The 56,841-nt window shown below is 71.1% G+C and carries 45 protein-coding genes, 10 tRNA genes, 1 other RNA gene, 1 pseudogene and 1 riboswitch; of the genes and pseudogenes, 29 read left to right on the top strand and 28 right to left on the bottom strand.

Annotated elements, in window-relative coordinates; translation table 11 throughout:
* The first annotated feature begins 235 nt into the window (after window positions 1-235).
* From AB0P24_RS35665 to AB0P24_RS35650, 4 genes are all read left to right on the top strand, one after another.
* Window positions 236-1,660: an MFS transporter gene (locus AB0P24_RS35665; RefSeq protein WP_181807741.1), complete on the top strand. Its 1,425-nt coding sequence runs from the start codon at window positions 236-238 to the stop codon at window positions 1,658-1,660.
* Between the two features lie 180 nt (window positions 1,661-1,840).
* Window positions 1,841-3,061 carry an L-2-hydroxyglutarate oxidase gene (gene lhgO / locus AB0P24_RS35660; RefSeq protein WP_365801396.1) on the top strand — a complete coding sequence of 407 codons (1,221 nt, stop codon included), beginning with the start codon at window positions 1,841-1,843 and terminating at the stop codon, window positions 3,059-3,061.
* 41 nt (window positions 3,062-3,102) lie between these two features.
* Window positions 3,103-3,969, top strand: coding sequence for a tRNA (guanosine(46)-N7)-methyltransferase TrmB (gene trmB, locus AB0P24_RS35655; RefSeq protein ID WP_365801394.1), 867 nt, complete (start codon window positions 3,103-3,105; stop codon window positions 3,967-3,969).
* 118 nt (window positions 3,970-4,087) lie between these two features.
* Window positions 4,088-5,329 carry a PrsW family intramembrane metalloprotease gene (locus AB0P24_RS35650; RefSeq protein ID WP_365801410.1) on the top strand — a complete coding sequence of 414 codons (1,242 nt, stop codon included), beginning with the start codon at window positions 4,088-4,090 and terminating at the stop codon, window positions 5,327-5,329.
* 158 nt (window positions 5,330-5,487) lie between these two features.
* On the opposite strand, the gene AB0P24_RS35645 is transcribed toward AB0P24_RS35650, so the two are convergent.
* The 4 genes from AB0P24_RS35645 to AB0P24_RS35630 form a co-directional block, all read right to left on the bottom strand.
* The gene (locus tag AB0P24_RS35645; RefSeq protein ID WP_365801392.1) at window positions 5,488-6,450 is read right to left on the bottom strand and encodes an aldo/keto reductase; all 963 of its coding nucleotides are present in this window, start codon (window positions 6,448-6,450) and stop codon (window positions 5,488-5,490) included.
* An 85-nt stretch (window positions 6,451-6,535) separates the two neighbouring features.
* Window positions 6,536-7,570 carry a M23 family metallopeptidase gene (locus tag AB0P24_RS35640; protein ID WP_365801390.1) on the bottom strand — a complete coding sequence of 345 codons (1,035 nt, stop codon included), beginning with the start codon at window positions 7,568-7,570 and terminating at the stop codon, window positions 6,536-6,538.
* 7 nt (window positions 7,571-7,577) lie between these two features.
* A riboswitch (cyclic di-AMP (ydaO/yuaA leader) is annotated at window positions 7,578-7,738 on the bottom strand.
* 314 nt (window positions 7,739-8,052) lie between these two features.
* Window positions 8,053-8,126 (bottom strand) — tRNA-Met (locus AB0P24_RS35635).
* A 290-nt stretch (window positions 8,127-8,416) separates the two neighbouring features.
* Window positions 8,417-9,538 carry a dihydrofolate reductase family protein gene (locus AB0P24_RS35630; protein ID WP_365801388.1) on the bottom strand — a complete coding sequence of 374 codons (1,122 nt, stop codon included), beginning with the start codon at window positions 9,536-9,538 and terminating at the stop codon, window positions 8,417-8,419.
* 66 nt (window positions 9,539-9,604) lie between these two features.
* Between AB0P24_RS35630 and AB0P24_RS35625 the strand changes: the two genes are divergently transcribed.
* Together AB0P24_RS35625 and ribA are read left to right on the top strand one after the other, a co-directional pair.
* On the top strand, window positions 9,605-10,126 hold the full coding sequence (locus tag AB0P24_RS35625) for a MarR family transcriptional regulator (protein ID WP_365801387.1): 522 nt from the start codon (window positions 9,605-9,607) through the stop codon (window positions 10,124-10,126).
* A gap of 200 nt (window positions 10,127-10,326) precedes the next feature.
* Window positions 10,327-10,968: a GTP cyclohydrolase II gene (gene ribA / locus AB0P24_RS35620; protein WP_365801386.1), complete on the top strand. Its 642-nt coding sequence runs from the start codon at window positions 10,327-10,329 to the stop codon at window positions 10,966-10,968.
* Between the two features lie 270 nt (window positions 10,969-11,238).
* Here ribA and AB0P24_RS35615 read toward each other — a convergent pair.
* The 4 genes from AB0P24_RS35615 to AB0P24_RS35600 form a co-directional block, all read right to left on the bottom strand.
* Window positions 11,239-11,311 (bottom strand) — tRNA-Lys (locus AB0P24_RS35615).
* 141 nt (window positions 11,312-11,452) lie between these two features.
* Window positions 11,453-12,970: an amino acid permease gene (locus tag AB0P24_RS35610; protein ID WP_365801384.1), complete on the bottom strand. Its 1,518-nt coding sequence runs from the start codon at window positions 12,968-12,970 to the stop codon at window positions 11,453-11,455.
* A gap of 48 nt (window positions 12,971-13,018) precedes the next feature.
* A complete protein-coding gene (locus tag AB0P24_RS35605; RefSeq protein WP_365801382.1) occupies window positions 13,019-15,790 on the bottom strand; it encodes a VCBS repeat-containing protein in 2,772 nt (923 codons plus the stop codon).
* Between the two features lie 165 nt (window positions 15,791-15,955).
* Window positions 15,956-18,160 carry a DEAD/DEAH box helicase gene (locus AB0P24_RS35600; RefSeq protein WP_365801380.1) on the bottom strand — a complete coding sequence of 735 codons (2,205 nt, stop codon included), beginning with the start codon at window positions 18,158-18,160 and terminating at the stop codon, window positions 15,956-15,958.
* Between the two features lie 736 nt (window positions 18,161-18,896).
* Between AB0P24_RS35600 and AB0P24_RS35595 the strand changes: the two genes are divergently transcribed.
* Both AB0P24_RS35595 and AB0P24_RS35590 read left to right on the top strand, forming a co-directional pair.
* A complete protein-coding gene (locus tag AB0P24_RS35595; RefSeq protein WP_365801378.1) occupies window positions 18,897-19,193 on the top strand; it encodes a hypothetical protein in 297 nt (98 codons plus the stop codon).
* Between the two features lie 313 nt (window positions 19,194-19,506).
* Window positions 19,507-20,094 (top strand): hypothetical protein, encoded by a 588-nt coding sequence (locus AB0P24_RS35590; RefSeq protein WP_365801376.1) that lies wholly within the window; start codon window positions 19,507-19,509, stop codon window positions 20,092-20,094.
* 4 nt (window positions 20,095-20,098) lie between these two features.
* Here the strand turns inward: AB0P24_RS35590 and AB0P24_RS35585 are convergent, their stop codons facing one another.
* Window positions 20,099-21,028 carry a hypothetical protein gene (locus AB0P24_RS35585; protein WP_365801374.1) on the bottom strand — a complete coding sequence of 310 codons (930 nt, stop codon included), beginning with the start codon at window positions 21,026-21,028 and terminating at the stop codon, window positions 20,099-20,101.
* A gap of 282 nt (window positions 21,029-21,310) precedes the next feature.
* On the opposite strand from AB0P24_RS35585, the gene AB0P24_RS35580 reads away from it, so the two are divergent.
* The 9 genes from AB0P24_RS35580 to AB0P24_RS35540 all read left to right on the top strand — a co-directional run bounded on the left by AB0P24_RS35580 (window position 21,311) and on the right by AB0P24_RS35540 (window position 29,261).
* Window positions 21,311-21,661, top strand: a complete 351-nt coding sequence (locus AB0P24_RS35580; protein WP_365801372.1) for a metallopeptidase family protein — start codon at window positions 21,311-21,313, stop codon at window positions 21,659-21,661.
* Between the two features lie 74 nt (window positions 21,662-21,735).
* Window positions 21,736-23,430 (top strand): metallophosphoesterase, encoded by a 1,695-nt coding sequence (locus AB0P24_RS35575; RefSeq protein WP_365801370.1) that lies wholly within the window; start codon window positions 21,736-21,738, stop codon window positions 23,428-23,430.
* Between the two features lie 81 nt (window positions 23,431-23,511).
* A tRNA-Glu gene (locus AB0P24_RS35570) sits at window positions 23,512-23,584 on the top strand.
* Window positions 23,585-23,620: 36 nt separating this feature from the next.
* Window positions 23,621-23,695: transfer RNA gene (locus tag AB0P24_RS35565), tRNA-Asp, on the top strand.
* A 24-nt stretch (window positions 23,696-23,719) separates the two neighbouring features.
* A tRNA-Phe gene (locus AB0P24_RS35560) sits at window positions 23,720-23,793 on the top strand.
* A gap of 157 nt (window positions 23,794-23,950) precedes the next feature.
* A complete protein-coding gene (locus AB0P24_RS35555; RefSeq protein ID WP_365801368.1) occupies window positions 23,951-24,247 on the top strand; it encodes a hypothetical protein in 297 nt (98 codons plus the stop codon).
* Between the two features lie 159 nt (window positions 24,248-24,406).
* The gene (gene hrpA / locus AB0P24_RS35550; protein ID WP_365801366.1) at window positions 24,407-28,375 is read left to right on the top strand and encodes an ATP-dependent RNA helicase HrpA; all 3,969 of its coding nucleotides are present in this window, start codon (window positions 24,407-24,409) and stop codon (window positions 28,373-28,375) included.
* Between the two features lie 93 nt (window positions 28,376-28,468).
* Window positions 28,469-28,543 (top strand) — tRNA-Asp (locus tag AB0P24_RS35545).
* Window positions 28,544-29,069: 526 nt separating this feature from the next.
* Window positions 29,070-29,261, top strand: a complete 192-nt coding sequence (locus AB0P24_RS35540) for a DUF6274 family protein (protein WP_365801364.1) — start codon at window positions 29,070-29,072, stop codon at window positions 29,259-29,261.
* A 505-nt stretch (window positions 29,262-29,766) separates the two neighbouring features.
* On the opposite strand, the gene bldC is transcribed toward AB0P24_RS35540, so the two are convergent.
* Together bldC and AB0P24_RS35530 are read right to left on the bottom strand one after the other, a co-directional pair.
* On the bottom strand, window positions 29,767-29,973 hold the full coding sequence (bldC, locus tag AB0P24_RS35535; RefSeq protein ID WP_003949541.1) for a developmental transcriptional regulator BldC: 207 nt from the start codon (window positions 29,971-29,973) through the stop codon (window positions 29,767-29,769).
* Between the two features lie 666 nt (window positions 29,974-30,639).
* Entirely contained in the window at window positions 30,640-31,482 is an 843-nt protein-coding gene (locus tag AB0P24_RS35530; RefSeq protein WP_365801362.1) for a hypothetical protein, read from the bottom strand.
* 253 nt (window positions 31,483-31,735) lie between these two features.
* Here AB0P24_RS35530 and AB0P24_RS35525 point away from each other — a divergent pair, with 253 nt between their 5' ends.
* Window positions 31,736-32,827, top strand: a complete 1,092-nt coding sequence (locus AB0P24_RS35525) for a Glu/Leu/Phe/Val dehydrogenase dimerization domain-containing protein (RefSeq protein ID WP_365801360.1) — start codon at window positions 31,736-31,738, stop codon at window positions 32,825-32,827.
* 300 nt (window positions 32,828-33,127) lie between these two features.
* The gene (locus AB0P24_RS35520) at window positions 33,128-33,391 is read left to right on the top strand and encodes a DUF3073 domain-containing protein (RefSeq protein WP_294001675.1); all 264 of its coding nucleotides are present in this window, start codon (window positions 33,128-33,130) and stop codon (window positions 33,389-33,391) included.
* A 160-nt stretch (window positions 33,392-33,551) separates the two neighbouring features.
* On the opposite strand, the gene purM is transcribed toward AB0P24_RS35520, so the two are convergent.
* The 4 genes from purM to AB0P24_RS35500 form a co-directional block, all read right to left on the bottom strand.
* The gene (gene purM, locus AB0P24_RS35515; protein WP_365801358.1) at window positions 33,552-34,649 is read right to left on the bottom strand and encodes a phosphoribosylformylglycinamidine cyclo-ligase; all 1,098 of its coding nucleotides are present in this window, start codon (window positions 34,647-34,649) and stop codon (window positions 33,552-33,554) included.
* Window positions 34,650-34,679: 30 nt separating this feature from the next.
* Window positions 34,680-36,209, bottom strand: coding sequence for an amidophosphoribosyltransferase (gene purF / locus AB0P24_RS35510; protein ID WP_365801356.1), 1,530 nt, complete (start codon window positions 36,207-36,209; stop codon window positions 34,680-34,682).
* A gap of 242 nt (window positions 36,210-36,451) precedes the next feature.
* Window positions 36,452-36,880 (bottom strand): META domain-containing protein, encoded by a 429-nt coding sequence (locus AB0P24_RS35505; RefSeq protein WP_365801354.1) that lies wholly within the window; start codon window positions 36,878-36,880, stop codon window positions 36,452-36,454.
* Window positions 36,881-36,937: 57 nt separating this feature from the next.
* The gene (locus AB0P24_RS35500) at window positions 36,938-37,735 is read right to left on the bottom strand and encodes a sterol carrier family protein (protein WP_365801352.1); all 798 of its coding nucleotides are present in this window, start codon (window positions 37,733-37,735) and stop codon (window positions 36,938-36,940) included.
* Window positions 37,736-37,825: 90 nt separating this feature from the next.
* Between AB0P24_RS35500 and AB0P24_RS35495 the strand changes: the two genes are divergently transcribed.
* Complete coding sequence (locus tag AB0P24_RS35495; protein WP_093501116.1) at window positions 37,826-38,029, top strand: helix-turn-helix domain-containing protein; 204 nt, start codon at window positions 37,826-37,828, stop codon at window positions 38,027-38,029.
* Window positions 38,030-38,036: 7 nt separating this feature from the next.
* The gene (locus AB0P24_RS35490) at window positions 38,037-38,504 is read left to right on the top strand and encodes a Clp protease N-terminal domain-containing protein (protein ID WP_365801350.1); all 468 of its coding nucleotides are present in this window, start codon (window positions 38,037-38,039) and stop codon (window positions 38,502-38,504) included.
* A gap of 23 nt (window positions 38,505-38,527) precedes the next feature.
* Here the strand turns inward: AB0P24_RS35490 and AB0P24_RS35485 are convergent, their stop codons facing one another.
* The 4 genes from AB0P24_RS35485 to purS form a co-directional block, all read right to left on the bottom strand.
* On the bottom strand, window positions 38,528-39,040 hold the full coding sequence (locus AB0P24_RS35485) for a GNAT family N-acetyltransferase (protein ID WP_365801348.1): 513 nt from the start codon (window positions 39,038-39,040) through the stop codon (window positions 38,528-38,530).
* 133 nt (window positions 39,041-39,173) lie between these two features.
* Window positions 39,174-41,432, bottom strand: a complete 2,259-nt coding sequence (gene purL / locus AB0P24_RS35480; protein ID WP_365801346.1) for a phosphoribosylformylglycinamidine synthase subunit PurL — start codon at window positions 41,430-41,432, stop codon at window positions 39,174-39,176.
* Window positions 41,429-42,133, bottom strand: a complete 705-nt coding sequence (purQ, locus tag AB0P24_RS35475; protein WP_365801344.1) for a phosphoribosylformylglycinamidine synthase subunit PurQ — start codon at window positions 42,131-42,133, stop codon at window positions 41,429-41,431. Before purQ ends, purL begins: the two co-directional genes overlap by 4 nt.
* A complete protein-coding gene (gene purS / locus AB0P24_RS35470) occupies window positions 42,130-42,393 on the bottom strand; it encodes a phosphoribosylformylglycinamidine synthase subunit PurS (protein ID WP_365801342.1) in 264 nt (87 codons plus the stop codon). Before purS ends, purQ begins: the two co-directional genes overlap by 4 nt.
* A 326-nt stretch (window positions 42,394-42,719) precedes the next feature.
* Here purS and AB0P24_RS35465 point away from each other — a divergent pair, with 326 nt between their 5' ends.
* The 5 genes and pseudogenes from AB0P24_RS35465 (at window position 42,720) to AB0P24_RS35445 (ending at window position 44,384) form a co-directional block, all read left to right on the top strand.
* Window positions 42,720-43,037 carry an Lsr2 family protein gene (locus AB0P24_RS35465; protein WP_181803544.1) on the top strand — a complete coding sequence of 106 codons (318 nt, stop codon included), beginning with the start codon at window positions 42,720-42,722 and terminating at the stop codon, window positions 43,035-43,037.
* A 135-nt stretch (window positions 43,038-43,172) separates the two neighbouring features.
* Window positions 43,173-43,244, top strand: a tRNA-Gly gene (locus tag AB0P24_RS35460).
* An 82-nt stretch (window positions 43,245-43,326) separates the two neighbouring features.
* Window positions 43,327-43,402 (top strand) — tRNA-Gly (locus AB0P24_RS35455).
* A gap of 283 nt (window positions 43,403-43,685) precedes the next feature.
* Window positions 43,686-44,289, top strand: a pseudogene (locus AB0P24_RS35450) (response regulator transcription factor).
* A 22-nt stretch (window positions 44,290-44,311) separates the two neighbouring features.
* A tRNA-Gly gene (locus AB0P24_RS35445) sits at window positions 44,312-44,384 on the top strand.
* 120 nt (window positions 44,385-44,504) lie between these two features.
* On the opposite strand, the gene AB0P24_RS35440 is transcribed toward AB0P24_RS35445, so the two are convergent.
* From AB0P24_RS35440 to ffs, 6 genes are all read right to left on the bottom strand, one after another.
* On the bottom strand, window positions 44,505-45,404 hold the full coding sequence (locus AB0P24_RS35440) for a phosphoribosylaminoimidazolesuccinocarboxamide synthase (protein ID WP_365801340.1): 900 nt from the start codon (window positions 45,402-45,404) through the stop codon (window positions 44,505-44,507).
* Between the two features lie 92 nt (window positions 45,405-45,496).
* A complete protein-coding gene (locus tag AB0P24_RS35435) occupies window positions 45,497-46,993 on the bottom strand; it encodes a N,N-dimethylformamidase beta subunit family domain-containing protein (protein WP_365801338.1) in 1,497 nt (498 codons plus the stop codon).
* Between the two features lie 365 nt (window positions 46,994-47,358).
* Window positions 47,359-49,182 carry a hypothetical protein gene (locus AB0P24_RS35430; RefSeq protein ID WP_365801336.1) on the bottom strand — a complete coding sequence of 608 codons (1,824 nt, stop codon included), beginning with the start codon at window positions 49,180-49,182 and terminating at the stop codon, window positions 47,359-47,361.
* A gap of 277 nt (window positions 49,183-49,459) precedes the next feature.
* Complete coding sequence (gene purD, locus AB0P24_RS35425) at window positions 49,460-50,716, bottom strand: phosphoribosylamine--glycine ligase (protein ID WP_365801334.1); 1,257 nt, start codon at window positions 50,714-50,716, stop codon at window positions 49,460-49,462.
* A gap of 356 nt (window positions 50,717-51,072) precedes the next feature.
* Window positions 51,073-53,316, bottom strand: a complete 2,244-nt coding sequence (locus tag AB0P24_RS35420; protein WP_365801332.1) for a DNA polymerase III subunit gamma and tau — start codon at window positions 53,314-53,316, stop codon at window positions 51,073-51,075.
* A gap of 48 nt (window positions 53,317-53,364) precedes the next feature.
* Window positions 53,365-53,459: signal recognition particle sRNA small type (gene ffs, locus AB0P24_RS35415), an RNA gene on the bottom strand.
* Window positions 53,460-53,532: 73 nt separating this feature from the next.
* Between ffs and AB0P24_RS35410 the strand changes: the two genes are divergently transcribed.
* A tRNA-Ser gene (locus tag AB0P24_RS35410) sits at window positions 53,533-53,620 on the top strand.
* Between the two features lie 77 nt (window positions 53,621-53,697).
* Here the strand turns inward: AB0P24_RS35410 and AB0P24_RS35405 are convergent.
* The 3 genes from AB0P24_RS35405 to AB0P24_RS35395 all read right to left on the bottom strand — a co-directional run bounded on the left by AB0P24_RS35405 (window position 53,698) and on the right by AB0P24_RS35395 (window position 55,697).
* Window positions 53,698-54,048: a hypothetical protein gene (locus tag AB0P24_RS35405; RefSeq protein ID WP_365801329.1), complete on the bottom strand. Its 351-nt coding sequence runs from the start codon at window positions 54,046-54,048 to the stop codon at window positions 53,698-53,700.
* A gap of 115 nt (window positions 54,049-54,163) precedes the next feature.
* Window positions 54,164-55,393: a helix-turn-helix transcriptional regulator gene (locus tag AB0P24_RS35400; RefSeq protein WP_365801326.1), complete on the bottom strand. Its 1,230-nt coding sequence runs from the start codon at window positions 55,391-55,393 to the stop codon at window positions 54,164-54,166.
* A complete protein-coding gene (locus AB0P24_RS35395) occupies window positions 55,383-55,697 on the bottom strand; it encodes an antibiotic biosynthesis monooxygenase (protein WP_365801324.1) in 315 nt (104 codons plus the stop codon). Before AB0P24_RS35395 ends, AB0P24_RS35400 begins: the two co-directional genes overlap by 11 nt.
* 213 nt (window positions 55,698-55,910) lie before the next feature.
* On the opposite strand from AB0P24_RS35395, the gene AB0P24_RS35390 reads away from it, so the two are divergent.
* Entirely contained in the window at window positions 55,911-56,330 is a 420-nt protein-coding gene (locus AB0P24_RS35390) for an ATP-binding protein (protein ID WP_365801322.1), read from the top strand.
* Window positions 56,324-56,719 carry a hypothetical protein gene (locus AB0P24_RS35385; protein ID WP_365801320.1) on the top strand — a complete coding sequence of 132 codons (396 nt, stop codon included), beginning with the start codon at window positions 56,324-56,326 and terminating at the stop codon, window positions 56,717-56,719. The genes AB0P24_RS35390 and AB0P24_RS35385 overlap by 7 nt, the downstream gene beginning before the upstream one ends.
* Window positions 56,720-56,841: the final 122 nt, after the last annotated feature.

The following is a 56,841-nucleotide window of genomic DNA, read 5'->3' as shown; positions in this document are numbered from 1 at the left end:
GAACCGCTCCCCTGGTGGCCGGAGGAGAGCGCACGGGCGGGCGCACGGCCACACGGCGGGGGCACGTCGCGACAGGTCGTGCACGGTGCGTGTCTGGGCCGCACTCGCGTACGGACCACAATCCCGCCATCCGGAAGAATGCCCCTTAACGCTTGGGATGCGGCGAACTACGCTGGGTTTACGAATGCCGCGTGGTTATGCCAGCGCGGCAGCCGTCTGTGTCGAGGGGTGGCGCATGTCCAGGGAGCAACGCGGGCCGAACGAAAAACTCGGCGCCGTTCTCGCCCTCGCGGGAATCAGCAACGCAGGACTCGCGCGTCGCGTCAACGATCTTGGCGCTCAACGCGGGTTGACTCTTCGCTACGACAAGACGTCGGTGGCGCGCTGGGTGTCGAAGGGCATGGTGCCGCAGGGCGCCGCCCCGCACCTCATCGCTGCCGCGATCGGCCAGAAGCTCGGCCGCCCGGTGCCGCTCCACGAGATCGGCCTGGCGGACGCGGATCCCGCCCCCGAAGTGGGCCTCGCCTTCCCCAGGGACGTCGGCCAGGCGGTGCGGTCGGCGACGGAGCTGTACCGCCTCGACCTGGCCGGCCGCCGGGCCGGTTCCGGCGGCATCTGGCAGTCGCTGGCCGGATCCTTCGCAGTAAGCGCGTACGCGACGCCCGCCTCGCGTTGGCTGATTACACCCGCCGACAGTTCGGTGGCGCGCGAGGCGCACACCGTGGACGGCTCGGGCGCACCGCTCAAAGTCGGCCACAGCGATGTGCAGAAGCTGCGGGAGGCCGCCGAGGACGCCCGGCGCTGGGACTCCAAGTACGGCGGCGGCGACTGGCGGTCGTCGATGGTGCCGGAGTGTTTACGCGTGGAGGCGGCACCGCTGCTGCTCGGCGCGTACTCCGACGAAGTCGGGCGGGCGTTGTTCGGGGCGAGTGCCGAACTCACCCGGCTGGCCGGGTGGATGGCCTTCGACACCGGGCAGCAGGAGGCCGCGCAGCGGTACTACATCCAGGCGCTGCGGCTGGCCCGCGCGGCGGCGGACGTGCCGCTCGGCGGGTACGTCCTGGCATCGATGTCCCTACAGGCGACCTACCGGGGCTTCGGCGACGAGGGCGTCGACCTCGCGCAGGCCGCCGTGGAGCGGAACCGGGGGCTGGCGACCGCCCGCACCATGAGCTTCTTCCGGCTGGTCGAGGCGCGGGCCCACGCGCGTGCCGGTGACGCCCAGGCCGCGGGGGCCGCGCTGAAGGCCGCGGAAGGATGGCTGGAGCGGGCGCGGGAAGGGGACAACGATCCCTCCTGGCTCGGCTTCTACGGCTATGACCGGTTCGCGGCGGACGCGGCCGAGTGCTACCGGGACCTGAAGGCTCCGCGGCAGGTGCGGCGCTTCACGGAGCAGGCTCTTTCCAAGCCGACGGAGGAGTTCGTGCGCTCGCACGGGCTGCGGCTGGTCGTCTCCGCTGTCGCCGAACTGGAGTCGGGCAACCTCGACGCGGCCTGCGAGCAGGGGGTGCGGGCCGTGGAGGTGGCCGGGCGGATATCTTCGGCGCGCACCACGGAGTACGTGAAGGATCTGCTGCACCGGCTGGAGCCGTACGGGGACGAGCCGAGGGTGGTGGAGCTGCGGGAGCGGGCGCGGCCGTTGCTGATGGCTCCGGCGTGAGGGGCGCCTGGGCGTCTGCGACCCTGAGGACACGGGGCGGGTGCGGGTGCCGCGTGGCTGCTCGCGCCCACGCGGCGGCAGCCGCTCATCGAACACAGCCCCGCGCCCCTTTGGGGCGCGCTGCACGCACCGGCGTTTGAAAGTGATGTCAGTGGCGCAGTGCACTATCGAGCGTGGGAGGTGGTGCAGGTGTCTGCCGGGGTTGCGTACGACTGCGATGTGCTCGTCGTCGGGGGTGGGATCGTCGGGCTGTCCACCGCGTACGCGATCACCCGTGCCGCACCGGGGACCCGGGTCACCCTGCTGGAGAAGGAGGCCGGGCCGGCCAGGCACCAGACGGGCCGGAACAGCGGGGTCATCCACAGCGGGATCTACTACCGGCCGGGATCGCTGAAGGCGCGGTACGCCGTCAAGGGCGCCGCCGAGATGGTCAAGTTCTGCGCGGAGTACGGCATCGCGCACGCCGTCACCGGCAAGCTGATCGTCGCCACGGAGCGGGCGGAGCTGCCCCGGCTGCACGCGCTGGTGCAGCGCGGCCGGGAGAACGGGATTCCGGTGCGGGAGCTCGGGGCCGCGCAGATCGGGGAGTACGAGCCCGAGGTGCGGGGCCTCGCCGCCATACACGTCGGGACGACCGGGGTGTGCGACTTCGTGGGAGTCGCCCGGCAGCTCGGTCAGGCCTCGGGTGCGGAGATCCGGTACGGCGCGCAGGTGGTCCGGGTGGACCGGCGGCCGGAGCGGGGCGTGGCCGTGCTCACCGCGCGCGGTGACGTCGTACGCGCACGCGTGCTGGTCAACTGCGCGGGGCTGTACTGCGACGAGATGGCGCGGCTGACCGGGGACGAGCCGGGGATGCGGATCGTGCCGTTCCGGGGTGAGTACTACGAGCTGGCGCGGCCGGAGCTGGTGCGGGGGCTGGTGTATCCGGTGCCGGACCCCGCCTTCCCGTTCCTCGGGGTGCACCTCACGCGCGGGATCGACGGCGGCGTGCACATCGGGCCCAACGCGGTGCCGGCGCTGGCCCGGGAGGGGTACGGCTGGGGCGTCGTACGGCCGTGGGAGGTCGCCGGGACGCTGGCCTGGCCGGGGGCCTGGGCGCTGGCGCGGCGGCACTGGCGGTACGGGGGCGGCGAGCTGCGCCGGTCGGTGTCGAAGAAGGCGTTCACGACGGCCGTACGGCGTCTGCTGCCCGCCGCCGAGGAGGGCGACCTGGTACGGGCGGCCGCGGGGGTGCGGGCGCAGGCCGTGCTGCGGGACGGGACGCTCGTCGACGACTTCCTGATCAAGGAGGCCCCGCGGGCGGTCCACGTGCTGAACGCGCCCTCGCCCGCGGCGACGGCCTCGCTGCCGATCGGGCGGGAGGTGGCTCGGCGGGCGCTGGCGATGCTGGACGCAGTGTGACCCCGTCGGCCCTCCCGCCGGGGCCGTAAAATCGACCCACTGTGTCTGACTCCCTCAATGCCTCCGAAACCCCCCGGCCCGGTGAGCGGCCCCACCACGCCCCCGAGGTGCCCGTCCGGCGCACCCGGGCCAAGGGCGAGCCCCGGTTCCCGGACGGGCCCAGGGCCGATCCCGCCGGCTCACACTTCGAGCGGCGGATCCGCAGCTTCCAGCCGCGCCGCAGCCGGGTCACCGCCGGGCAGGCCGACGCGCTGCAGCGGCTGTGGCCCAAGTGGGGCCTGGACATCGACGGGCAGCGGGTCATCGACCTCGGCGAGCTGTTCGGCAACGGCAACCCGGTGGTGCTGGAGATCGGGTTCGGGATGGGCGAGGCGACCGCGCGGATGGCCGCCGAGGATCCGGCCGTCAACATCCTCGCCGTCGACGTGCACACACCGGGGCAGGGGAACCTGCTCAACCTCGCCGACCAGAACGGGCTGTCCAACGTCCGGGTCGGGAACGGCGACGCGATCATCCTGCTCCGGGAGATGCTGACGCCGGACTCGCTGGACGGGCTGCGCGTGTACTTCCCGGACCCGTGGCCCAAGAAGCGGCACCACAAGCGGCGGCTGATCCAGGCCGAGTTCCTCGATCTCGCCGCGACCCGGCTGCGCCCCGGGGCGATCGTGCACTGCGCGACGGACTGGGAACCGTACGCCGAGCAGATGCTCGAAGTGCTCGACGCCCACCCGGAGTTCGAGAACACCCAGGCCGACGGCGGTTTCGCGCCACGCCCGGCGCACCGGCCGCTGACCCGTTTCGAGGGCCAGGGACTGGACAAGGGACATGTGGTGAACGATCTGCTCTTCCGTCGCGTACAGCACCGGGTGCCGCAGAGCGAGCAGCACCGTCAGGAGTCACCTCGTTAGGGTCGATGCCGTGGCCGCCTTTACGCCGCCGTACCCGCAGCACCCGCAGCACCCGCAGCACCCGCCTTACCCGCCGTATCCGCAGCACCATCCACCCCGCTGGTGGCAGCGGCGCTGGGTGCGGTACGGGGCGTTGGGCACGCTGCTGGCCCTCTCCGGCCTGGTGATCCTCGCGCTGGTGCGGGAGCAGACGGGGACGGAGGGCCTTCTCGTCGGCCTCGGGCTCGCCGTCCTGCCCGTACCGCTGCTCGTGGGCGCGTTCCGGTGGCTCGACCGGGTGCAGCCGGGCCCCTGGCGGAACCTGCTGTTCGCCCTCGCCTGGGGCGCCTGCGCGGCCGCCCTGATAGCCATCGTCGCCAACAGTTTCGCGACGAGATGGATAGCCACGGCGACCGCGGATCCGAGCAGCGCGGACACGCTCGGGGCGACCGTGATAGCGCCGGTCGTCGAGGAGTCGGCGAAAGCGGCGGCCGTGCTCCTCGTCTTCCTCTTCCGCAGACGGGACTTCACCGGGATCGTGGACGGCGTGGTGATAGCCGGGGTCACCGCCACCGGGTTCGCGTTCACCGAGAACATCCTCTACCTCGGCACGGCCTTCGGGACCGACCAGCTGACCGGCGGCAGCGGGATCGCCTCCGTCACCGCCGCGACCTTCTTCGTGCGCATCGTGATGTCGCCGTTCGCGCACCCGCTCTTCACCGTCCTCACCGGCATCGGTTTCGGCATCGCCGCGCTCTCCGGGGAGCGGCAGCGGGCGCGGCGCGTGCTGGCGCCGGTCGCCGGGCTGCTGCTCGCGATGACCATGCACGCGTTCTGGAACGGGTCCTCGACGTTCGGGCAGTACGGGTTCTTCGCCGTGTACGGCATGTTCATGGTGCCGGCGTTCGGGCTGCTGACCTGGCTGGCCGTGTGGACGCGGCAGCGGGAACTGCGGACCGTGCGGGAGGAGTTGCCGGCGTACGTCTACGCGGGGTGGCTGGGGGCGGCCGAGCCGTTCGTGCTCGGGTCGATGCGGGCGCGGCAGATGGCCCGGGAGTACGCCGCGTACCACTTCGGCAAGGCGGCGGGGAGGGCGGTCGCCGAGTACGAGGGGTACGCGACGACGCTGGCACTGCTGCGGCGCCGGGGGCAGCGGGGGCGGGCCGGGGCCGACTTCGTGGTGCGGGAGCGGGAGCTCCTCACGGAGCTGTGGAGCCGGCGGGAGCTGGTGCGGCCGGCCCTGGAGTACGCGGCCCGGACGGCCGCGCCGGGCGGGTGGCCCGGGTACGCGGGTTACCCGCCGCCGGCTCATGGGGTGCCGGGGCCGGGGTGGCCCGGGGCGGCGGTGCCGTACCCGGCCTACAACCCGTACCGGAGTTAGCGCTTCGGGGCTGCGGGGTTGCGAGGGGAGGAGGCCCGGCACCGCCGGGATGAGCCGTGGGGGCGAGCTCGGTGGCTGCGGGAGAGGATGTGAGCATCAGCCGGAAACTGCTCAGCGTCTGACGGAACTGCTGAGCGTCAGCCGGAAACTGCTGACCGTCAGGCGGAAGCCGCTGTCAGCTTGCTCAGTTCCTGGTCCGTCAGGGTCAGGTCGGCCACGCCCAGCAGGGGCGGGAGCTGTTCGAGGGTGCGCGCCGAGGCGATCGGGGCCGCGATGGTGGGCTGGGCCGCCAGCCAGGCCAGGGCGACCGTGGGGACCGGGGCCTCGTGGGCCGCGGCGATCTCGTCCAGGGCCGCCAGGACCTTCTGACCGCGGTCCGATTCGGCGTACTGGGCGGCTCGGCCCGCTCGGGCGCTGTCGACCGTCGTACCGGGGCGGTACTTGCCGGTGAGGAAGCCGGCGGCCAGGGAGAAGTAGGGGACGGCCGCGAGGCCGGTGCGGGAGGCCAGGTCCTGGAGCGGGCCCTCGTAGGTGTCGCGGGAGACCAGGTTGTAGTGAGGCTGGAGGGCGACGTACCGGGCGAGGCCCTCGCGGTCGGAGAAGTCCAGGGACTCCTGGAGCCGCTCCGGCGTGATGTTGGACGCGGCGATGTGCCGGACCTTGCCCGCCCGCACCAGCTCGTCCAGCGCGCCGATGATCTCCTCGACCGGGACCTCGGGCTGGTCGAAGTGCGTGTAGTACAGGTCGATGTGGTCGGTGCCCAGACGGCGCAGGGACGCGTCGGCGGCGGCCTTGATGTTGGCGGCGGACAGGCCCGGGTACTCGGGGTGCTGGCTGACCTTCGTCGCGATGACGACGTCGTCCCGGTTGCCGCGCGCCGCGACCCACTTGCCGATGATCGTCTCGGACTCGCCGCCCTTGTTGCCCTCGATCCACGCCGTGTACGAGTCGGCGGTGTCGACGAAGTTGCCGCCCGCGGCGGCATAGGCGTCGAGGACGGCGAAGGAGGTGGCCTCGTCGGCGGTCCAGCCGAAGACGTTACCGCCGAGGGCGAGCGGGAAGACCTCCAGGTCGGAGGCGCCGAGCTTGCGGAGGGACGGGGAAGCGGAAGAAGAAGTCATGCTTCACTTCAACACGCGACCCCGGGCGTCCCATGCCGACGCGACACGAAGTTCTTGCAAAGGCGCACCGCCTGTCCTGGGCAGGTCAGGGGTTGAGGCCCTTGCCGCGCAGCCAGGTCATCGGGTCGATGGCGGTGGCCTGGCCGTTCGGGTGGACCTCCAGGTGGAGGTGCGGGCCGGTGACGTTGCCGGTGGCGCCGACGCGGCCGATGACGTCGCCGGTGGCGACCTTCTGGCCGACCTTCACGCTGATCGAGGACTGGTGGCAGAACCACAGTTCGGTGCCGTCGTCGAGGGTGATGATCGTGCGGTAGCCGTAGGAGCCGGCCCAGCCCGCCTCGGTGACCGTGCCGCTGTGCACGGCCTTGATCAGCGTGCCGGTGGGCGCGGCGAAGTCGAGACCGGTGTGGTAGCCGGAGGACCACATGGAGCCGGCCTGGCCGAAGGTGCCGGTGATCGTGTACGAGACGACGGGCAGCGTGTACTGCTTGGCCAGCTCGGCGAGGCGGGCCTGCTCGGCCTTCTGCTTCGCGGAGGCCTCCGCCTTCTCCTTGGCGTCGGCGGCCTTCGCGGCGGCCGCCTGCTCCGCCTTGGCCTCGGCGGCGGCGACCGCCTTGTCGGCGGCGGCGACGGCCTTGGCGCTGGCCTTGGTGTCGAGCTGGTTCTGCTGCTGCGCCGCCTGGGCGATGATCCGGCTGCGCAGCGCCTCACCGGCGTTCGAGGAGGAGTCCGCGTGGGCGGCGGTCGTCGTGGTGACGCTGCTGAGCGCGGTCTGGGTGGCCTGGTGGCCGCCGCCCTCGCCGAGCAGGGAGCTGACGGAGGAGGGCAGGTCGGGCAGGGAGATGGAGACCGGCGGCTTGCCGGTGTTGGCGCTGGCCATGCCGCCCGCGCCGACGGCGGCGATGACGCCGACGCCGAGAACCGTGGAGCTGCGGGCGAGCCCGCCGCCCTTCTGCTTGGCGACCCGGTGCCGGCCGCGAGCCGCGGAGAGGGACTCCTCGGTGGGGTTCCACTCCTCGAAGGGGCCCTCGTCGGGGCGGTAGCCGCCGTAGCCGAAGGTGTCGGGCTGACGCTGGCTGGGCACGAACGGGGCTGTGGGAGCAGGCGGGTTGGACGCCACGCGGGCGCACTCCTTTCCTTCCGCCGCCTACCGGGTTAGCTGACGGGTTCGGAGCGGGAAGGTCTCCTACGCGTGTATACCGGCCGTTTCGTACCCGGCGGTAGCCTCGCGATTCACCCCAAGGTGGTGGTTCCCCGGTTCCCTTGCGGGATTCGGCGCGTGCGCACGGAGCCGTCTCGGGTGACGGCTGGGACGACCGCGCTGCGTTATCGAACGTTAATAGACCCGGCCATGAGATTCCAAGCCGTTCGTCTTGATCATTAAGCTTTCAAGGCCTGGACTTACCTGCCACGATCGGTCAAAAGCGGTCGAGTCGACGGTGCGCGCCGCTCACCTCAGGAGTCACACCGGTTTTGATGGTGACTCAGTTGTGATGCGGAGGGCGGCGGCCCGGACACCGAACGTGACGACGTTCGCCGGATTTGCCGGGACATGACTCAGGGCCGGAATCCTCTGATGTGGATTCCGGCCCTGGGTTTCAGTAGCGGGGACAGGATTTGAACCTGCGACCTCTGGGTTATGAGCCCAGCGAGCTACCGAGCTGCTCCACCCCGCGTCGTTGACACCAGCATACGCCATCCGAAGGGTGGGAGTCACACCGGTTAAGTCTCGTGCGGTCCGGTGGGGTCTGTGGGGTCTGTGGCCGCGGGCAGGCGGGGGCTGATCGCGCAGTTCCCCGCGCCCCTTCCGGGGCGCGTTGCTGCGGCACCCCTTCAGGGGCGCGGGGAACTGCGCGAGCAACCACTACGCACCCGCACCCGCACCCGCACCCGCACCCGCACCCGCACCCGCACCCGCGAAAGAACTCCAGCCCCCCGCCCCGGTCGCCCCCTCCAGCCCGCCTGCTCAGCCGAGAAGATGCCCGTTCGGTGCCTTCGCGTGCGCCTCGAACTCGCCCAGGAGCAGCACCTCCACCCCCGCCTCCCGCAGCGCCCCCGTCCCGTCGGCCGCCGTCACGAACGTGTCCGGCTCGCGCCACGCGGTCACCACTCGCCGCACCCCGGCCCGCAGGATCAGCTCGGCGCAGGGGTACGGGCGGGAGGCGCGGTGGGTGCAGGGTTCGAGGCTGGTGTAGACCGTGGCGGCGGGCAGGCGGGGGTCGGCCGGGAGGATCTTGGCCAGGGCCGCCTCCTCCGCGTGGACCACGGCGTCGCCGGCCTCCCTGGAGTGGCCGCGGGCCAGTTCCGTGCCGTCGGCCGCGACCACCACCGCGCCGACGCTGAACGCGGTCCGGGAGGGCGGGCAGTCGGCCGCCAGTTCGCAGGCGAGCCGCAGCCAGTGGCGGTCGGCGGCGGAGGGCGCCGGGCCCGTGCCGGGGGCCGTGGGCTCGTACCGCATCAGGACGACGTCCTCGATACGGCGGCTCTCCAGGAGCCGCAGCCGCCCGGCCTGGTATCCGCCCGGTCCGAACAGCCGCGGTGCCTTCGGGTCGCCGACGAGGAGGGGGGCCAGGACCAGCTGGAGCTCGTCGGCCAGGCCCTGCTGGAGGAGCTGGGTGTGGACCGTGCCGCCGCCCTCGACCATCAGGCGCCGTACCCCCCGCACGTCGTGCAGGTGCTCCAGGAGGAGCCGCCAGTCGAGCTCCGGGCCCAGCGACACGACGTCCGCCGCCACCTGGGCCCGCTCCGCGCCCTCGTCCGTCGTGTAGACGACCTTCGCGCCGCCCGTGTGCCAGAACCTGGCCTCCGGGTCGAGCTCACCGGTCGCGGTGACCGTGATCTTGAGGGGGTACTCGGGCTTGCCCGCCGCGACCCGGGCCGCGCGCCGCTCCGGGTCGTTGACCAGGAGCCGCGGGTTGTCCGCGCGGATGGTGCCGGCGCCGATCAGGATCGCGTCGACGGACGCCCGCACCTCGTCGACGCGGTCGAAGTCGGCCGGCGAGGAGAGCAGCAGCCGGTCGGGGCCGGTGTCGTCGAGGTAGCCGTCGAGGGAGACGGCGGCGGAGAGCAGGACGTGGGGGTACGGCATCGGACGCGCTCACTCCCGGGGACGGGCAGTCTTGGTTAAAGTTTGAAACAAACCTACACTGGATGCATGACGACTCGCTGGCTCACTCCGAAGGAGCAGCGCGCGTGGCGCGCGTTCATGGCCGCGACGAACCTGCTGGAGGACGCGATCGACCGGCAGCTCCAGCAGGACGCCGGTATGCCGCACCTGTACTACGGCATCCTCGCCAACCTCTCCGAGGAGCCGGAGCGCAAGCTGCGCATGACCGATCTCGCCGAGAAGTCGAAGATCACCCGGAGTCGGCTGACGTACGCCGTGACGCGGCTGGAGAAGGACGGGCTGATCCGGCGCGAGGACTGCCAGTGGGACAAGCGGAGCAGCTTCGCGATCCTGACCGACGCGGGCATGGCCGTACTGGAGCGCACGGCGCCGGGGCACGTGGAGACCGTACGGGCGGCGGTCTTCGACCAGCTCTCCGACGAGCAGGTGGAGCAGTTGGAGACGATCGGTTCCGCGATCGCGCGGGCGCTGGAGGGCGGCGAGACCCCCAGGCCCACGTCGGACGAGGTGCCGTGGCGGCGCCGGTCGTCCCCCTGTTCCGGTTCGTGAGCCCCGGCCTCCGTCGCCTCCGTCGCGGACAGCGCCGCCGCGGATCGTGAACCCGGGCTTCCGGAACCTCGCACAACCTGTTGCTTCAAATTTAAAACATGGGTAGGGTTCCCTCCGTGGATCTGCTTCAAATCTGAAGCAGGCACCCGCGACGTCCCGTACCGGGACTGCCGTCCTGCACCCGGACACTGGAGAACCCGATGACCGACTTCCCCGCCGCCACCCAGCGCGCCCGTGTCCGGGTCCCGCTGCGCTTCAACGACGGCTACAGCGTCGACGCCGAGCTGGTCACCTTCCATGGCCTGACCGACGGCCAGGAGCACGTCGCCGTCGTCCTGGGCGAGCCCGCCCCCGGCGCCCTCCCGCTGGTGCGGCTGCACTCCGAGTGCCTGACCGGCGACGTCTTCGGCTCGGCCCGCTGCGACTGCGGGCCCCAGCTGCGCGAGGCGGTCGAGCGCATCGCCGACCGCGGCGGCGTCCTGCTCTACCTGCGCCAGGAGGGCCGGGGCATCGGCCTCTACAACAAGCTCGACGCCTACGCCCTCCAGGACCAGGGCCTCGACACCTACGAGGCGAACGCCGCCCTCGGCCTGCCCGAGGACGCCCGCGACTACACCGCCGCCGCGCAGATGCTGGCCGCCCTCGGCATCACCGAGCTCGACCTGCTCTCCAACAACCCCGACAAGGCCGAGCAGTTGCGCGGCCTCGGCGTCACCGTCCGCGACCGCGTCCCGACCGGCGTCTTCAGCACCGCTCACAACGTCCGTTACCTGCGCGCGAAGGTCCTGCACACCCAGCACACGCTGCCGCTGGCCGAGTTGACGGAGCTCAACGCGGGCTGAGCTCCGCCGGGCGCGGTGTGCCGGCAACTACGAGCACACCGACGAGGGGAGCCCTGGCGAACGACAGGCCGGCGCGTGTTCCGGCGATCTGGTGCACCGACGCCGAAGCCCTGGCCTACGCCTGCTGGATCCGGTTCACGGACCCGTCCCGCCTGCTGCCCTAGATGCGCGTGTCGCCGGGCCCATTGGCTGAACCGTGTTCTCGATCTCCGAGCCCGCGAAAGCACCGCGAGCCCCAGTCCGGACGAGGTCTGGACTGGGGCTCCTCGGTAGGCCGTGTGGGACTCGAACCCACAACCAATGGATTAAAAGTCCACTGCTCTGCCAATTGAGCTAACGGCCCAGGCGATGTTGCCTCCCCGAGCATAGCCGGACGGAGGCGTCTCGCCGATCGGGTATCGGGGTCGTGGCCGCGTCGTGTGGCAGAAGTGGGACAGGAAAGGGGCGGAAGGGGCGCCGGAGTGGCGCGGGAGGGGGCGGTAGGTCAGAGATCGACCAGTTTGGCGGTGTCCTCGGAGCGTGCCGTCCGGTCCGGGTTGAGGAACCAGTGGCGGGCCGAGGCCTGCCACCAGATCGCGGCGAAGCCGAGGACCGCGAGGACGGCGACCGGGGCGTAGTTGAAGGACTCCCAGGTGACCGGGGAGACCTGCGGGAGCATGAAGAGGACCGTGATGATCACGACCCACGTCACCGAGATCACGCCGACGACCAGCGACCAGCGACCCAGGTGCCAGGGCCCCCGCTCGAACGCGTCGCCCTTGCGCACCCGCAGCAGCGTCGGGATCACGTACGCCACGTACAGGCCGATCACCGCGATCGACGTCACGGCGGCGTAGGCCGTGTAGTTGATCAGGTACGGGAGGCCGAGGGCGAGGGCGGCGAGGGCCGCCAGCCACACCGCCGCCACGGGGGTGCGGGTGCGGGGGCTGACCGTGTGCCAGACGCGGGAGAACGGCAGCGCGCCGTCGCGGGAGAAGGCGTAGATCATGCGGCTGTTGGCGGTCACCGACGCCATCCCGCAGAAGAGCTGGGCACCGATCACGACGAGCAGGAGGAGCTTGCCGGTGGTGGCGCCGAGCGCGTCCAGGAGGATCTGGGCGGGGGGCGCGCCGGTCGGGGACGCCAGCTCCTTGCCGTACGACTGGATGGCGAAGGTGAAGCCCAGGAGGAGGACGAAGCCGGCTATCCAGGACGTCCAGATCGAGCGGACGATGCCCTTCGGGCCCGCGGTCGACGCGTCGTGGGTCTCCTCGGTCATGTGCGCCGAGGCGTCGTACCCCGTGAAGGTGTACTGGGCCATCAGGAGGCCGAGGAGGACGACGTACGGGCCGCTGCTCCAGCCCGTCTCGTTGACGAACTTGGTGAAGACGAAGGACGCCGACTGGTGGTGGTCGGGGACGAAGGTCAGCGCGCCGACGATCACCAGGACGCCGAGCACGTGCCACCACACGCTGACGCTGTTCAGGATGGCGACGATGCGGACGCCGAAGGTGTTGATGAGGCCGTGCAGCACCAGAATCCCCGCGAAGAGCAGGATCGTGCGGCCGGGGGTGACGGTGAAGCCGAACTGGAGGTTCAGGTAGGCGCCCAGGAAGGACGCGGCCCCGAAGTCGATGCCCGCCGTCACCGCCACCTGGCCGAGCACGTTGAACCAGCCCGTGAACCAGGCCCAGGCGGCCGCGCTGCGCGGCGGGGCCAGCCGGTGGGCCCAGAAGTAGAGGCCGGCCGAGGTGGGGTAGGCGGAACAGATCTCGGCCATGGAGAGGCCGACGAAGAGGGTCATCAGGCCTACGGCCACCCAGCCCCAGGTGATCACGGCCGGGCCGCCGGTGATCATGCCGAAGAGGTAGAGGGTGAGGCAGCCGGAGAGGACCGAGATGATCGTGAAGGAGACCGCGTAGTTCGAGAAGGCCGACATACGGCGGGCCAGGACCTGTGTGTAACCGAGTTGGGCCAGCCGTTCCTCGTCGGAGAGCGGCGTGCCTGTCGCGTCATCTGTCATGCCCCCAGCGATTCCCCCGCCAGGGGCGTGACATGCATCACAACTTGGCTAGAAAAGACCCTTGTAGCCCTGCCATCCGCTCCCGATCAGCGCCCGCCCGCCGAAGGAACCATTGCCCTTGCCGCCATAGCGGTAAAGGCGCCCCGCCGTGTCCCGTACGACCAGGTCGTTCTTCCCGTCCCCCGTGATGTCGCCGACTCCGACGACCGCGTTGTACGTCGATCCCCAGCCACCGAAGACCTTTACACGGGCCTTGAGCCGCCCGCCCGCCAGACCGCCGAACCGCCACAGCGTGCCCGCCTTGTCACGGGCCAGCACGTCCCCGATCCCGTCGCCGTCGAGGTCCCCGGCGCCGGTGATCTTCGTGTAGCCGCCCCACGCCGACCCGATCTTCTTCGCGCCGGCCAGCGTCCCGTCGCTCCGGGCGGCGAACAGGTAGAGATCCCCGGTCGACGCCTTCCGCGCCACCAGGTCCGGCCGGCCGTCACTCGTCAGATCGCCGGGCGAGGTGAGGACGTTGTAGGCGTTCCAGCCGCCGCCGAGCTTCGTGTACGGCGTGGCCGGGGTCGGCGCCTTCCCGCACGGCACCCGGTAGCCCCGCAGCGAACCGTCGGTCATCCGCACCAGCACGTCGTCGCAGCGGTCGCCGTCCAGATCGCCGAACGGCACCGCCACCGCCTTGGTCGACCAGCCGCTCCCGGAGACCTTCCCGGCGAAGCCGCCCTTGCCGTCGCCCTGTTGGAAGGCGAGGGCGCCGGAGGCGTCGAGGGTGAGCAGGTCGGCCAGACCGTCCTGACCGACGTGGTCCCGTCGCACCGGCGCGGCGAGGGTGCCGGCGGGCAGGATGTGGATGCGTTCCGCCGCGTCCACGTACGCCAGCCGGTTGCCGTCCGCTTCGAGCGTCCAGCGGACGCCCCGGTCGGAGGAGACCCGCGCGTCCAGGTTCGGCGTCGCGGGCAGGTCGGCCACGTCCGCGGTGACCGCCTTGCCGGAGCGGACGTCGGTGCGGACCAGCTTGCCGCGGGCGGTGTCGTGCCGGATCAGGAAGCCGTCGGCCAGCAGCGCGTCACCGGTCGGCACGTCCACCGAGCGGCCCCGGGAGCGGTCGAACACACCGGCCGTCCCCCAGGCGCAGGCCCAGTAGACCCAGCGGCCGACGGCCTGCACCTCGTCGGGCACGCAGTTCGAACCGACGTTGACGTCGACGGCCGGGAGGCCGGTGCCGAGCCGGGTCAGGGTCAGATGGCCGGCGGTGGACGAGGCGGTCCACAGCTGGCCGTCCCGGACGGTGGCGGCCGTCGCCGTGCGCGTCGCGACGACCTTCCTCTGGGTCCAGTCGTAGACGTACTGCGTGGTGCCGTCGGAGTCGGACACGACCGTGTACCGGCCGTCCGCCGCCACCACGTGGGAGTACGGCCCGCCGACCGTCGCGGTGTCGACCGTGCCGGAGGGCAGTCGGCGGTGGACCGACCCGCTGGTGCCGCCCGGGGTGTCGTCGTACACGACGGAGCCGTCCCCGAGGCCGAAGAGACGTACGCAGGCCCACTGGGTCTGGCAGGGCTTGACCCAGCCGCCGCCCTGGCGCACCGGTCCCACCTGCGGCGGCGAACCCGCCGAGACCGTACGGGAGTTCCACATGACGTCCGACGACGGCGGCGCGGTCTGGTCGGTGTACGTGAGCGTGCCGCTGGCGAGAGCCACCCCGTCGGCGGGGGCCGGCACCGGCGGCAGGTCGACGATCTTCGTGACCGTCGGCTCGCCCCCGGACGACTGCGTCACTCGCCACACGCCCCAGTCCTGCGGGCCCGAACCGCCCTCCACGACGGCCGAGCCGTCCGGCGCCTGCGTCAGGGAGATCTGTGCCCGAGGCACCAACTGGCGCCAGTCGCCGCCGCTCAACGGCATCGTCACCAGCGCGCGGGTGCTGTCGTCGACGGCGACCAGATGGTCCCCGACGACGGTGAGCGCGATCTTCCCGGCCGTGGCCGACGCGGGGATCTCGACGGCCGGTCCCTGCGGGTCGTCACGGCGGACCAGCCGGGCACCCAGGGTGGGCCTCCACCAGCCCACGTAGTCGTGGGTGAGCAGCGGGAGCCAGGCCAGGTTCGGCTGGTACGGCTCGAAGAGCGGGGTGGCCGTCCCGTCGTTGACGTCGACGAGGGCGAGCTGGTTGAGGAAGACCTTCGGGTCGTCCGTGGGCACGCGGTAGTGCAGCAGCAGCGAGCGGGCGTCCCGCACCACCGGCCCCTGGACCGTCGCGCCCGCGGGGATGCCGCTCACGACCGTGTCCGAGGTGCCGCCGTCGGACGTGGGCCTGAGCAGGTGCAGCACTCCCATGTCGGACCGGCTGCCGCCCTCGTACGCGATGACCGCCACGCCCGCCAGCCCGTCCGAGTGCAGCGTGCTCGGCAGGGTGACCGAGCCCCGGTCCGCACCCGTGCCGACGTCCCGGAACCGGACGGCGTAAGGGCTCGTGCTCAGCACCTCGAACGCCGTGTCGGACTGGGCCAGCCCGAGCCGCCCCTGCGTCCCGTCCCAGCGCGAGAAGTCGGTGAGGTCCCGCGACTGTCCGGTCGCGTAGTCGGTCCACTGCTGGTGGTCGGCACCCTCCGGCTGTGACAGCAGCCCGGTGTCGCCGTACCCCTCCAGCCCCGCGTAGCGCGGGACGGTCCTGACCCCGGCCGGCAGCACGGTCTCGCCCGCCGCCCCGGCGGCCGAGGCCGCCCCGGCCATCCCTGGTGAACCCACGGCCAGCGCGAGAACGGCAGCCAGCGCCGTGCCCCCGAGCAGCCGCCGCCGTACGTACAAGCGGCCCTTCACGGAACCCCCCGGTCCCTCGACCCGTACCTGTGAATGAAATGTGCATGCCCTGAGAGGGCTTCGGGAGCGTACCAGTGAGCGGTCCTGGGGCCATCCGGGTTTTCGGGGTACGCGAAAGGGCCCGTACGAACGTGTCGTACGGGCCCTTCGTCACCTCACTCGGTGTCAGCCGTTGCGCTTCCAGCGCGGCTTGTCGTCACGGCGGCCGAAGGAGCCGGAGGACGAGGAACCGGAGGACGAGGAACCGCGGTGGTCGTCACGACGGCCGTACGGACGCTCGTGGCCGCTGTGGCCGCCGCTGCGGAAGCCCGGGCGGTCGTCGCGGCGGTCGCGGTTGAACGGACGGTCGCTGCCGCGGTGGCCGGCCGGACGGTCGTCGCGGCGGATGCCACCACGGTCGTCACGGCGCTCGAAGGAGCGGCCGCCGCGGTCGTCGCGGTCACGGTCGAACGGACGGCGCTCGTCACGGCGCTCGAAGGAACGGCCGCCGCGGTCGTCCCGGCGGTCGTCCCGACGGAAGCCACCACGGTCGTCACGGCGGTCGTCGCGGCGGTCGCGGTTGAACGGACGGTCGGTGCGGTCGCGGTCACGGTCGAAGGAGCGGCCGCCGCGGTCGTCGCGGTCACGGTCGAAGGGCCGACGGTCGTCACGGCGCTCGAAACCGCGCTCGCGGTTTTCCCGGCGCTCGAACGGACGGCCGCCACGGTCGTCGCGACGCTCGAAGCCACGGTCGCGATCACGGTTGAACGGGCGCTCGCCGCGGTCCCGATCCCGGTCCCGGTCGAAGGAGCGCTTCTCGAAGCCGCGCTCCCTGCTGTCCCGGCGCTCGGTCTCCCGCGCCACCGGAGCCGCCGGCTCCGCCGCCACGACGGTCTCCTCGACCACCGCGGCCTCCGCCTCCGCCTGGGCCTGCGCCTCGGCCACCGCCGTCTCCGGGTCCTCGCCGCGCTCGCGGGCGGCCCGGGCGACCAGGCGGTCGGCCTCCTCGCGCAGTTCGGCGGCCCGGCGCTGCGCCCGCTCCAGCTGCTTGGTGAGCTGGGCGACGTCACGCTCGGCCTGCTGCGCCGCGTTGCCCGCGGACTCGGCCTGCACCTCGGTCATGGAACGGGCGCCGGTGATGTCCGCGACCTCGGGGTCGAAGGCCGTCCCGGAGTTGATGATGTGACGGCCGGCGTCGACGCCCGCGTCCTCCATCAGCCGGAAGATCTGGCGCCGCTGGTGCGGCAGGGAGAGGGAGACGACCGTGCCGGTGCGGCCCGCGCGAGCGGTACGGCCCGCCCGGTGCAGGTAGTCCTTGTGGTCGCCGGCCGGGTCGACGTTGAGCACCAGGTCGATGCCGTCGACGTGGATGCCGCGGGCGGCGACGTCGGTGGCGACCAGGACGTTGACGTACCCGTCCTTGAAGTCGGCCAGGGTCCGGGTGCGGGCGCCCTGGGTCATGCCGCCGTGCAGCGCGTCGGCCTTCACCCCGGCGTCGCGCAGCTGCTCGGCGACGCGGTCGGCGCCCAGCTGGGTGCGGACGAAGATGATCGTGCGGCCCTTGCGGGAGGCGATCGCGGCGGTGACCGGCGCCTTGTCCTTGGGCTTCACGATGAGGATGTGGTGCGACATGGTCGTGACCGCGCCCTGGGCCGCGTCCACCTCGTGGTGGACGGGGTTGTTCAGGTAGCGCTCGACCAGGGTCTGGATCTCGTTCTCCATGGTGGCGGAGAAGAGCATGCGCTGGCCGCCGGCCGGGATCTGGTCGAGCAGCTCGGTGACCTCGGGCAGGAAGCCAAGGTCGGACATCTGGTCGGCCTCGTCGAGGACCGCGATCTGCACGTCCTCAAGGGAGCAGGCGCCGCGGTTGATGATGTCGCGCAGGCGGCCGGGCGTGGCGACGAGGATGTCGACGCCGCGCTCCAGGGCGTAGATCTGGTTGCCCATGGAGGTACCGCCGCAGACGACCTTCATCTTCAGGCCGAGGACGTCGCCGTAGGGCTGGAGCGCGTCGGCGACCTGCATCGCCAGCTCGCGGGTGGGGGTGAGGATGACGGCACGCGGCCGCTTCTTCTCGGTGTGGCCGCCGGCCAGGGTGGCCAGGGTGGGCAGACCGAAGGAGAGGGTCTTGCCGGAGCCGGTGCGGCCCCGGCCCAGGATGTCCTTGCCGACCAGGGCGTCCGGGATGGTCGCGGCCTGGATCGGGAAGGGGGTCGTCACGCCGTTCTGCGCGAGCTTGCGCACGACACCCTCGGGGAGGCCGAGGTCGGCGAAGGTGGTCTGGGGGGTGGTGTCGGTGGTGTCAGCGGTCTCTTCGGAGACCTGGGTCACCAGTTCGTCGTCCTGGATGTTCTCGGGCACGACGATCTGATCATTACTGGACACGGACATGCGAATGCGAAACCTTCCGGAGTCTCTTCGGCACGCGCCCGTCAACTCCGTGATTCGCTCACGACCGCCTCAATGCGGTCCGCCACGGCAAGGGAGAGTACGCGCCACACGGCGCGCTCTGCGGTGGCGCCGGGCAAATGGGATCAAACGATCTACCACCATACGCACCCAACACCCCGGAAGGCAAACCGAGCGGCAGCGACGCAGCTCACAGCAGGTTTGCCCCAGCCCCAACGACAGTCACGCCAATCCGCCGCCACACAGCTCGCACAGACCGGACGCGCAGCCCTACAGACCTCCCAACACCCGGCCCCGCCATCTTCTTCCACCCCTCGAAAACACCTTGTCCCGCCACCCTGACGTCGCCCCCGCCCGAAACTCATCCACGACCCGCGCTCCACCCGGCGACACCGCCACCCGACCTCAGCCGCCCACCCGAAACTCGCCCTACCCGGGGCGACCACCGACCACCGCCCACCCGGGACCCGACCACCGACCGCCGCCCGCGCTGCGCCCGCCACCGCCCGCGCTCCGCCCGCCACCGCCCGGTGGCGCCGTCACCTGGGTCCGCCCGTCACCCGAGCTTCGCGCGCCGCCCGGGCTCGCTCGCGGTCCGGGAATCCCTCCCGCCGCAACGGCGCTCAGCCCCCGCGGCGTCTCCCGGGGTGCCCGGACCACCCGCCCGCCCCCCTACGCAGGACCCGCCTCCGGGGCCGGCTCCCGTTGGACCAGCTGGGTGCCCGTGCCCTCGTGGGCCGACGAGGACGGCTCGGCCGACGGCGGGTCGGTCGCCGGAGGCGGTGGCGTGGGCGAAGCCGGCGGCGGGGTGGGCGAGGCCGGCGGCGGCGCGGCGCTCGTCGGGGCCCCGGTCGGCCCGGCCGGCGCCCCCGGCGCCGCGCTCTGGCCCGGCTTCGCCGGCCCGCCCGGGGCCGCGCTCGCCCCCTTCGTCGGCTTCGCGGACGCCGACGCCGACTCGCCCGGCTTCGCCTTCCCCCCGTGCCCGCGCTTCCCGTCGGCCACCGCGCCGCCGTAGCCCGCGCCGCCCCCGCCGGACACCCCGGAGCCGCCGTCGGCCGCGTCACCGTCCCGGTGCCCCGCCGAGTGCGACGGCTTGGCCTTCCCCGCGTCGTCACCCACGTTCACGCAGCCGGCGGCGGCCGCGACCGCCATCACCGTGACGGCCAGACGGACGGGTACGTTCAAGGGGCGCACGGCGGCCACCTCCGGGGGCGGAGAAAGAAGTCAACCTGCCCAACTCCCGCCGCCCGCAAGAGGACACGCCCCCGGCCGTCGCGGAGGCACGGGTGTGTGGCTCACCATGGGGTGTGCGATTCGACTCCGTTCCCATGCCGGCCAGCGTCGAGGCCAGGCCTCGTGACGGCCGCGGCTACCCGGTCCCCGCGATCACCCCGTGGGAGGACGACACCCCCCAGTTCGCGCTCACCGACTACGAACGCAGCGCTGAGTGCGCCCGGAACAGGCTCTGTTCCGTCTGCGACACCCTGATGCCCAGGGGCCCGGTGTGGCGGGTGGTGGGCGCCGCGGAGAGTTCCGCGATCCGTGACGCGCTGAGCGCCGGGCGGCCGTACCGGAACCTGGCACCGACCCTGGAGGCTCCCGGGCACCGCGCCTGCATGCTCTACGCCTCGATGGTCTGCCCGTATCTGGCCCGCCCCAACGCCAGGCGCGGCACAAGCGCGGAAACCCCGGACGACATGACCGCGCATGTCGTCCGGGGTGCTGTGCGGGGGAGGCTGGGTGCCGTGGTGGGGTTCGCCGACTACGAGTTCGCCGTCACCAAGTCCCAGGTCCTGTTCCGTTTTCTGGACGTGGTCGAGTTCCTGCCGCACGACACGGCCGACGAGCACCTGGCGGAGCTGCGGGCCGAACTCGCCCGCTCCGACGGCCGGCCGGGCGGCGGGCAGCGGGGGTAGGCCGTCACCCGCGGTAGGCGGGCAGCCCCTTGTGCGCGGAGACCTTGACCGGGCTGCCGAACCCATGGGCGGTCCTGGTGACGGTGTAGGTGCCGTTCGGGGTCCGGAAGGCGATGGTCTTGCCGTTGGGCGACCAGGTGGGCTCGGTGTAGTCGGTGGTGGCGTGCGGGGTGATGTCCTTGACGGCGTTGGTGCCCGCGGTCAGGTCGTCGACGAAGAGGTGGTCGTGCCCGCCGACCGAGCGGACGAAGACGATCTCCTCCGCGTCCGGGGCGAGCGCGGGCTCCGACCCCTTGGCCAGCGCACCGCCCTGCTGACGCAGGTAGTCGTCGCGGATGTAGACCTCGCCGGTGTGGGTGTTTTCGTAGACGGCCGTGCCGTAGGCCCCGCCGACGTTCGGCCAGGCGTTGTCCGTCTGCGGGAGCGTGCCCGCCTCGGGGTCGTCGCTGTAGAGGCTGATCTTGGCCGGCTTGCCGTGGTTGCTGGTGGCCTTGACGCGCTCCAGCACGGTGCTCCCGTGGATCTTGGCGGCGAAGATGATGTTGTTCTTCCCGGGGATGCCGTTCGTCCGGTCGGCCGCGGCGACCTGCCAGGTCGGGTGGGACCAGGTCTGGTTGCCCGGGTTGGCGGCGACGGTGACGCGGTGGCTGCCGTCCGGGTCCGAGACGACGAGGTTGCCGTGACCGTCGACGAAGGCGGCCTTGCTGCCACTCGGGTTCCAGGCCAGGTCGCGGACGACGGTACCGAAGTCGATCGACTTGCCGCCGACGAGAACGTGACGGGTGCCGTCGCTGATGGTCAGCCCCCGGGGCACGCTCACCGCCCTGCTGGCGGGAGCGGCCGTCGCGGTGGCGGACACGCCGGCCACGGCCAGCAGCGCGGCGACACCGGTGGCTGCGGCTGCTGCGGTACGACGACGGAAACGTGCGGACATCGGGTTCCCCCAGGATGAATGACGCTGCGACAAGAGAAGTGGTCGGTACTGGACTGCACTGAACTGAACTCAGTGGTCGGTGCTCAGTGATCAGTGAACAGTGGTCAGTGGTCATCGCGGGAGTCGCCTGCCGTCCCCGGAGCCGTCCCGGCCCGGTCCTCTCGGCCCGTGCCGCCCTCTCGCGACGACTGAAGTCTTCCCACAGGGGGTGACGAGGCTGTGCGTGCGCTGTCACAGGCGTGCAATAGGGCCACGGCCGCGTTCGTCCCCGACAATGGCCCTGTGCTGGAGATGACACGCGACAGGTTCGAAGAGCTGGTGAGCGAGGCCCTGGACCGGATCCCGCCGGAGCTGACGCGGGTCATGGACAACGTGGCCGTGTTCGTGGAGGACGAGCCGTCCGCCGACGACCCGGAGCTGCTGGGCCTGTACGAGGGGACACCGCTCACCGAGCGCGGGGAGTGGTACGCCGGGGTCCTTCCCGACCGCATCACCGTCTACATGGGGCCGACCCTGCGTTACTGCGAGACGCCGGACGACGTGGTCCACGAGGTCGCCGTGACCGTCGTCCACGAGGTCGCGCACCACTTCGGCATCGGGGACGCCCGGCTCCACGAACTGGGCTGGGGCTGAGCGCTCCCCGCCCCCGCTCGTCGCACACCGCCGGCCACCGCATACGAGCCCGCAATCCTGGGCATACGGCACCAATGGCCCGCGTCCGCACCCGAGCCCGAGCCCGAGCCCGAAGCCAACCCCAACCCCAAGCCCGCAGCCAAACCCAACCCCAACCCCAACCCCAAGCCCGCAGCCAAACCCGGCCCCGAACCCACCCCCGAGCCCGCAGCCGAACCCGCCCCCGCAGCCGCCTGCCCGTCCTGGAACTCGCCCCCGAGGCACACAGGCCGCCCGCCTGGAGCCGCGCCCTCGGCCTGGCCGCCGTCGTCCTCGCCGGTGCCTGGCTCGGCCTGCTGATCGTCGGGAACGTCCGCACCCAGGTCGGCCCGATGGACACGACGATGACGCTGCGCCCCTCCCTCACCGGCGGCACGAAGATCAACGTCTCCCCGCTGGGCGCCCTCTACCTGGACACCCACACCGGTCCCGTCCGCCTCGACGTCAACGTGGACCAGCTCGACCCGCTCCGTTCCCAGGCCCTGGTCGACCACCCCGAGCGCCTCTCCGGACTCCAGGACGAGGTCACCCACGACGTCGAGCACGGCACCCTCGACCTGGCCGTACGCTCCTGCGTGGCCGTCGTCGCCGGCGCCACCACCCTGGGCCTCGCGGTCTACCGCCGCCCGCGCCGCGCCCTGGCCGCCGGTGGCCTCGCCCTGACCCTGCTCGCCTCCTGCGGCGCGACCGCGTACGCCACCTGGAACCCCGAGTCGGTCCTGGAGCCGAGGTTCTCCGGACTGCTCTCCTCCGCCCCGGCCCTGGTCGGCAACGCCCGCGGCATCGTCACCGAATTCGACGTCTACCAGAAGGAACTGGCCCGCCTGGTGACGAACGTGACGAAGCTGTACGACGTCACCTCCACGCTCCCCGCCTACACCCCGGACCCGGCGACCCTCCGTGTCCTGCACGTGTCCGACATCCATCTGAACCCGGCGAGCTGGAAGATCATCACCTCGCTGGTGGAGCAGTACAAGGTGAACGTGATCGTCGACTCCGGCGACACCATGGACCACGGCACGGCGGCCGAGAACGGCTTCCTGGACCCCATCGCCGACCTGGGCGTGCCCTACGTCTGGGTCCGGGGCAACCACGACTCCCGCACCACTCAGCGCTACCTCTCCCGCATGAAGAACGTGCACGTCCTGGACGACGGCCGCGCCGAGACGGTCGGCGGGCTGCGCTTCGCCGGGATCGGCGACCCCCAGTTCACACCCGACCGCTCGACGGTCCCCGGCGGCGACGAGGCCGAGGAGCAGGCCGGGGACCGCCTCGCCACGGCCCTGCGGGAGCAGCGGGCCGGCGGCACCCCGGTGGACGTCGCGGTCGCCCACGAGCCGTCGGCGGCCAGGATGACGGACGGCGAGGTGCCCCTGGTCCTGGCGGGCCACCTCCACCACGAGCAGACGGAGCTCCTCTCGCACGGCACCCGGCTCCGCGTGGAGGGCTCCACGGGCGGCAGCGGACTCAGGGCCGTCGAGGGCAGGTACCCGGACCCGGTCGAGGCCTCGATCCTCTACTTCGACCGGGACAGCCACCGGCTCCAGGCCTGGGACGAGATCAAGCTGGGTGGTCTGGGCGAGACGACGGCCGAGGTCAGCCGCCACCTTCCGACAGACGCGTTCGATCAGCGGCCCCACCGGGGGCGGCCGAACGCGACCCCGTCCCCCGCACAGCGCCCGTCACCCTCAGGAAGCACCACCAGCACTGCCTCGCCCTCGGCGCCGTAAACCGTTTTGGCGATACTCCCCGCCATCCCATATGCTTCTCACGTCCCCGACGCGCTGACGAAGCGCCCAGGCGGGCCGATAGCCCTCATCGTCTAGCGGCCTAGGACGCCGCCCTTTCAAGGCGGTAGCACGGGTTCGAATCCCGTTGGGGGCACGCAAGATCGTGTGCAACACTGTTGCACGCAAGCTTGGTCCTGTGGAGCAGTTTGGAGTGCTCGCCACCCTGTCAAGGTGGAGGCCGCGGGTTCAAATCCCGTCAGGACCGCTGAGGTTTCACGTGAAACCTCGTGGCTGGGTAGCTCAGTTGGTACGAGCGATCGCCTGAAAAGCGATAGGTCGCCGGTTCGACCCCGGCCCCAGCCACAACAGACAGCCCCTCCGGCATCCCGGAGGGGCTGTTCTCATTCCGCGCCCGGCCTACTGCGTTTCTTCCGCTCCCGGCCACGCCTTGAATCTCCTTGGCGGCATGACCCGCCGACGCTAGGTTCTGGCGGGTCGACACGTCACCAGGGTGGGGAAGATGAGCCGGGATCAGGACATACAGCTGGAGAAGGACCGTGCGCGATACGGCCTTCTCGCCGTCGTCGTCAGCAACCTCGCGATCACCGCGGTCGCGGCCTTCGGCGTCTGGCGGCTCAACGGCAACGAATCCGTGATCATCGGCGTCCTGACCGCCGCCTTCACGGCGGTCAGCAGCACGACCACGGCCTACCTGGGGATCAAGGCCGTGTCCAACACGGCGAAGTCCATGGCGGCGGCCGCCTCCGCCACGCCACCCGCCCCAACCCCCGCCACTCCCGCCCAGCGAACCCCGTAGAGGCCTTCACTCACCGGCGCTGCCAGGGGGCGTCGCCCGCGCCCACCCGTGCCACCCGCACCGAACCACCACGTCCGCACCCCCCATAGCCCCCGGCCGAACCGCCGGAGGCAAAAGCGTTCGCCATGAATTTCCCCGAGGTGAGATCCTGGACCGCGTATGTCTACGCACCCCGCCCCCGCCCTCGGCCCCCTCGCCCCTCGCCTGACCGAGCTCTCACTGCGCGACGCGCACCGGCTCGGGCGCAGGCTGGAGGGTGCGCGCAAGATCCGTAAGCCGGAGGCCCGGGCCGCCGTCCTCGCCGAGATCGAGGCCGAGGTGGCCAGGGCCGAGGAACGGATGGCCGGCCGCCGTGCCGTCGTGCCCGCCGTGTCGTACCCCGAGCAGCTGCCCGTCAGCCAGAAGAAGGACGAGATCGCGAAGGCGATACGCGACCACCAGGTCGTGATCGTCGCCGGTGAGACCGGCTCCGGTAAGACCACCCAGATCCCGAAGATCTGCCTGGAGCTCGGGCGGGGGGTGCGCGGCATGATCGGGCACACCCAGCCGCGCCGGATCGCCGCCCGGACCGTCGCCGAGCGGGTGGCGGAGGAGCTGCGGACGCCGCTCGGAGAGTCCGTCGGCTGGAAGGTCCGCTTCACCGACCAGGTGAACCCCGACGCCACCTTCATCAAGCTGATGACGGACGGCATCCTGCTCGCCGAGATCCAGACCGACCGCGAGCTGCGCGCCTACGACACGATCATCATCGACGAGGCCCACGAGCGGTCCCTCAACATCGACTTCCTGCTCGGCTATCTGGCGCAGCTGCTCCCGCGCCGGCCCGACCTCAAGGTCGTCATCACCTCCGCGACCATCGACCCCGAGCGGTTCTCCCGGCACTTCGGCGACGCCCCGATCGTCGAGGTGAGCGGCCGGACCTATCCGGTCGAGGTGCGTTACCGGCCGCTCCTCGAAGAGGACGCCGAGGACGCCGACCGGGACCAGATCACCGCCATCTGCGACGCGGTGGAAGAGCTCCAGGGCGAAGGGCAGGGCGACATCCTCGTCTTCCTCTCGGGGGAGCGGGAGATCCGGGACACCGCCGACGCGCTCACCAGGAAGAACTACAGGTTCACCGAGGTCCTCCCGCTCTACGCCCGGCTCTCGCACGCCGAGCAGCACCGGGTCTTCCAGCCGCACACCGGTCGCAGGATCGTGCTGGCGACCAACGTCGCCGAGACCTCCCTCACCGTCCCGGGCATCAAGTACGTCATCGACCCCGGCTTCGCCCGTATCTCCCGCTACAGCCACCGCACCAAGGTGCAGCGGCTGCCCATCGAGGCGATCAGCCAGGCCAGCGCGAACCAGCGCAAGGGCCGCTGCGGCCGTACGTCCGACGGCATCTGCATCCGGCTGTACAGCGAGGACGACTTCGTCTCCCGGCCGGAGTTCACGGACGCGGAGATCCTCCGTACCAACCTGGCGAGTGTCATCCTTCAGATGACCGCGGCCGGTCTCGGGGACATCGAGAAGTTCCCGTTCATCGACCCGCCGGACCACCGCAACATCCGGGACGGTGTGCAGCTGCTCCAGGAGCTGGGTGCGATCGACCCGGCCGAGAAGGACCCGCGCAGGCGGCTCACCGAGACCGGCCGCAAGCTCGCCCAGCTGCCCGTCGACCCGCGGCTCGCCCGCATGGTGCTGGAGGCCGACAAGAACGGCTGTGTCCGCGAGGTCATGGTCATCGCGGCCGCGCTCTCCATCCAGGACCCCCGCGAACGCCCGGCCGAGAAGCAGACCCAGGCCGACCAGCAGCACGCCCGTTTCCGCGACGAGACCAGCGACTTCCTCGCCTTCCTCAACCTGTGGACGTACGTCAGGGAGCAGCAGCGCGAGCGCGGCTCGTCGTCCTTCCGGCGCATGTGCAAGCAGGAGTTCCTGAACTTCCTGCGCATCCGGGAGTGGCAGGACATCTACCTTCAGCTGCGCACGGTCGCCAAGCAGATGGGCATCCACCTCAACGAAGAGGACGCCCCCGGCGACCGCGTGCACGTCTCCCTTCTCGCCGGCCTCCTGTCCCACATCGGCATGAAGGACGTGAAGAACGCCGGCGGGGAGGGCGGGAAGAGCACAGCGAAGAACGAGTACCTGGGGGCGCGGAACGCCAAGTTCGCGCTCTTCCCGGGCTCCGCGCTGTTCAAGAAGCCTCCGCGGTTCGTGATGTCGGCGGAGCTGGTGGAGACCTCACGGCTCTGGGCCCGGGTCAACGCGAAGATCGAGCCGGAGTGGGTCGAGCCGCTCGCCGGGCACCTCCTCAAGCGGACGTACAGCGAACCGCACTGGGAGAAGGACCAGGCGGCCGTGATGGCGTTCGAGAAGGTCACGCTGTACGGCCTGCCGATCGTCGCCGACCGGAAGGTGAACTACGGCCGGATCGATCCGGAGACCAGCCGCGAGCTTTTCATTCGCAACGCACTGGTGGAGGGCGACTGGCGTACCCACCACAAGTTCTTCGCCGACAACCGCAAGCTGCTGAGCGAGGTCGAGGAACTCGAACACCGCGCCCGGCGCCGGGACATCGTGGTCGACGACGACACGCTCTTCGACTTCTACGACCAGCGGGTGCCCGAGCACGTCGTCTCCGGCGCGCACTTCGACTCCTGGTGGAAGCGGAAGCGGCACGAGCAGCCGGAGTTCCTGGACTTCGAGCGGGAGATGCTGATCCGGGAGTCGGCGGAGGCGGTCACCAAGACCGACTACCCGGATTCCTGGCGGCAGGGACAGCTGAAGTTCCGGGTGACCTACCAGTTCGAGCCGGGGGCGGACGCCGACGGTGTGACCGTCCACATCCCGCTCCAGGTTCTCAACCAGGTCAGGGACGAGGGCTTCGACTGGCAGATCCCGGGCCTGCGGGAAGAGGTGGTCACGGAGTTGATCCGCACCCTCCCGAAGCCGATCCGCCGCAACTACGTGCCGGCGCCGAACTTCGCGAAGCGCTTCCTGGACACCGCGGTGCCCCTACAGGAGCCGCTCACCACCACCATGGCGCGTGAGCTCAAGCGGATGGTCGGGGTGCCCTTCGAGGCCGAGGACTTCGACTGGGCGAAGGTCCCGGACCACCTGAAGATCACCTTCCGGATCGTCGACGAGCGGCGCCGCAAGCTGGCCGAGGACAAGGACCTGGAGGCGCTGAAGCTGCGGCTGAAGCCGAAGGCCCGCCAGGCCCTCTCCCAGGCCGCCGCGGCCACCGCGGAGCGCCAGGGCGGCGAGTCCCTGGAGCGCGCCGGGCTCACGGACTGGACGATCGGAGCCCTCACCCGCGTCTTCGAGACGCGCCGGGCGGGCCAGCCGGTCAAGGCGTACCCGGCCCTGGTCGACGACGGCGACACGGTCTCGGTCCGCCTCTTCGACACCGAGGAGGAGCAGACCGCGGCGATGTGGAAGGGCACGCGCCGGCTCATCCTCCGCAACATCCCGGTGAACCCGGCGAAGTTCGCGTCGGAGAAGCTGACGAACGCCCAGAAGCTCGCACTGTCGGCGAACCCCCACGGCACGATCCAGGCCCTGTTCGACGACTGCGCGATGGCCGCGGCCGACAAGCTGATCGCGGACTTCGGCGGGCCGGCGTGGGACGAGGAGTCGTACCGGAAGCTGTTCGACAAGGTCCGCTCCGAGATCGTCGACACGACGGTCCGTACGGTCGCGCAGGTGCAGCAGGTCCTCGCGGCCTGGCAGGCCTGTGAGCGCCGCCTGAAGGGCGTCCGGAGCCCCGCGCTGCTGGCCAACCTGACGGACGTCCGCAAGCAGCTGGACGCCCTTGTGAAGCCGGGCTTCGTGACGTGGGCCGGCATACGTCGGCTCCCGGACCTGATGCGCTACCTGGTGGCGGCGGACCGTCGCCTCCAGCAGATGCCGACGAACGTCCAGCGGGACACCACCCGCATGGAGAAGGTCCACGAGATGCAGGACGAGTACGCCTGGCTCCTGGAGCAGCTCCCCAAGGGCCGGCCGGTGCCGCAGCAGGTCCTGGACATCCGCTGGATGCTGGAGGAGCTCAGGGTCAGCTACTTCGCGCATGCGCTGGGCACGGCCTACCCGATCTCCGACAAGCGGATCGTGAAGGCGATCGACGCGGCGGTCCCGTAACCGACCGGTCACGTTGGGTGAGTTCGACCAGCCCCCTCCCCCTCCTGTACAGTCCTTCTCGCGGCACAGCGCAGACAAAGTGCCGCGAAACCTGGTCCTGTGGAGCAGTTTGGAGTGCTCGCCACCCTGTCAAGGTGGAGGCCGCGGGTTCAAATCCCGTCAGGACCGCACAAAGCCGAGGCCCGCATCCCCCGAGGGGAAGCGGGCCTCACGCACATCTCAACGCCGACGAGACCGCTCCCCACCCCGCCGGGGTGAACCCGTTGCGGTCGACGGCCTTTCCACGCTCAGCGACGGCAGCGGCTCCGAGTTCGGCGAGCCGCCGTGCGGTGGCCGCACCCCTTCCGCTGCGGCGCCGGTGACCACGGCCACGCGCCCGTCGAGCGACCCTCCAGTGCACAAGGATCAGGCGGCGGCGTCGCAGGCGGTGGCTGACTTGTCTGGCGGTACTCCTGCGGCGCGCGGGCCAGGCGGGCAGGCCGACGGGCCGGGGCGGGCGGGCTCGTCAGATGTCGGCGGGCGGGACGGCTCGCCGAGCCGGAAGAGAGGGGCGAGGGGGTGCCTCGGAAGTACGCGGGCGGGAGGGGGGCCGGTTCGCGCGGTCCGTGGGGTCGGGGCTCTTGACGGGGTCACATTCGGTGGATACCCCAGAAGGGAGGGCTCGGTTTTCTGGGCTTCCTGCGGGAGGTGGCGTATGGCGGCTTCGGTGCGGCACGAAACGCGGGCGTTACTGAGGGCCCACCTGGCGGCCGCCTCGTCGTACCGGCATCTGACCCGTCACTGTCCGGTCTGCCACCGCCTGCTCCGGCTGGCCATGGACGCCGCCCCGCGCCCCCTGGAGACCCCCGAGGACGCCGTGGAGGACGAAGGCCCCGTGGGGGTGTGACCGACGCCGGCAAGGGCAGCCGGGTCAACGCCCTTTGTTGTGGGGCCGGTTCCTCGCGGGACTCCTTTAGCGCACCCTGCGGAGTACAAACAACCCGTGCGGTATGTGACGGGTGTCACCGCATGAGTTTCCGAAACGACGGCACTTACCCCCTTCCTACAACTGGTCAATTTAATATGTGCAATTGCACCACCCTGTGGACCTCGCCCCGGGCCGGACTCCGGTGCCCGCACAGCAGATCCGACAGCGGTCCCCAGACTCCGACAAGGCTGCTCACAGCGGCGCCGGTCAGGGGCGCCCAAGACCTCATGGACGCACAAAAAAGATCGCGCTGGACCCGGCGGAGTCCAGCGCGATCTACGACGCACCCTGTGTCGCTTGCCTGAAAAGTTCTTGTCGGCCTGGGCGTGGGTCCTGTTGGGGCAGGTCCCGCGTCGCTTGGAGCTAGGGTTTCGGGGCGCCTCGACCAGTGGGGGACCGGTCGGTTTGCCCGCTATTCAGTTGGTCAGGCCTCGCTGCGCTGCTGCGGGATGCCCGCCAGCAGGGCGCGCACCTCAGCCTCGCGGTAGCGGCGGTGCCCGCCGAGCGTACGGATCGATGTGAGCTTGCCGGCCTTCGCCCACCGCGTGACCGTCTTGGGGTCGACGCGGAACATCGTGGCGACCTCAGCCGGGGTCAGCAGCGGCTCGGCATCAGGGGTGCGAGCGGTCATGAGCGGCCTCCTCGGGAGAACCGAACCTTCTCGGTTCTTTCCTCTAAATTCTGCACCTTGACCCGCGTTGCCCGAAATGGCGGACGCGAGTCGAGTCGGTTATAGGACGAACGGCTTGTCCTCGGCACTACAACTACACCATCCGTCCAGCCGCGTCGGCCAAACCGATGGAATTGCCCTCCCAGGTAGGCATCAGCCGCGGAAGCCGATGGACCATGCCATAGCGGACAGTCACGCCTCTGTGACGATCAGTCACAGGACGATCAGGAGTCACCAGACCCCCCAAAGCACGTAATGCTGAGAATCCGCCCACAGTGCACCACACTTGGACGGATGGAGCCTTCCCTGGACTCCTTGTCCTATTTTGGCACGAGGAGTGGCAAGAGGCGCAAGAGCCGCGTAAGTGCTGTCCGTCACCCTTGCTACAAAAGACCGGATCAGGATCCAACGTCCTGTGCGTTCACTGAAGTGCCGTCAAGGTACGTTGTTTCATGGCTTCTGGGCCGTGACGTACATCACTCACACCACACACGTCACGCAGGTGTCATCCGGCTGTAAACAGCATCAAACACCCCGTCACCTAATACGGAGCAGGACGCATCCGCGCTCAGACCGGCACCGGACCTGCATCCCGGACCCGCGCCGGACCGGCCCCCCGACCGGGACTCAGTTCGCCGAACGGCGGTCCCGTACCGCCCGCCACCGCTCCACCAGCCGCCCGTACGCCTCCCCGGCCGCGGCCCCGTCGCCCTGGCGCAGCGCCTCGATGCCGGCCGCCACGTCGGCCGCCGAATGGTCGTCCTCCAGGTCCGCGGCCGGCACGGTGTGCACGAGACCGCCGTAGTCCAGCTCGACCAGCGAGCGCGGGTGGAACTCCTCCAGCCAGCGCCCGACGTCCAGCAGGCCGTCGATCAGGGGCCCTTCGGCCACGGTGTCCTTGAGCGTGCGCAGCGCCCGCGCCACCCGGCGCCGGGCCTGCACCATCGGCGTGCGGTAGCGCAGCATCGGCGGGATCTCCCCGGAGCCCTTCTCGAACCGGCGCTCCGCGTCGGAGACCAGCACGAACCAGTTCAGCGGCACCTGCCAGGTCGCGGTGCGGATCCAGGGCCGGCCGTCGGGGTTGCGGGCCAGCCAGCGCTCGTAGTCCATCGTGGCCTGCCGGCGCACGACCGGCGGCAGCATCGCGTCCACGACCGGCTTCGGCAGTTCGTCGGAGAGCTCCTGGAGGGCCTGCCAGCCGCGCAGCCGGGTCCGCCACGGGCAGACGCAGACGACGCCGTCGACCTCCAGGACGAACGCGTCGGCGCTCTCCTGCACCGGCACCGGGATCGGCGGGGTGGGCACCAAGTCGGCCAGGGAGCGGCGGAGTTCGTCCTGATAGGAGGGACGCTCCGGGCGGCGGGCGTAACGCGTCCAGTGGTCGCGCTCCCGTTCCGGGAAGGCGGCCAGCGGCTCGTACACACGCAGGTACGTCGCGTAGGGGACGACCACCGAGGACACCTTGGGCACGCCTGCTCCCTCCCCATCGGACCGGGCTCGAAACCAGCGCGGCCCACGCCGGGGTCAGCCGGGCCCGGCCGCGGAAACCACAGCAAATCGTCCCACGCGCATACGTGCGCACACGGCACGGGAGAGTGATCCTGAACACTGCGCGGATGGTGTGCGGGCAATGGCTCTACGCTCTTGCCACGGCCCCGCCACCCTTACGGGAGCCCCCGCTTCCACCGCCGCGACACACGCGACACAACCGGGAGTCACCACAGTGACCGACGTTTCCACCGGCGTCCTGCACACCCTGTTCCACTCGGACCAGGGCGGTCACGAGCAGGTCGTGCTCTGCCAGGACCGGACGAGCGGCCTCAAGGCCGTCATCGCCATCCACTCCACCGCGCTGGGCCCCGCCCTCGGCGGCACCCGCTTCTACCCGTACGCCAACGAGGCCGAGGCCGTCGCCGACGCCCTCAACCTCGCGCGCGGGATGTCGTACAAGAACGCCATGGCCGGGCTCGACCACGGCGGCGGCAAGGCCGTGATCATCGGAGATCCGGACCGGGACAAGACCGAGGAGCTGCTGCTCGCCTACGGGCGGTTCGTGGCCTCGCTCGGCGGCCGGTACGTCACCGCCTGCGACGTCGGCACGTACGTCGCCGACATGGACGTGGTGGCCCGGGAGTGCCGCTGGACCACCGGCCGCTCCCCCGAGAACGGCGGCGCCGGCGACTCCTCCGTGCTCACCGCGTACGGCGTCTACCAGGGCATGCGGGCCAGCGCCCAGCACCTGTGGGGCGACCCCTCGCTGCGCGGCCGCAGCGTCGGCGTCGCGGGGGTCGGCAAGGTCGGCCACCACCTGGTCGAGCACCTCCTGGAGGAGGGCGCCCGGGTGGTCGTCACGGACGTGCGCCGGGAGGCCGTCGGCCGGATCTCCGACCGCCACCCCGAGGTCCGGGTAGCCGCCGACACCGACGCCCTGATCCGCGTCGAGGACCTCGACATCTACGCCCCCTGCGCGCTCGGCGGCGCCCTGAGCGACGACTCCGTGCCGGTGCTGACCGCCCAGGTGGTGTGCGGCGCGGCCAACAACCAGCTCGCCCACCCCGGCGTCGAGAAGGACCTGGCGGACCGCGGGATCCTCTACGCGCCGGACTACGTGGTGAACGCCGGCGGGGTCATCCAGGTCGCCGACGAGCTGCACGGGTTCGACTTCGACCGGTGCAAGGCGAAGGCGGCGAAGATCTTCGACACCACGCTGGCCATCTTCGCACGTGCGAAGGATGACGGGATCCCCCCGGCCGCGGCGGCCGACCGGATCGCCGAACAGCGGATGCACGAAGCCGCAACGGCGGCTGGACGCTGATCGAAGACCGGGTTTCCGGGCGGATTTCCGGTACCTGCCGGCGGGCAGTTGGAGAGAACTCTCACGTTCGTCGGCGGGTCGCCCGCCAGGAAGTGGTTAAAATCGTGGTTGACCAGCGAGGACGGGGCGCCTCGAGGGTCATGGAGTCAGGCGCGTGGTGCGGGCGACGTACCGTATGGGCGCGGGCTCAGGTACCGTGGAAGCCCTACGGACCGGTCTCTCCGAGGAGAGCCCGTTCCGGATCATGAACGCGTGTCAGACTCTGGGGCCGTCGAGCCCCGTCACCGAGGGGGTCGAGCCATGGGGCGCGGCCGGGCCAAGGCCAAGCAGACGAAGGTCGCCCGCCAGCTGAAGTACAACAGCGGTGGGACTGACCTGTCACGTCTGGCCAGCGAGCTGGGCGCATCGACTTCGAGTCAGCCGCCGAATGGCGAGCCGTTCGAGGACGACGACGAGGATGACGACCCGTACGCCCAGTACGCGGATCTCTACAACGACGACGATGAGGACGAGGACGAGGACGACCAGTCCGGTCCGCACTCCCGGCATCGTCGCGGTGCTTGACTTCGGCGGCTGCTGAGCCGCTTCACTTGCCCGGTCCGGGGTTCGCATGCCGGACCGGGTTTTGTGCTGGCTTCCTGGGACTCCGACCCCGGACCCCGCTCCTGGGACTCCCCCCGAGGGGGACTCCCAGGGACTTCCGGGTGCTCCCAGGGGCTGGGGTCTACGCGTAGTCGCCCACCAGTTCCGCGCCGGTGGTGTGCCCGCCGCGCTCGGTGATCTCGCCGGCGACCCATGCCTCGACCCCGCGGTCGGCCAGTGTGGTCAGCGCCACGTCCACCGATTCCTGCGGGACGATCGCGATCATGCCGACGCCCATGTTGAGCGTCTTCTCCAGTTCGAGCCGCTCGACGTCGCCGGTGCGGCCGACCAGGTCGAAGATCGGGCCCGGCATCCAGGTGGCGCGGTCGACGATCGCGTGCAGGTGGTCCGGGATCACCCGGGCCAGGTTCGCGGCGAGTCCGCCGCCGGTGATGTGGCTGAAGGCGTGGACCTCCGCGGTACGCGTCAGGGCCAGGCAGTCCAGCGAGTAGATCTTGGTCGGCTCCAGGAGTTCCTCGCCGAGGGTGCGGCCCAGTTCCTCGATGCGGGCGTCGAGCGCGAGGCCCGCCTGGTTCAGCAGCACGTGCCGGACCAGGGAGTACCCGTTCGAGTGAAGTCCGGAGGACGCCATGGCGATCACCGCGTCACCCGTACGGATACGATCCGCGCCGAGCAGCCGGTCGGCCTCCACCACGCCCGTACCGGCGCCGGCCACGTCGAAGTCGTCCGCGCCGAGCAGGCCCGGGTGCTCGGCCGTCTCGCCGCCCACCAGGGCGCAGCCGGCCAGTACACAGCCCTCGGCGATGCCCTTGACGATGGCCGCGACCCGCTCGGGGTGCACCTTGCCGACGCAGATGTAGTCGGTCATGAACAGCGGCTCGGCGCCGCACACCACGATGTCGTCCATGACCATGGCGACCAGGTCGTGGCCGATGGTGTCGTACACGCCCAGCTGCCGGGCGATGTCGACCTTCGTGCCCACGCCGTCCGTCGCGGAGGCCAGCAGCGGGCGCTCGTAGTTCTTGAGCGCGGAGGCGTCGAAGAGACCGGCGAAGCCGCCGAGGCCGCCGAGGACCTCGGGGCGCTGCGTCTTCTTCACCCACTCCTTCATCAGCTCGACGGCGCGGTCGCCCGCCTCGATGTCGACACCGGCGGCCGCGTAGGAGGCACCGGAGGAACTGCCCGTCGACGGAGTCGACTGATCGGACACAGCAGACATTGCCTGGGATCTTTCGGTTGATGACGGGGCTTACGGGCGACGGATCGCGTCGGCCGCGGCCGTGGCTGCCGGACCGGCCGCCAGCTCGGTCTCCAGGAGCTGCTTGCCGAGCAGTTCGGGGTCCGGGAGCTCCATCGGGTACTCGCCGTCGAAGCAGGCGCGGCAGAGGTTCGGCTTGGCGATGGTGGTCGCCTCGATCATGCCGTCGATGGAGATGTACGCCAGGGAGTCGGCGCCGAGCGAGGTGCCGATCTCCTCGATGGTCATGCCGTTGGCGATGAGCTCCGCGCGGGTGGCGAAGTCGATGCCGAAGAAGCACGGCCACTTCACGGGCGGCGAGGAGATCCGGATGTGGACCTCGGCCGCGCCCGCTTCCCGGAGCATCCGCACGAGGGCTCGCTGGGTGTTGCCGCGCACGATCGAGTCGTCGACGACGACCAGGCGCTTGCCCTTGATGACTTCCTTCAGCGGGTTCAGCTTCAGGCGGATGCCGAGCTGCCGGATGGTCTGCGAGGGCTGGATGAAGGTCCGGCCGACGTAGGCGTTCTTGACCAGGCCGTTGCCGAAGGGAATGCCGGAGGCCTCCGCGTAGCCGATGGCGGCGGGGGTGCCGGACTCCGGGGTCGCTATCACCATGTCGGCGTCGACCGGGGCTTCCTTGGCGAGCATCCGGCCCATCTCCACGCGGGAGAGGTAGACGTTCCGCCCGGCGATGTCGGTGTCCGGGCGGGCCAGGTACACGTACTCGAAGACACAGCCCTTGGGCTTCGCGGCAGCGAATCGTGAGGAGCGCAGACCGTTCTCGTCGATGGCGACGAACTCGCCCGGCTCGATCTCGCGGACGAAGCTGGCGCCGCAGATGTCGAGCGCGGCGGACTCCGAGGCGACGACCCAGCCGCGCTCCAGCCGGCCGAGGACCAGCGGGCGGATGCCCTGCGGGTCGCGGGCGGCGTAGAGGGTGTGCTCGTCCATGAAGACGAGGGAGAAGGCGCCGCGCACCTGCGGGAGGACCGCGTGCGCGGCCTCCTCGATGGTCAGCGGCTTGCCGTCCGCGTCGACCTGGGCCGCGAGGAGGGCGGTGAGCAGGTCGGTGTCGTTGGTGGCCGCGACCCGGGTGGACCGGCCGTTGTTGTCCTTCGGGAGTTCGGCGACCATCTCGGCGAGCTGCGCCGTGTTGACCAGGTTGCCGTTGTGGCCGAGCGCGATCGAGCCGTGCGCGGTGGCACGGAACGTCGGCTGGGCGTTCTCCCACACGGAGGCCCCGGTGGTCGAGTAGCGGGCGTGACCGACCGCGATGTGACCCTGGAGCGAACCGAGAGAGGTCTCGTCGAAGACCTGGGAGACAAGTCCCATGTCCTTGAAGACGAGGATCTGGGAGCCATTGCTGACCGCGATACCCGCGGACTCCTGGCCCCGATGCTGGAGGGCGTACAGCCCGAAGTACGTGAGCTTGGCGACCTCTTCACCGGGAGCCCAGACACCGAAGACGCCGCAAGCGTCCTGGGGGCCCTTCTCACCGGGGAGCAGATCGTGATTGAGGAGACCGTCACCACGTGGCACGGTACTGAGTGTAGGCGAGGTCGACCACTGGTCCGAATTGGGGATACCGGGCCGTAATGGATCTACGGCGGCGGACCCGTTGGTGGCTTTCTCCATCTTCGCAGGTCAGCTGGGTGAGAGGTTCCTCCAGAGGGCCCCGGTTCGCGCGGACCGGGGCCCGCGCAACCCCCTGGCACCGTATCTCTGAGTGAGGTGTCGCACATCATTCGGGGACCGCCGGGCGAGCCGTACGGAGGTCGCGGTCATGTCCTGGACAGCTGGACGCGGTCGCCGTCGGCCGTGGTGAGGGTGAGTTTCCGGTCCTCGCCCTTCATGGTCAGCGGTCCGGCGGTGAGCGTGCGGGCGAGGGCGCGCTCGAAGGCCATCCTGGTGTTGTCGCAGGCCATCCGGGTGGTGCGGGTGTGACTCAGCCGGATCCGGTCGTCCGTGATCTGGACCGTGGCGCTGAACTGGTTGCATCCGAAGCTGCCGGCCGCCCGCCCGTCCTCGATCTTCACATGGGCGCGCGCCGGGGCGCGCTGGGTGACGCCGTCGACGGTCACGCTGTCGACGGTCCAGTCGATCCCGGTCACCGGCGGCCGACTCCCCACGGATCCACCCCTCTCACCGCCACAGGCCATCGCGAGCGGAACGAGCAGCGCGGCCGCCGCCGTCAGGGTCGTGCGGCGCATGCGCTGTTTCAACCCGTACATACCGATTCGACGGACGGCACAGGGTGATCGGTTCCCTCACCGCATGACGGGCAGGTACGCCCCGAGGTCCGCCCGCTCCCCGCTCGCGCTGACCCTGGCGTCGGCCACGGCCTCCTGCCACGCCAGCCGCCCGGTGGCCAGCCGGATCCAGGTCAGCGGGTCGGTCTCGACGACGTTCGGCGGGGTGCCCCGGGTGTGCCGGGGCCCTTCGACGCACTGCACCACCGCGTACGGCGGCACCCGCACCTCGGTGGAGCCGCCGGGCGCCTTGACCGCGAGCGCGTCGGCGAGCAGCCGGGTGCAGGCGGCGAGGGCCTGCCGGTCGTGGGGGACGCCGAGTCCCGGGACCGCCGCGTTGAGGTCGTCGCTGTGCACGACCAGCTCCACGGCCCGGGTGACGAGGTAGTCGTCGAGGGACAGCGCGCCGACGTTGGTGGCGAGCAGCCGGGTGCCGGGGTGTGCGGCGAGCAGGGCGCGGAGGCCGGTCTCGGCGTCGGCGAGGTAGGTGCCGAGGTCGGCGTGGCCGGCGGCGAGGCGCTGGGTGAAGTCGTCGATGGCGGTGGCGTTGCTGGAGGTCCCGAACGGCCAGTCGAGCAGGACCGCGTCGGCCTTGGCCGGCTCGGGCAGGTCCAGGGCCCGGTGGACGGCGGTGAGCGCCATGCCGATGTGGGCGACGAGCTCCCGCACGGTCCACCCCGACAGCCGGGTGGGGAGCGCGAGCTGCTCGGGGGTGAGGGTACGGACGGCGTCCCGCACGTTCGAGAACTGGGCGAGGACCGCGGTGCGGGTTCTGGCCGGGTCGTACCTGCGGGCGCGCTTCTTGGCCTGGGGCATGGCGGTGAGCGTATTCCCTCGGCCTGCCCGGGCGAGCAGTGTGTCAGTCTGGGTTGACAACCGGCAGGGTGTCAACCCAGACTGACAGGCATGGAAACGCAAGAGCTCTCGGAGCGCCTCAGGTCGCACGACCCCGCGGTGGGCCTGCGGGCCGTGGGCGCCCTGCACCGGCTGGCCGAGCAGGTCGAGGCCGCGGCGGTCGTGCGCGCCCGCGAACAGGGCTGGTCCTGGGAGCAGATCGGGGACGCCCTCGGCGTGTCCCGGCAGTCCGTCCACGCCAAGTACGGAAAGTGAGACGACCATGTTCGAGCAGTTCGCAGCAGAGGCCCGGGCGACCGTCGCGTCGGCGCTCGACGAGACCAAGCTGCGCGGCGACCGCCGCATCGGTACCGAGCACCTCCTGCTGGGAGTGCTGCACGAGCCCGGCGCGGCCCGGGCCCTCGGAACCGACCTGGAAACCGCACGCGCCGCCCTCGACACCCTCGACCGGTCCGCGCTGGCCGTGGTCGGCATCGACGTCCGGGGGATCGAGCGGGCACCGATTCCCGCGTCACGCAAGCGCACGCCCCTCACCTCGGGAGCCCGCGCCGTGCTCCCCCGCGCCCTGGCCGAGACGAGGAAGGCCGGCAGCCGCCGCATCACACCGGAACACCTGCTGCTCGCCCTGCTCGACTGCCGGCGGCCGGATCCCGTGGCGGAACTCCTGGCGGAACTCGGCATCGACCGCACGGCCGTCCGCGCACGCATCCAGCGGCAGCCGGGCCGCTGAGACGTCAGGCCCTGGAGCGGTGGTCAGGGGGCGAGGTCGGAAGCCGGGGTGATCACCCAGTGGTTGCTGTGGATGACCCGGTCGGCGAAGTCGACGTCGACCTCGCCGAGAAGGCGGAAGCCGAGGGAGCGGCAGATGCCGTTCGAGGGGCCGTTGGCCGTCGCCGGGAAGGCGTGGATGTCGCCCCAGCGGTCCTCGTTGCGGGCCTGTTCGAGAAGCGCGCGGGTGGCGAGCCTGCCGAGCCCGCGCCCCTGGAACTCGGGCAGGACCATCCATCCGATCTCCGAGAGCGGCTCCCCGTCGTCGTCGTGCGCCCAGACGCACACATGGCCCGCGACGACCTCGGGGGCGCCCGAATCAGGGACGATCACCTTGATCCAGGAGGTACCCGCCGCCGCCTCCTCGGCATCCCGGCGCACCTTCTCCGTCATCCCGTCCCTGGGCAACGGACCACCGAGGTCCCTCATCATCACGGGGTCGCAGCGCATGCGGACATAGGCGTCCACGTCGTCCGGGGTGACGTCACGCAAGTACATGCCAGAAGGATGCGGTGTCCGGCCCGAACCCGAAAGGCTCCGGCCCCTTGGCCAAGAGCCACGTCCGGTGAACCGCGAAGACCCCGCCCGGGAACGTGAACCCGGGCGGGGTCTTCGTCGCCGTACGGCCGGACTACGCCAGCAGCGCCTCGATGGTCCCCTCGTGCGCCTCGCGCAGTTCGGCCAGGGTGAGTTCGAACTCGCCCTGGATCTCCACGGAATCGCCGTCCACGACACCGATGCGGGTCGCCGGCAGGCCCCGCGCACCGCACATGTCGTTGAAGCGGACCTCCTCCGAACGCGGGACCGCGACGACGGCGCGGCCGGCCGACTCGGAGAGGAGGAAGGTGAAGGCGTCGAGGCCGTCCGGTACGACCAGCCGCGCGCCCTTGCCGCCGAGCAGCGCGGACTCGACCACGGCCTGGATCAGACCGCCGTCGGACAGGTCGTGCGCCGAGTCGATCATGCCGTCGCGGGAGGCGGAGATCAGGATCTCGGCGAGCAGGCGCTCACGCTCCAGGTCCACCTTGGGGGGCAGGCCGCCCAGGTGGTCGTGGACGACCTGGGACCAGGCCGAGCCGCCGAACTCCGCACGCGTGTCGCCGAGGAGGTAGAGCAGCTGGCCCTCCTCCTGGAAGGCGACCGGCGTGCGGCGGGCGACGTCGTCGATCACGCCGAGGACCGCGACCACCGGGGTCGGGTGGATGGCCGCCTCGCCGGTCTGGTTGTAGAGCGAGACGTTGCCGCCGGTCACCGGGGTGCCCAGCTGGAGGCAGCCGTCGGCGAGGCCGCGCACCGCCTCGGCGAACTGCCACATCACCGCCGGGTCCTCGGGCGAGCCGAAGTTCAGGCAGTCGGAGACGGCGAGCGGCTTGGCGCCGGTCGTCGCCACGTTGCGGTAGGCCTCCGCCAGGGCGAGCTGGGCGCCCGTGTAGGGGTCGAGCTTGGCGTAGCGGCCGTTGCCGTCCGTGGCGATGGCGACGCCGAGGCCGGTCGCCTCGTCGACGCGGATCATGCCGGAGTCCTCGGGCTGGGCAAGGACCGTGTTGCCCTGCACGAAGTGGTCGTACTGGGAGGTGATCCACTTCTTGGAGGCCTGGTTGGGGGAGGCCACCAGCCGGAGGATCTGGTCCTTCAGCTCCTCGCTGGTCGCCGGGCGCGCGAGCTTGTTCGCGTCGTCCGCCTGGAGTTCGTCCTGCCAGGACGGGCGGGCGTAGGGGCGCTCGTAGACCGGGCCGTCGTGGGCGACCGTGCGCGGGTCGACGTCGACGATCTTCTCGCCGTGCCAGAAGATCTCGAGGCGGTCGCCGTCGGTGACCTCGCCGATGACCGTCGCGATGACGTCCCACTTGGCGCAGATCTCCAGGAAGCGGTCCACCTTCGCCGGCTCCACCACCGCGCACATGCGTTCCTGCGACTCGCTCATGAGGATTTCCTCGGGCGAGAGGGTGGAGTCGCGCAGCGGGACGTCGTCGAGGGTGACGGTCATGCCGCCGGAGCCGTTCGAGGCGAGCTCGGAGGTGGCGCAGGACAGGCCGGCCGCGCCGAGGTCCTGGATGCCGACCACGAGCTTCTCCCGGAAGGCCTCCAGGGTGCACTCGATGAGGAGCTTCTCCTGGAAGGGGTCGCCGACCTGGACCGCGGGGCGCTTGGAGGGCTTCGCGTCGTCGAAGGTCTCGCTCGCGAGGATCGACGCGCCGCCGATGCCGTCGCCGCCGGTCCGGGCGCCGTACAGGATGACCTGGTTGCCCGCGCCGGAGGCCTTGGCGAGGTGGATGTCCTCGTGCCGCATCACGCCGATGGCACCGGCGTTGACCAGCGGGTTTCCCTGGTAGCAGGCGTCGAAGACGACCTCGCCGCCGATGTTGGGCAGGCCCAGGCAGTTGCCGTAGCCGCCGATGCCGGCGACGACACCCGGGAGGACGCGCTTGGTGTCCGGGTGGTCGGCCGCGCCGAACCGCAGGGGGTCGACCACGGCCACCGGCCGGGCGCCCATCGCGATGATGTCGCGGACGATGCCGCCGACACCGGTCGCGGCGCCCTGGTAGGGCTCGACGTACGACGGGTGGTTGTGCGACTCGACCTTGAAGGTGACCGCGTAGCCCTGGCCGACGTCGACCACGCCCGCGTTCTCGCCGATGCCGACGAGCAGGGCGTCCGACTGGGGCGCCTTCTCGCCGAACTGGCGGAGGTGGACCTTGGAGGACTTGTACGAGCAGTGCTCGGACCACATGACCGAGTACATGGCCAGCTCGGCGCCGGTCGGGCGGCGGCCGAGGATCTCCACCACCCGCTCGTACTCGTCCTTCTTCAGGCCGAGTTCGGCCCAGGGCAGCTCGACGTCGGGGGTCGCGGCCGCGTGCTCGACCGTGTCCAGAGGCGTCCGGCTCATGCGTTGACCAGCTTCTTGAGGATCGAGGTGAAGAAGGGAAGGCCGTCGGTGCGGCCCGTGCCGATCAGCGGCTCGACGGCGTGCTCGGGGTGCGGCATCAGGCCGACGACGTTCCCGGCCTCGTTGGTGATGCCGGCGATGTCCCGGAGCGAGCCGTTGGGGTTGCCGTATCCGTCACCGGCTTCGCCGCTGACGACGTACCGGAACGCGACCCGGCCCTCGGCCTCCAGCTTGTCGAGCGTGTACTCGTCGGCGACGTACCGGCCGTCCATGTTCTTCAGGGGGATGGAGATCTCCTGACCCGCGCGGTAGTCGGCCGTCCAGGCCGTGGCCGCGTTCTCCACCCGCAGCTTCTGCTCGCGGCAGATGAAGTGGAGGTGGTCGTTGCCCAGCATTCCGCCCGGGAGCAGGTGCGCCTCGGTGAGGATCTGGAAGCCGTTGCAGATACCGAGGACCGGCAGCCCGGCCTTCGCCTGCTCGATGACCGTCTCCATCACCGGCGAGAAGCGGGAGATGGCGCCGGCCCGCAGATAGTCGCCGTAGGAGAAACCGCCGGGAAGGACCACCGCGTCGACCTGGTGAAGGTCCTTGTCCTTGTGCCAGAGGGCGACCGGTTCCGCACCCGCGAGCCGGATCGCGCGCTGGGTGTCACGGTCGTCGAGGCTTCCCGGGAAAGTGACGACGCCAATACGAGCGGTCACTTCGCCGCCTCCGCGACTTCCTCCACCTTGACGGTGAAGTCCTCGATCACGGTGTTGGCGAGGAAGGATTCCGCAAGATCATGGATGCGGGCGAGCGCGGCCTCGTCGACCGGCCCGTCAACTTCCAGTTCGAATCGCCTTCCCTGACGTACGTCGGAGATGCCCTCGAAACCCAGGCGCGGCAGCGCACGCTGGACCGCCTGGCCCTGGGGGTCGAGGATCTCCGGCTTGAGCATGACGTCGACTACGACGCGTGCCACGTGCACTCCCGGTGTGTGGTGCTGAGCTGGTTCCTTCAGACTACCCGCACAGAATTTCTACGCGGGTAGAGTTGTAGGAAACTACGTGAGGCGCGTCACGATCGGGTGACAGCGGGGGATCCACACGAAAAGTTCTGGGAAAGTTCCCCGGGTTCGCCCACGACATCTATTGCGCCGGGACACGCGGACGGATTTAGTCGGGCTTCACTTTGTATTGCCAGGCACTGTACAAATGAATTGGCAATAGCCGATACTCGGCACGTCATCGCCATCGCCGTCATCGCCGATGAGCTGTAAAGACGTGCCACACGAAGGGACCGATATTCGTGGCGCAGAAGGTCGTGGTCACTCTCTTTGACGACATCGACGGCTCGGAAGCGGCGGAAACGATCGCCTTCGGACTCGACGGCAAGTCGTACGAGATCGACCTGAATCAAGCCAACGCCAAGCAACTGCGCAAGGCCCTGGAGCCGTACGTGGTGGCCGGCCGCAAGCGGTCGAAGTCCGGAAAGGCGTTCAAGCAGACGGAGGTCGCCCCCGACCCGGCGGCCGTCCGCGCCTGGGCACAGGCGAACAAGATGGATGTCCCGGCCCGCGGCCGCATCCCGAAGAAGGTGTACGAGGCGTTCAGCGCCGCCCAGTGACAGGGCGGCCGGCTGCCCTCAGGGGGCGTCAGTCACCCCTGGGGGCAGCCGACTTGCGCTACCCCCCTGCTGATCAGCTAATGTCTGGAGCACGCCGAGGGGCGCGGCCGAAAAGCCGAAACCCACGGAGTACACGCGGGTGTAGTTCAGTAGTAGAACATCCCCCTTCCAGGGGGAAGGCGCAGTGTGCAATTCCTGTCACCCGCTCTGGCACCACCGGTCCTGAGGATGCTTGTGGATCAGGTAGGCTGGTGCCCGCACCGATCGGTGGGAGCCGGTCGGGAGCAGTGCGGACGTAGCTCAGTTGGTAGAGCGCAACCTTGCCAAGGTTGAGGTCGCGAGTTCGAGCCTCGTCGTCCGCTCCAGCTCATAGGAAACCCCAGTCGTGCGACTGGGGTTTTCTTGTGTGCTCCAACCCCTTACAGACCCCGGCATTTGTCAGCCGCGCACCGCTTCCCGGCCCCGGCCCCGGGGACGCTGAAGCCATGGACCGCGAACACATGATTGAGATCACAGATCTCCGGCGTGCCTACGGGACGGGTTCGATGCGTGTCCGCGGGCCGCGGAGAAGCACCTTCGCGGACCGCCGCGAACCTCGCGCCGCCCGGCACCCACGGCGCCGGAAAGACGTCCACGGTCGTACGGCCGTTGCCCGCGGGCGACGAGCGTCTGATCCGGGGCGCCCTGGCCGCGCTGCTCGGGCACGACGAGGACGAACGGGTCGTCGTCGCCGAGGCGGCCACCGGCCCGGAGGCACTCGCCCTGGCGCGGGCCCGTCGCCCCGATGTCGCGGTGCCCGGTCTCCAGATGCCCGGCGCCGACGGGCCGATGATGTGAGGGTCGCCACATCGCTCCGTGCCGAACTGCCCGGCTGCCAGGTACTGATCGTCACCGGTCACGGGCGGCCCGGCCATCCGAAGCGGACCTGGCGGCCGGTGTGCGGGGGTGCGTCCTGAACGCGGTGAGCGCACAGCGGCTCGCGTGGATCCTCCGGACCGGGCACGCCGGAAACCAGTACGTCGACCCGGAGTTGGCCGCCGACGCGATCTCCGCCGGGGACTCGCCGCTGACCGCGCGGCAGGCCGAGGCACTGCCGCCGACGGCAGGCGGCGCGCCGGTCGCCGAGCTCGCCGAGCGGGCCGCGCCGGCGCCGGGGACCGTGCGGAACCATCTCTCCCCGGCCGTCACCAAGCTCGGTGCGCAGAACCGTCATGCGGCAATGCGTCTCACGCGCGAGCGAGGTTGGGTATAGTTGCTCTCGCGCCACGGCGCATGCGGACGTAGCTCAGTTGGTAGAGCGCAACCTTGCCAAGGTTGAGGTCGCGAGTTCGAGCCTCGTCGTCCGCTCAGAAGAGAAGGCCCCCGGTTTCCGCCGGGGGCCTTCCGCGTTCACGGCCGTCCGCCTTCGAGGCCGTCCGGCTTCGAGGCCTTCAGCGCTCCCGGGCCGGAGCCCGGGGGACGCCTCCGTCACGACCAGGTGTTGCCCGTCAGCCGCTCGTACGCCTCGATGTACTTCGCGCGGGTCGCCTCGACCACCTGCTCGGGCAGCGGCGGCGGGGGCTGCTCGCTCCTGCGGTCCCAGCCGGACTCGGCCGAGGTCAGCCAGTCGCGCACGTACTGCTTGTCGAACGACGGCTGGGCGCGGCCCGGCTGCCACTCGTCGGCCGGCCAGAAGCGGGACGAGTCCGGGGTGAGGACCTCGTCGGCGAGTACCAGGATGTCGTTCTCGAAGCCGAATTCGAACTTCGTGTCGGCCAGGATGATCCCCCGGTCCCGGGCGATGTCCCGGGCGCGGCCGTACACCGCGAGAGTAGCCTGGCGCAGCTGGGCGGCGGTCTCGGCGCCGACCTGGCGGGCGACCTCCTCGTACGACACGTTCTCGTCGTGCTCGCCGACCTCGGCCTTGGTGGCCGGGGTGAAGATCGGGGCGGGCAGCTCGGAGCCGTCGACCAGGCCCTCGGGGAGGGCGAGGCCGCAGACCGTGCGGGACTCCTGGTACTCGGCCAGGCCCGAGCCGGTCAGGTAGCCACGGGCCACGCACTCGACCGGGAGCATCTTCAGGGACTTGCAGATCAGGGTGCGGCCCGCCCAGTCGGCGGGGGCGCCCTCGGGCAGCTCGGTGCTGATGACGTGGTTGGGGACCAGGTCGGCGAGCTTGTCGAACCACCACAGGGAGAGCTGGGTCAGGACCCGGCCCTTGTCGGGGATCTCGGTCGGCAGCACCCAGTCGTACGCGGACAGGCGGTCGCTGGCGACCATCACGAGGTCCCCGGCCTCGTTCTGGTACAGCTCGCGCACCTTGCCGGTGTGCAGATGCACCAGACCCGGCACCTCCAGGGGCTCGGGCTTTTCGACGAATCCGGACACGGTTCCTCCCCGTGGTTCTGTACAGGTGCCCTCGATTCTCCCGTATGCCGGGTTGCGCACGGACAGCGGGGCCGCGCGGACACCTGTGCGGGTCAGTCGTGTTTGCAGATGCGGTCCAGGAGGTTGGCGGTGGCGCGCTGGACCCGGGCGTCGACGTGGCCGGGGCGGTCCAGGGCCGGAGACCAGGCGAAGGTGCCGGAGGCGAAGACCAGGGCGCCGGAGGGGGCGCGGTAGAGGGAGGTCTCCTGGTGGCGCCGGACGCCGCCGTTGTCGGTGTAGGGGGAGTGGGCGAGCAGGATGCGCTCCTCGTGCTCGGGCAGCGCGGTGCGCGGGAAGTAGCGGTCGGCCTCGCCGGCCACCAGGCCCGGGAGTTCGTCGCCCTCGTGCGCTCCGGTGCCCTCCCAGAGCCAGTGCCGCGCGTTGCGCACGATCAGGGGGTAGGGCTCGGGCACCCGGCCCGCGTACTGGATGCCGACCGTCTGCTGTTCGGGCCGGTCGATCTCACGCCAGAGCACGGGCTTCCCCGGGCCCTTGCGTTTTCGGCAGGTCAGCAGACGGTTCTCGACCCCGGACGGGGAGGGCCCCAACTCCACCTGCCAGTACATCGTGTTGGCGGAGAGGAAGACGAGGCTCGTGCCGCTGTCGCGGGCCAGTTCGACCGTGCGGCGCATCTGCGGCGACCAGTACTCGTCGTGGCCCGGGAAGACCAGGCCCCGGTAGCGGGTGGGGTCGACGCGGCCGGCGTGCAGGTCGCGGGCCTCGGCGTAGGCGAGGTCGTAGCCGTAGCGCTCGGCCCAGCGGATGAAGTCGTAGGCGTGCCCGACGTGCAGGGGCAGGCCGGCGCCCGCGTACGGCCGGTCGAAGGAGACGGTGGTCGCCGCGTCGGCCTCGCCGAGCAGCCGGCCCCGCTCGTCCCAGGCGTGGTAGAGGCTGGCGCCGGTGTGGCCGTCCTCGGGGTAGAGGTTGTACGCCTGCCAGGTGATGTCCGGCAGCAGGAGCAGCAGGTCGGCCGGCTGGTCGTCGCGGATCGTGAAGGGCACGTGGGAGCGGTAGCCGTCGGCCGTGGTGAGCACGGCGACGTACGCGCCGATGCTCCAGTACGACGGGACCTGCAGCCGCCACGACAGCCACCAGTGGTGGCAGGAGACCGTGCGGTCGGCGGCCAGCGGCGGCGGCTGGACGATGCCGGACAGCCGGGGGCTGGTGGTGATCTTGGATGCGCCGTCGCCGCCGTAGTGGCCGATGCGGTAGATGTCGACGCTGAATTCCTGTGGCGGATCGACGGTGATGTGGAAGTCGACGGCCTCGCCCGGGGCGACCGCGCCGGTCGAGGTGAATCCTTTGATCTGGCGGTGCACGTCGTCCGCCGAGCGCGGGCCGCCGACGGCGGTGCGCGGTGCGGGGACCCTGGGGTTCTCGCCGGTGGGCTGCGGCCGGCTGGGGTCCACGTACCAGGGGACGACATGACCGGTGTCGTCGAAGTAGGTCTCACTGCCGCGCAGCCAGGGAACGGGACCCTGGCCGAAGGGATCCGTGACGGCGTGCGCGAGTGCTCCCGACTCCCAGCGGCGGATCTGGTCCGATGCCATGGTGGCTCCCCTCCCTCGTGCCCCCGCGAAGTGTGCCGATACGAGCCGATGTGCGATGTGGGCGCGCGTTCTGTGCTGTCGTACCTGTGTCCTGTGCCGTTGCGCCCGCGTCTTGCGCTGGGTGTTCTGCCTGTTTCGGGCGCTTCCGTCTCAACGTGGCGCCGTGTCACGCCATGCGCGCTACGGGGGCCATTGCGTGCCATGCGTGCCATGCCGCGACTGTGGCGTCTGTCTTATATCGGGTGCGCTTGCCACATCCGCGAACGGTCCCAGCACATCACATAACGCACGCGTCCGGTCACGGTTCGTCGTGAATTTGCCTGAAGTGGAACGCTTTGCTCCGCTAAAGCACCGAAAAGCCGAGGTCAGACCAGTCGGACCGGTTTCTCGGGACGTATTCCGGACTCGACCAGCCAGGCCCGCAGCGGGGCCGGGTCTCCCTCCTCGATGAGGCTGAGAACTCTGGGCGTCAGGTCGGCGGCCCGCTCGCCGCCGACCAGCAGGGACGGGCCGTCGAGCCAGTCCAGGCCGGGGGTGGCTCCGGCGGTGTCCACGGCCGCGCAGCACACCATCGCCGTCACGTGGTCGGCGAGGAGTTCGCGGGCGGTGCGCGGGGGCTGGAGCGGGAAGAGGGGCAGTGCGCCGTCGTCCCACAGAGGGCTGCCGGGGCCGCCCTGGCAGCCCTGGCCGGCGGGGGCGGGGCCGCCGGGGGACACCGCGGCGGTCGTTGCCCCGGGCGTTCCCTCGTGCTCCTCGCGGGCGAGGGCCGCGGTGAGGCCGGCGGCGAGAGCGGCGCTGCGCTCGGTGCCGGCGGGCTCGCCGGCTTCCTCGTCCTCGCAGCCGGGGGTGCGGGAGTCCGCGTCGTACGCCGGAAGGTACGGGCGCCTGCCGGCGGCGGACGGGACGGTCAGGTGGTCCAGGACGCGGGCCAGGGTCGGGCCGCCCGGCTCGGGGGCGGCGGGATCCGGGGTGGCGCGGACCCCGAGGGCGTCCAGGACGCGGTGCAGGCGGGCCGCCTCGGTGCGCCAGGTGCGGTCGACGACCTCGTCCGGATACTCCTGCCAAGCCACCGGCGACCAGGCCGGGCCGGGCTCGGCGGGGCCGCCGTGGAAGAGGCGGGCGGCGAGCAGCGAGGCGGCCTCGTCCACCAGCCCCGGCTCCTCCAGCAGGTCGCAGGCGGGCCGCTCGCCCAGCCGGGAGGCGAAGCCCTCGGCCAGCCGGTCGCGCCGGGACAGCTCGGTGAGGGCCGCGACCACGCCCGCGTCCAGCCGCGAGGGCCAGCGGCCCATCCGCCAGGCGGGCAGCGCGACCCGGGTGAGCAGGCGGTCCCAGCCGGCGTACGCGAGGCCGACCTGTTCCTGGGCGACGATGCGCAGTCCGTAGTCCACGGCCTGGGCCCGCTCGGCGGCCGCGGCGGCGACCCCGCGCTCCATCAGCGCCGCGTGCTCCCGGCAGCCGCGCAGCAGCAGCCGGGCCACCCAGCCGACGCCCGCGCACACCAGGCGGGTGGCCGGACATCGGGCGGGCGTCGCGGAGACGCCCACCGCCGCGTCCAGGCCCCGCACGAAGCGGCGGGCGGCGGCTATGTCCGGGTGCGCCGAGGGGCCCGTACCGGCGACGACCGGGGCGAGGACCGCGCGGAGCTCGCCGACGCGCATCCACCACAGAAACGGGGAGCCTATGACGAGGACGGGGGCGGCCGGGGTGCGGCGGTGCGGGCCAGGGGTGCCGAGCTCGTCGCCGCCCCTGGGCACGGGCGGGCCGTGCGCCGGGTGGGTGCGGTCCTCCAGCCAGCTGTCGCAGTCCGGGGTGAGCGCTATGGCGGAGGGCACCGGCACGTCGAGGCGGTCGGCGAGGTCGCGCACCATCCGGTACAGGTCCGGAGCGGACTCCTCCGGGATCGGGACGGTGGGGCTCACGGCCGGGCGGGCGCGGGCCACGACCAGGGCGACGCCGGCGGCGGCCAGCAGCACCAGTACGGCGAGGGCGCCGACGATCCAGCGGGCGGTGTCCCAGCCGTGGCCGACGAAGTGGCCGGTGGAACCGCCGGTCAGCAGGATCACCGTGGCCGCGGCGGGCAGCAGGGCCACCGCCAGGGCCCGGCCGCGGATGCGCAGCACGGCGAGCGCCCGGCTGCGCGCCGCCTGCGCTCCCGCCTCCGCTCCGATTCCGACGCTGGTACTGGTCACGTCCCGACCTCACCCCCTCCCCGCTGTCCTCGGCCTGTCCTGGCTGTTGCTCACTCCCCCACTGTGGCACCCGTCACTGACATCGCAATGCCGGTGGGCCAAGTGCCGGAACGCTTGCGCCGCACCCTAGTTGGGGCCTCGGCCCCCGTCAGCCGGATGGGGCATCGGTCACTCGATGGAATGGCTTTGGTCAGAGGTGATCGACAGACAGCAATGATCAGGCCCCGGATTTCGGGGTCCGGGGCCTGATCGGGAAACGAGTCCGCGGGGACCGGGGTCAGGCCTCCTCGGCCGCCGCCTTCGCGGCGATGTCCGTACGGTGCTGGGAGCCGTCGAGGCCGATCCGGGCCACCGCCGTGTACGCCCGCTCACGGGCCTGGGTCAGGTCCTCGCCGGTCGCCGTGACGGAGAGGACCCGGCCGCCGGCGCTGACCACGTCGTCGCCGACGCGCTTGGTCCCCGCGTGCAGGACGTAGGCGTGCGGCGCGTCCACGGCGGCGATCTCGTCGAGGCCGGTGATGGGGTCGCCGGTGCGCGGGGTGTCCGGGTAGTTGTGCGAGGCGACGACGACGGTGACGGCCGCCTCGTCGCGCCAGCGCAGCGGCGGAAGGTCGCCGAGGCTGCCGTTCGCGGCGGCGAGCAGGACGCCGGCCAGCGGGGTCTTCAGACGGGCGAGGACCACCTGGGTCTCCGGGTCGCCGAAGCGGGCGTTGAACTCGATGACCCGCACACCGCGCGAGGTGATCGCGAGGCCGGCGTAGAGCAGACCGGAGAACGGGGTGCCGCGGCGCCGCATCTCGTCGACGGTCGGCTGGAGGACGGTCTCCAGGACCTCGTCGACGAGCTTGGGGTCGGCCCAGGGCAGCGGGGAGTAGGCCCCCATGCCGCCCGTGTTCGGGCCCTCGTCCCCGTTCAGGGCGCGCTTGAAGTCCTGCGCGGGCTGCAGCGGGAGGACCGTCTCGCCGTCGGTGATCGCGAAGAGGGAGACCTCGGGGCCGTCCAGGAACTCCTCGATGACGACGCGGTCGCAGGCGGCGGCGTGCGCCTTGGCGGCGTCCAGGTCGTCCGTGACGACGACGCCCTTGCCGGCCGCGAGTCCGTCGTCCTTCACGACGTACGGCGCGCCGAAGGCGTCCAGCGCCTCGGCGGCCTCCTCGGCGTTCGTGCACACGTACGAGCGGGCGGTGGGCACTCCGGCCCCCGCCATCACGTCCTTGGCGAACGCCTTGGACCCCTCGATCTGCGCGGCCGCGCCGGAGGGGCCGAAGACCGGGATGCCCGCCTCGCGCACGGCGTCGGCGACCCCGGCGACCAGGGGGGCCTCCGGGCCGACGACCACGAGGTCGGCGCCGATCTCCCGGGCCAGCTCGGTGACGGCCGCGCCGTCCAGGGCATCGACCTGGTGCAGCTCGGCCACCTCGGCGATGCCGGCGTTGCCGGGGGCGCAGTGCAGCGCGGTGACGTCGGAATCGAGGGACAGAGAGCGGCACAGGGCGTGTTCGCGGGCGCCGCTGCCGATGACGAGGACCTTCACGGGGGCCAGCGTAGCCGGGTGGGCCGACTGGAGGTTCCTCCAAGGGGCCGGAGCTGAGGGTGACCACCTGCCGAGGTGGCCGCCCTGGGGGGATGCCGCCCCCAGCCCCCCACTTCGACTTCAGCAGCCTGGACGACCTCGTCCTCAAGCGCCGGAGCCGGGCGGGTCGGGGGGCAGCCGGACGCGCTGGGAAGCCAGGGGCGTGGAGAAACCAGGGGCGTGGGGAAAACAGGGGCCTGGGGAAAACAGGGGCGTGGGGAACCGCGCGGGCACTCCCGTCGGCCCGCAGCCGCCCGACAAGACGAGCCGAGCAGAGCCGAGCCCTCCGCCTCCGAGCCGTCGGCGCTCGCCCCGCGTCACTCGTTCTGGAACTCCTCCACCACCGTCGCCCCCAGTTCCTTCACGATCAGTTCGTGGCCGGAGAGGGCCGACTCGTCGAGGTCGGGGTCGTCCTCCTCGGGGATGTCGTCCTCGGGAGCGACCGGAGGCGGTTCGGGGGCGGTGGGGACAGGGGCCGCCGCCGACGACGGGGCGGGCGGCGCGCTCTGGGCCGGGGCCGTTGCCGGGGCCTGCTGGATGGGCGCGGGGCGGGCCGGGGCCGCCGGGGCGGCGCTGCCGTACCCGGAGGCCGCGGGCGCGCCGTAGCCGGCGACGGGCGGTGGAGCGGCGCCGCCGCCACCACCCGTCGGGTCGACGATCGCCTCGATCCGCCACTGCACGCCGAACTGCTCGCCCAACGCCTGCCGCAGCACCTCCTCGCTGCCGCTGCTCGCGAAGTTGTCCCGAGCCCCGGCGTTGACGAAGCCGAGCTGGAGGGTGGTGCCGTCGAAACCGGCGACCTGGGCGTTCTGGCTGAGCAGGATCCAGGTGAAGCGGCGGCGGTTCTTGACCGCTTCCAGGATGTTCGGCCAGAGCACACGCGGATCGAGACCACCCGCAGGGGCGGCGGCGGGAGCGGGAGCCGGGGCGGCGGTCGCGGCCGGGGCGGGGGCGGGGGCCAACTGGGCCGCCCGGGTCGCCGGGGGTGGCGGGGCCTGCTGGGCCGCCGCCGGAGCGCCCGTGGCCGTGGGCCAGCCGCCGGGGCGGCGGGTACCGCCGCCCGCGGGGGTTGCCGTCGGCCAGGCGCCGGGCGCGGGAGGGGCGGAGGCAGCGGGCGGCGCGGCGACCGGAGCCGGAGGCCCTGGAGCCGGTGCGGGTGCCGGGCTCGGCACGGGGGTGGGGCTCGGCACGGAGGTCGGGCTCGGCGCCTGGGTCGAGGTCGGCGCCTGGGTCGGAGTCGGGGTCGGCGCGGGGGTCGGGCTCGGCGCCGCTCCCCCTCGTACGGCCGCACGGGCCGCGGCCGGACCGCCTGCCTGCTGCACAGGAGCCGGGGGCGGCGGCATGTGCGCCTCCGGACCAGGGACGTATCCCATGGCGGGCGCACCGCCCCCGCCCGAGAAGTTGACGCCCCGCTCCAGCCGGTCGAGGCGGGCCATCACGGACCGCTCGTCCCCGTAGGCCGCAGGCAACAGCACGCGGGCGCAGATCAGCTCCAGCTGGAGGCGCGGGGACGTGGCGCCGCGCATCTCCGTCAGGCCCTGGTTGACGAGGTCGGCGGCGCGGCTGAGCTCGGCGGCACCGAAGATGCCGGCCTGGGCCTGCATTCGTTCGAGAACGTCGGCGGGGGCGTCGAACAGCCCCTTCTCGGCGGCGTCCGGGACGGCGGCGAGGATCACCAGGTCCCGCAACCGCTCCAGCAGGTCGGCGACGAAGCGGCGCGGGTCGTTACCCCCCTCGATGATCCGGTCGACGACCTCGAAGGCGGCGGCGCCGTCCCCCGTCGCGAAAGCCTCGACGACGGAGTCGAGCAGCGACCCGTCCGTGTAGCCGAGCAGAGAGGTGGCCATGGCATACGTCACACCGTCGGCACCGGCCCCCGCGAGCAGCTGGTCCATGACGGACATGGAGTCACGCACGGATCCGGCACCGGCCCGCACGACGAGCGGCAGCACGCCCTCCTCGACGGGGATCTTCTCCTTGCCGCACACCTCGCCGAGGTAGTCCCGGAGAGTCCCCGGCGGCACCAGCCGGAACGGATAGTGATGGGTCCGCGACCGGATGGTCCCGATGACCTTCTCGGGCTCGGTCGTGGCGAAGATGAACTTGAGATGCTCCGGCGGCTCCTCGACGACCTTGAGCAGCGCGTTGAAGCCGGCCGACGTGACCATGTGGGCCTCGTCGATGATGTAGATCTTGTAACGGCTGGAGGCGGGCCCGAAGAAGGCCTTCTCGCGCAGCTCACGGGCGTCGTCCACACCACCGTGAGAGGCCGCGTCGATCTCGATGACGTCGATGGAACCGGGCCCGTTGCGCGCCAGGTCCTGGCACGACTGGCACTCCCCGCACGGAGTCGGAGTGGGCCCCTGCTCGCAGTTCAGGCACCGGGCCAGGATCCGCGCGCTGGTCGTCTTCCCACACCCACGCGGCCCGCTGAACAGGTACGCGTGATTGACCCGGTTGTTCCGCAGCGCCTGCTGCAACGGGTCGGTGACATGCTCCTGCCCGATGACCTCGGCGAACGACTCCGGGCGATAGCGGCGGTACAGCGCGAGAGACGACACACCTACGAGGTTATAGGCGCCCACTGACAACCAGCCCCGCCCGCAAACGCAAGGGCCCCCCACGCACCCGCCAGAGCCAACCTACCCTTGCTGCCTTCCGGCCCTGGGGGAGTTCAGTCAGATAGCGCCGCGTGAGGGGCTCCGCACAGAGTACCCGACGTCAGCGGGTAGGAACGAGTTCGCGAGCACTCCTCTCGGTCATGTAATGTTCCCAGCGGAGGATTCGCCTAGAGGCCTAGGGCGCACGCTTGGAAAGCGTGTTGGGGGCAACCCCTCACGAGTTCGAATCTCGTATCCTCCGCCAGTGCCTCACCGGGCACGATGTCGAAGGGCCCCACCGCGAGGTGGGGCCCTTCGACGTTGTCCGTCTCAGTTTCCGTCTCAGTCGGCCTCTGTCGAGTACCAACCAGGGGCACTCTCCTCGGTGACGACCGGTTCCGCCCAGGCCGCAACCGCGAGGACGTCCCGCTTCACCATGTGCCCGTCAACGACGTCGTAGAGCAGCCGCCGCACTCGCGGCCCGAGCCGGATCACGTACCTAACACCCTCGACGCCCACCGCACCGATTTCGCCCCGGTCACTGTCGGCGGCGAACCCGTCGGCCTCGACCACCTGCCAGCCTGCCTTCGAGGCGAGATGAACCCAGGTACCGAAGGCCCGCTCGCGATCCGAGTAGGGCGTCACGCCACCCACGCACGCGATGATCTCGACAGGGTCCGTCCGCTTGTCCATGGTCTGCCTTCCTGTCCCGGCGCGTTCGCATGCCCGCATCACCCACTCCGCTGGATGCGAAAGGGCGTGCCGACGACAACCACAGTAACCCGTACTCCAAGTACTGTCTAGTACTTCAGGTACCAGTCCGTACTTCGTGTACGCCCAACTCCGCCGCAAGCGAGCGCAGCTCCTCGGAGGGAGGCCCGCTCATGGTCAGCAGGTCTGCCACGAGCTGCTTCACCATCGGCAGCGACCGCACCATCTCGGGCGACAACTCCCGCGCCCTCAGCAGCGCCGATACGGCATCAGAGACCTGCCGGCGCTGGGCATACGCCCTGGCGACATCGATCTGAAAGCGCGTCTGCCGTTCCGCGGACAGTCCCGACGCGTCGATGGACTGCGCAGCCCTGAGAGCGACTCCGGCATCCCCCAGGTCGACGGCGACGGACACCTCGTGCAAGCCGACGTTGGTCGGCCCGAACTCGGTGTTGTAGTCGTTGCGTCCGTCGCCGACCTGTTCGGCCATCTCGCGAGCGTCACGGAGATACCCGTACGCCTCGTCGGCCAGGTTCAGCCGAGCCGCAGCGACCGCCCGTTGCAACGTCAGCGCGCCACGCAACGCCACCGCCTCAGCCTGCCCCGACTCTGCGAGCGGCCGCAGCGCATCGGCCGCGGTCCCCGATGCCTGGGCCGCCTGCTCGAAGTGGCGCGCACCGAGGAAGACGATCGAGAGCCGGAACTCACCGGCCGCCATCAGCAGCGGATCATTCGCCCGCTCGGCAGCTACCACGGCACGGTCGACAGCGATCCAGGCCGCCTCGGGCTCCCCCATGTTCGCGAGCGCGCCACTGCACGTGTGATACATGATCGCGAGCAGCCGGAACAGCTCGACGCGGTCCGAATCCGGAACCGAGCGGGCGGCCGACTCCAGTCGGGGAACCAACCCTTCGAGCAGCTCGGCCAGGTCGGCGTAGTTGCCCTGATGGGTCAGCGACCACGCACGGTCGACCTCGGCGCGAAGCGCCGGCACATCGGGGGAGCCGCTCGATCCACCAAGGATCGCCTTCAGGGAGTGCGCAGCGCTCAGCACCAGCCGAAGCCGACTCACCCCCGGCGGTTCGCCCTCGGCCACCGACGCCACGATGGGAGCCTCAGCCGCCAGCTCGGCGACAGGCAATTCCAGGACGTCGGCGACCTTCTCCAGCACGGTCATCCTGTCGATACGGCGTACGCCCCGCTCGACCTGGGACACCCATGCTTCCGAGCGCTCCAGGAGGCCGGCGAACTCCTTCTGTGACAACCCCCGGCGCTTGCGATGGAAGGCGATCTTGCGACCAAGCGCCTTCTGATACTCAGTACTCAACGTCCACGCCCTTGCCGGACACGAAGTCCAGGCGGTCGACCTCAGTGGCAGCGAGGTACTGCCCCCGCTCGGAGAGGAAGACCCGCACGTAGTCCTTCGACTCGTGCTCCTCGAAGGCCGACTTGTCCCGGTAGAGCTCGTAGAACACGCGCTCCAGCGGACGGCCGTCAACACGGTGCACCGTGTAGATCACCGTCCCGGGCTCGTTCGCGCGGATCTGGTCGCCGGTCCGCGCCACCAGGTCGTCGAAGCCAGCCGCCGCAGCCTCGTCCTTGCAGGTAAAGCGCACCATCAGTCCGAACATGCGAGGTCCTCTCTCCATCGGAATCCAGGTCAGCACCAGACCGCACGGCGAACGCTATGCGTCGCCCGGCCGCACGAAAAGTACGAACCCGCACTCCGAGTACGCGCACATTCGGTACGGTGCTAGTACTAATTGTACGGCTCTGCATGGTCCGTGTCAGCCGGTCAGTGAGGCTGACGCAGAAAACGGCAGGTCACCGCCATGGAGGACGCCTTGCCCACCCACCGACGCACCTTCCGCGGAGATCCTCAGGAGCTCCGCACCGCACGAAGCTGGACCCGCGCCGCACTGAACGGTCACCCCCACTCCGACGACGCCGCCCTGATCGTGACCGAACTCGGCACCAACGCCGTCGTGCACACCGCCAGTGGCGAGACCGCCGGCACCTTCCACGTCACACTCACCGTCTCCGAGCTGATGACCGTCATCGAGGTGGCCGACGCAGGAGGCGCGAAGACCGCCCCCGAGATCCAGCAGCCATCCGGCAACGCCACCCACGGCCGCGGACTCGGCATCGTGGCCACTCTCGCCGACAACGTGACGGTCCACGACGACGACTCCGGATGCACCGTCACCGCGGAGCTCCGCATCCCGGCACCGTGTTACGCACACCCCGGAGACCGCCAGTGCTGACGGTCAAGCCCCTGCGCGGCTACTGGTGCGAGTGCTGGACCGAGGACCTCAGCGACGGGATGCAGTGGCCGGCGCTCCGGGCATCCTTCGACGCCTACTCAGCTCCCCAGGCGGACAGATGGGTAGCCGTCACCCTCCGCACCATCTCGCCCGCACTGGACCCCGACGCCTCGGATCAGGCATGGGCTTGGCTCTACGAAGGCCGCATCGCAACGCGGCAGGCCCTCATGCGCTCCCAGCCCTGCACGGTCACAGTCACCCAGGACCAGACCCGCATCACCTGGACCATCCGACCGGTGCTCTTCCTGCCCCTCGCACACCGCCAGGGCACCGAACTCCCGCCTTGCACCCAGGAATTCAAACCCCGCACGCCCCACGCGTCCGACTGAGTAACAACCTTCTTCACGGGTTCAAGTGCGGCTCGCTCCGCTCCCCGCGCGCGGCCCGGCCCCCGGCCGGGCCTGCGCTCCTAATGGCGCGGTAAGACGCTGGGCGGTTCTCATGGCCGAGC

This window comes from Streptomyces sp. NPDC086519 (assembly GCF_040686075.1).
Lineage (GTDB): Bacteria > Actinomycetota > Actinomycetes > Streptomycetales > Streptomycetaceae > Streptomyces > Streptomyces shenzhenensis.
This window is presented reverse-complemented; position numbering and strand designations above follow the sequence as displayed.

What these genes read in the sequence shown, in the direction of transcription:
- AB0P24_RS35665 (WP_181807741.1), top strand. Translation starts at nt 236, where the DNA reads ATGTCCAGGGAGCAACGCGGGCCGAACGAAAAACTCGGCGCCGTTCTC.
- AB0P24_RS35645 (WP_365801392.1), bottom strand. Translation starts at nt 6,450, where the DNA reads ATGACTTCTTCTTCCGCTTCCCCGTCCCTCCGCAAGCTCGGCGCCTCC.
- AB0P24_RS35630 (WP_365801388.1), bottom strand. Translation starts at nt 9,538, where the DNA reads ATGCCGTACCCCCACGTCCTGCTCTCCGCCGCCGTCTCCCTCGACGGC.
- AB0P24_RS35625 (WP_365801387.1), top strand. Translation starts at nt 9,605, where the DNA reads ATGACGACTCGCTGGCTCACTCCGAAGGAGCAGCGCGCGTGGCGCGCG.
- ribA (WP_365801386.1), top strand. Translation starts at nt 10,327, where the DNA reads ATGACCGACTTCCCCGCCGCCACCCAGCGCGCCCGTGTCCGGGTCCCG.
- AB0P24_RS35610 (WP_365801384.1), bottom strand. Translation starts at nt 12,970, where the DNA reads ATGACAGATGACGCGACAGGCACGCCGCTCTCCGACGAGGAACGGCTG.
- AB0P24_RS35600 (WP_365801380.1), bottom strand. Translation starts at nt 18,160, where the DNA reads ATGTCCGTGTCCAGTAATGATCAGATCGTCGTGCCCGAGAACATCCAG.
- AB0P24_RS35590 (WP_365801376.1), top strand. Translation starts at nt 19,507, where the DNA reads ATGCCGGCCAGCGTCGAGGCCAGGCCTCGTGACGGCCGCGGCTACCCG.
- AB0P24_RS35585 (WP_365801374.1), bottom strand. Translation starts at nt 21,028, where the DNA reads ATGTCCGCACGTTTCCGTCGTCGTACCGCAGCAGCCGCAGCCACCGGT.
- AB0P24_RS35575 (WP_365801370.1), top strand. Translation starts at nt 21,736, where the DNA reads ATGGCCCGCGTCCGCACCCGAGCCCGAGCCCGAGCCCGAAGCCAACCC.
- AB0P24_RS35555 (WP_365801368.1), top strand. Translation starts at nt 23,951, where the DNA reads ATGAGCCGGGATCAGGACATACAGCTGGAGAAGGACCGTGCGCGATAC.
- hrpA (WP_365801366.1), top strand. Translation starts at nt 24,407, where the DNA reads ATGTCTACGCACCCCGCCCCCGCCCTCGGCCCCCTCGCCCCTCGCCTG.
- AB0P24_RS35540 (WP_365801364.1), top strand. Translation starts at nt 29,070, where the DNA reads ATGGCGGCTTCGGTGCGGCACGAAACGCGGGCGTTACTGAGGGCCCAC.
- bldC (WP_003949541.1), bottom strand. Translation starts at nt 29,973, where the DNA reads ATGACCGCTCGCACCCCTGATGCCGAGCCGCTGCTGACCCCGGCTGAG.
- AB0P24_RS35520 (WP_294001675.1), top strand. Translation starts at nt 33,128, where the DNA reads ATGGGGCGCGGCCGGGCCAAGGCCAAGCAGACGAAGGTCGCCCGCCAG.
- purM (WP_365801358.1), bottom strand. Translation starts at nt 34,649, where the DNA reads ATGTCTGCTGTGTCCGATCAGTCGACTCCGTCGACGGGCAGTTCCTCC.
- AB0P24_RS35505 (WP_365801354.1), bottom strand. Translation starts at nt 36,880, where the DNA reads ATGCGCCGCACGACCCTGACGGCGGCGGCCGCGCTGCTCGTTCCGCTC.
- AB0P24_RS35500 (WP_365801352.1), bottom strand. Translation starts at nt 37,735, where the DNA reads ATGCCCCAGGCCAAGAAGCGCGCCCGCAGGTACGACCCGGCCAGAACC.
- AB0P24_RS35495 (WP_093501116.1), top strand. Translation starts at nt 37,826, where the DNA reads ATGGAAACGCAAGAGCTCTCGGAGCGCCTCAGGTCGCACGACCCCGCG.
- AB0P24_RS35490 (WP_365801350.1), top strand. Translation starts at nt 38,037, where the DNA reads ATGTTCGAGCAGTTCGCAGCAGAGGCCCGGGCGACCGTCGCGTCGGCG.
- AB0P24_RS35485 (WP_365801348.1), bottom strand. Translation starts at nt 39,040, where the DNA reads ATGTACTTGCGTGACGTCACCCCGGACGACGTGGACGCCTATGTCCGC.
- purL (WP_365801346.1), bottom strand. Translation starts at nt 41,432, where the DNA reads ATGAGCCGGACGCCTCTGGACACGGTCGAGCACGCGGCCGCGACCCCC.
- AB0P24_RS35435 (WP_365801338.1), bottom strand. Translation starts at nt 46,993, where the DNA reads ATGGCATCGGACCAGATCCGCCGCTGGGAGTCGGGAGCACTCGCGCAC.
- AB0P24_RS35405 (WP_365801329.1), bottom strand. Translation starts at nt 54,048, where the DNA reads ATGGACAAGCGGACGGACCCTGTCGAGATCATCGCGTGCGTGGGTGGC.
- AB0P24_RS35395 (WP_365801324.1), bottom strand. Translation starts at nt 55,697, where the DNA reads ATGTTCGGACTGATGGTGCGCTTTACCTGCAAGGACGAGGCTGCGGCG.